The organism is Sphingomonas astragali (assembly GCF_051400615.1).
GTDB lineage: Bacteria > Pseudomonadota > Alphaproteobacteria > Sphingomonadales > Sphingomonadaceae > Sphingomonas.
On sequence record NZ_JBLFFH010000002.1, the window covers coordinates 507,435 to 565,105 of the forward strand.

Annotated in this window: 46 protein-coding genes (2 of these 46 cut by a window edge); 35 read left to right on the plus strand and 11 right to left on the minus strand. The window is 67.7% G+C overall.

What is annotated here, in order from left to right:
• From ACMGER_RS10740 to ACMGER_RS10755, 4 genes are all read right to left on the minus strand, one after another.
• A protein-coding gene (locus ACMGER_RS10740) for a spinster family MFS transporter (RefSeq protein ID WP_436812137.1) crosses the window boundary here: on the minus strand, positions 1-297 show its 5' end (the start). Its footprint begins 1,008 nt before the window's first position; the window shows 297 of its 1,305 coding nt (coding positions 1-297); the start codon lies at positions 295-297; the stop codon falls past the left edge of the window.
• 54 nt (positions 298-351) lie between these two features.
• Entirely contained in the window at positions 352-3,291 is a 2,940-nt protein-coding gene (locus ACMGER_RS10745; protein WP_436812138.1) for a TonB-dependent receptor domain-containing protein, read from the minus strand.
• A gap of 204 nt (positions 3,292-3,495) precedes the next feature.
• Entirely contained in the window at positions 3,496-4,566 is a 1,071-nt protein-coding gene (locus tag ACMGER_RS10750; protein WP_436812139.1) for an acyl-CoA dehydrogenase family protein, read from the minus strand.
• A gap of 143 nt (positions 4,567-4,709) precedes the next feature.
• Positions 4,710-5,921, minus strand: a complete 1,212-nt coding sequence (locus ACMGER_RS10755; protein ID WP_436812140.1) for an acyl-CoA dehydrogenase family protein — start codon at positions 5,919-5,921, stop codon at positions 4,710-4,712.
• Positions 5,922-6,315: 394 nt separating this feature from the next.
• Between ACMGER_RS10755 and ACMGER_RS10760 the strand changes: the two genes are divergently transcribed.
• Positions 6,316-7,542 carry an MFS transporter gene (locus tag ACMGER_RS10760; protein ID WP_436812141.1) on the plus strand — a complete coding sequence of 409 codons (1,227 nt, stop codon included), beginning with the start codon at positions 6,316-6,318 and terminating at the stop codon, positions 7,540-7,542.
• 28 nt (positions 7,543-7,570) lie between these two features.
• Here the strand turns inward: ACMGER_RS10760 and ACMGER_RS10765 are convergent, their stop codons facing one another.
• Complete coding sequence (locus ACMGER_RS10765) at positions 7,571-8,356, minus strand: SDR family NAD(P)-dependent oxidoreductase (protein ID WP_436812142.1); 786 nt, start codon at positions 8,354-8,356, stop codon at positions 7,571-7,573.
• 83 nt (positions 8,357-8,439) lie between these two features.
• Here ACMGER_RS10765 and ACMGER_RS10770 point away from each other — a divergent pair, with 83 nt between their 5' ends.
• From ACMGER_RS10770 to pyrF, 10 genes are all read left to right on the plus strand, one after another.
• Entirely contained in the window at positions 8,440-9,996 is a 1,557-nt protein-coding gene (locus tag ACMGER_RS10770; protein WP_436812143.1) for a class I adenylate-forming enzyme family protein, read from the plus strand.
• The gene (locus ACMGER_RS10775) at positions 9,993-10,766 is read left to right on the plus strand and encodes a thioesterase family protein (protein WP_436812144.1); all 774 of its coding nucleotides are present in this window, start codon (positions 9,993-9,995) and stop codon (positions 10,764-10,766) included. The genes ACMGER_RS10770 and ACMGER_RS10775 overlap by 4 nt, the downstream gene beginning before the upstream one ends.
• Before the next feature lie 121 nt (positions 10,767-10,887).
• Positions 10,888-11,577: an EF-hand domain-containing protein gene (locus ACMGER_RS10780; protein WP_436812145.1), complete on the plus strand. Its 690-nt coding sequence runs from the start codon at positions 10,888-10,890 to the stop codon at positions 11,575-11,577.
• Between the two features lie 67 nt (positions 11,578-11,644).
• On the plus strand, positions 11,645-12,385 hold the full coding sequence (locus ACMGER_RS10785; RefSeq protein ID WP_436812146.1) for a response regulator: 741 nt from the start codon (positions 11,645-11,647) through the stop codon (positions 12,383-12,385).
• Positions 12,382-13,728 (plus strand): sensor histidine kinase, encoded by a 1,347-nt coding sequence (locus tag ACMGER_RS10790; protein ID WP_436812147.1) that lies wholly within the window; start codon positions 12,382-12,384, stop codon positions 13,726-13,728. Before ACMGER_RS10785 ends, ACMGER_RS10790 begins: the two co-directional genes overlap by 4 nt.
• Positions 13,729-13,794: 66 nt before the next feature.
• Complete coding sequence (locus ACMGER_RS10795; protein WP_436812148.1) at positions 13,795-13,977, plus strand: hypothetical protein; 183 nt, start codon at positions 13,795-13,797, stop codon at positions 13,975-13,977.
• 25 nt (positions 13,978-14,002) lie between these two features.
• Positions 14,003-14,698 carry an endonuclease/exonuclease/phosphatase family protein gene (locus tag ACMGER_RS10800; RefSeq protein WP_436812149.1) on the plus strand — a complete coding sequence of 232 codons (696 nt, stop codon included), beginning with the start codon at positions 14,003-14,005 and terminating at the stop codon, positions 14,696-14,698.
• 43 nt (positions 14,699-14,741) lie between these two features.
• Positions 14,742-17,018, plus strand: a complete 2,277-nt coding sequence (locus tag ACMGER_RS10805) for a patatin-like protein (RefSeq protein WP_436812150.1) — start codon at positions 14,742-14,744, stop codon at positions 17,016-17,018.
• Positions 17,019-17,061: 43 nt separating this feature from the next.
• The gene (locus tag ACMGER_RS10810; protein WP_436812151.1) at positions 17,062-17,391 is read left to right on the plus strand and encodes a LapA family protein; all 330 of its coding nucleotides are present in this window, start codon (positions 17,062-17,064) and stop codon (positions 17,389-17,391) included.
• Entirely contained in the window at positions 17,388-18,059 is a 672-nt protein-coding gene (gene pyrF / locus ACMGER_RS10815; RefSeq protein ID WP_436812152.1) for an orotidine-5'-phosphate decarboxylase, read from the plus strand. The genes ACMGER_RS10810 and pyrF overlap by 4 nt, the downstream gene beginning before the upstream one ends.
• A 6-nt stretch (positions 18,060-18,065) precedes the next feature.
• Here the strand turns inward: pyrF and ACMGER_RS10820 are convergent, their stop codons facing one another.
• Positions 18,066-18,209 carry a hypothetical protein gene (locus ACMGER_RS10820; protein WP_436812153.1) on the minus strand — a complete coding sequence of 48 codons (144 nt, stop codon included), beginning with the start codon at positions 18,207-18,209 and terminating at the stop codon, positions 18,066-18,068.
• A gap of 76 nt (positions 18,210-18,285) precedes the next feature.
• On the opposite strand from ACMGER_RS10820, the gene ACMGER_RS10825 reads away from it, so the two are divergent.
• The 7 genes from ACMGER_RS10825 (at position 18,286) to ACMGER_RS10855 (ending at position 24,227) form a co-directional block, all read left to right on the plus strand.
• Positions 18,286-18,801, plus strand: a complete 516-nt coding sequence (locus tag ACMGER_RS10825) for a GNAT family N-acetyltransferase (RefSeq protein ID WP_436812154.1) — start codon at positions 18,286-18,288, stop codon at positions 18,799-18,801.
• Positions 18,801-19,433 (plus strand): phosphoribosylanthranilate isomerase, encoded by a 633-nt coding sequence (locus tag ACMGER_RS10830; protein WP_436812155.1) that lies wholly within the window; start codon positions 18,801-18,803, stop codon positions 19,431-19,433. The genes ACMGER_RS10825 and ACMGER_RS10830 overlap by 1 nt, the downstream gene beginning before the upstream one ends.
• Positions 19,430-20,662 (plus strand): tryptophan synthase subunit beta, encoded by a 1,233-nt coding sequence (gene trpB / locus ACMGER_RS10835; protein ID WP_436812156.1) that lies wholly within the window; start codon positions 19,430-19,432, stop codon positions 20,660-20,662. Before ACMGER_RS10830 ends, trpB begins: the two co-directional genes overlap by 4 nt.
• Entirely contained in the window at positions 20,659-21,459 is an 801-nt protein-coding gene (gene trpA, locus ACMGER_RS10840) for a tryptophan synthase subunit alpha (protein ID WP_436812157.1), read from the plus strand. The genes trpB and trpA overlap by 4 nt, the downstream gene beginning before the upstream one ends.
• Positions 21,456-22,316, plus strand: a complete 861-nt coding sequence (accD, locus tag ACMGER_RS10845; RefSeq protein ID WP_436812158.1) for an acetyl-CoA carboxylase, carboxyltransferase subunit beta — start codon at positions 21,456-21,458, stop codon at positions 22,314-22,316. The genes trpA and accD overlap by 4 nt, the downstream gene beginning before the upstream one ends.
• Positions 22,317-22,432: 116 nt before the next feature.
• Positions 22,433-23,725 (plus strand): bifunctional folylpolyglutamate synthase/dihydrofolate synthase, encoded by a 1,293-nt coding sequence (locus ACMGER_RS10850; RefSeq protein WP_436812159.1) that lies wholly within the window; start codon positions 22,433-22,435, stop codon positions 23,723-23,725.
• A gap of 73 nt (positions 23,726-23,798) precedes the next feature.
• Positions 23,799-24,227 carry a DUF6628 family protein gene (locus tag ACMGER_RS10855; protein ID WP_436812160.1) on the plus strand — a complete coding sequence of 143 codons (429 nt, stop codon included), beginning with the start codon at positions 23,799-23,801 and terminating at the stop codon, positions 24,225-24,227.
• Positions 24,228-25,004: 777 nt separating this feature from the next.
• Here ACMGER_RS10855 and ACMGER_RS10860 read toward each other — a convergent pair.
• Positions 25,005-26,390 carry an AmpG family muropeptide MFS transporter gene (locus ACMGER_RS10860; protein ID WP_436812161.1) on the minus strand — a complete coding sequence of 462 codons (1,386 nt, stop codon included), beginning with the start codon at positions 26,388-26,390 and terminating at the stop codon, positions 25,005-25,007.
• 58 nt (positions 26,391-26,448) lie between these two features.
• Between ACMGER_RS10860 and ACMGER_RS10865 the strand changes: the two genes are divergently transcribed.
• On the plus strand, positions 26,449-27,576 hold the full coding sequence (locus ACMGER_RS10865) for an aromatic ring-hydroxylating oxygenase subunit alpha (RefSeq protein WP_436812162.1): 1,128 nt from the start codon (positions 26,449-26,451) through the stop codon (positions 27,574-27,576).
• Positions 27,577-27,623: 47 nt separating this feature from the next.
• Here ACMGER_RS10865 and ACMGER_RS10870 read toward each other — a convergent pair whose 3' ends face one another.
• The 3 genes from ACMGER_RS10870 to ACMGER_RS10880 form a co-directional block, all read right to left on the minus strand.
• Entirely contained in the window at positions 27,624-30,173 is a 2,550-nt protein-coding gene (locus ACMGER_RS10870; RefSeq protein ID WP_436812163.1) for a porin family protein, read from the minus strand.
• A gap of 302 nt (positions 30,174-30,475) precedes the next feature.
• Positions 30,476-30,976, minus strand: a complete 501-nt coding sequence (locus ACMGER_RS10875) for a PraA/PraB family alkane oxidation protein activator (protein WP_436812164.1) — start codon at positions 30,974-30,976, stop codon at positions 30,476-30,478.
• Between the two features lie 199 nt (positions 30,977-31,175).
• Positions 31,176-34,184 carry a TonB-dependent receptor gene (locus tag ACMGER_RS10880; RefSeq protein WP_436812865.1) on the minus strand — a complete coding sequence of 1,003 codons (3,009 nt, stop codon included), beginning with the start codon at positions 34,182-34,184 and terminating at the stop codon, positions 31,176-31,178.
• A 464-nt stretch (positions 34,185-34,648) separates the two neighbouring features.
• Between ACMGER_RS10880 and ACMGER_RS10885 the strand changes: the two genes are divergently transcribed.
• The 3 genes from ACMGER_RS10885 (at position 34,649) to ACMGER_RS10895 (ending at position 40,043) form a co-directional block, all read left to right on the plus strand.
• Complete coding sequence (locus tag ACMGER_RS10885; protein WP_436812165.1) at positions 34,649-35,989, plus strand: oligogalacturonate lyase family protein; 1,341 nt, start codon at positions 34,649-34,651, stop codon at positions 35,987-35,989.
• Between the two features lie 220 nt (positions 35,990-36,209).
• Complete coding sequence (locus ACMGER_RS10890; protein ID WP_436812166.1) at positions 36,210-39,185, plus strand: TonB-dependent receptor; 2,976 nt, start codon at positions 36,210-36,212, stop codon at positions 39,183-39,185.
• Between the two features lie 72 nt (positions 39,186-39,257).
• Positions 39,258-40,043, plus strand: coding sequence for a rhamnogalacturonan acetylesterase (locus tag ACMGER_RS10895; RefSeq protein WP_436812167.1), 786 nt, complete (start codon positions 39,258-39,260; stop codon positions 40,041-40,043).
• Here ACMGER_RS10895 and ACMGER_RS10900 read toward each other — a convergent pair.
• Positions 40,040-40,732, minus strand: coding sequence for a DUF6250 domain-containing protein (locus ACMGER_RS10900; RefSeq protein ID WP_436812168.1), 693 nt, complete (start codon positions 40,730-40,732; stop codon positions 40,040-40,042). The genes ACMGER_RS10895 and ACMGER_RS10900 overlap by 4 nt on opposite strands.
• Before the next feature lie 132 nt (positions 40,733-40,864).
• Between ACMGER_RS10900 and ACMGER_RS10905 the strand changes: the two genes are divergently transcribed.
• The 13 genes from ACMGER_RS10905 to ACMGER_RS10965 form a co-directional block, all read left to right on the plus strand.
• Positions 40,865-42,427, plus strand: coding sequence for a rhamnogalacturonidase (locus ACMGER_RS10905; RefSeq protein ID WP_436812169.1), 1,563 nt, complete (start codon positions 40,865-40,867; stop codon positions 42,425-42,427).
• Positions 42,428-42,437: 10 nt separating this feature from the next.
• A complete protein-coding gene (gene rhaM / locus ACMGER_RS10910; RefSeq protein WP_436812170.1) occupies positions 42,438-42,752 on the plus strand; it encodes an L-rhamnose mutarotase in 315 nt (104 codons plus the stop codon).
• A gap of 49 nt (positions 42,753-42,801) precedes the next feature.
• Complete coding sequence (gene bglB / locus ACMGER_RS10915) at positions 42,802-43,914, plus strand: beta-galactosidase BglB (RefSeq protein ID WP_436812171.1); 1,113 nt, start codon at positions 42,802-42,804, stop codon at positions 43,912-43,914.
• A gap of 20 nt (positions 43,915-43,934) precedes the next feature.
• Complete coding sequence (locus ACMGER_RS10920) at positions 43,935-45,461, plus strand: MFS transporter (RefSeq protein WP_436812172.1); 1,527 nt, start codon at positions 43,935-43,937, stop codon at positions 45,459-45,461.
• Entirely contained in the window at positions 45,458-46,426 is a 969-nt protein-coding gene (locus tag ACMGER_RS10925; RefSeq protein ID WP_436812173.1) for an alpha/beta hydrolase, read from the plus strand. The genes ACMGER_RS10920 and ACMGER_RS10925 overlap by 4 nt, the downstream gene beginning before the upstream one ends.
• 115 nt (positions 46,427-46,541) lie before the next feature.
• Positions 46,542-47,318 (plus strand): IclR family transcriptional regulator, encoded by a 777-nt coding sequence (locus tag ACMGER_RS10930; RefSeq protein WP_436812174.1) that lies wholly within the window; start codon positions 46,542-46,544, stop codon positions 47,316-47,318.
• Positions 47,319-47,573: 255 nt separating this feature from the next.
• Positions 47,574-48,947: a polysaccharide lyase 6 family protein gene (locus ACMGER_RS10935; protein ID WP_436812175.1), complete on the plus strand. Its 1,374-nt coding sequence runs from the start codon at positions 47,574-47,576 to the stop codon at positions 48,945-48,947.
• Positions 48,947-51,157 carry an alginate lyase family protein gene (locus tag ACMGER_RS10940; RefSeq protein ID WP_436812176.1) on the plus strand — a complete coding sequence of 737 codons (2,211 nt, stop codon included), beginning with the start codon at positions 48,947-48,949 and terminating at the stop codon, positions 51,155-51,157. The genes ACMGER_RS10935 and ACMGER_RS10940 overlap by 1 nt, the downstream gene beginning before the upstream one ends.
• The gene (locus ACMGER_RS10945) at positions 51,154-52,446 is read left to right on the plus strand and encodes an MFS transporter (RefSeq protein WP_436812177.1); all 1,293 of its coding nucleotides are present in this window, start codon (positions 51,154-51,156) and stop codon (positions 52,444-52,446) included. Before ACMGER_RS10940 ends, ACMGER_RS10945 begins: the two co-directional genes overlap by 4 nt.
• Complete coding sequence (locus ACMGER_RS10950; RefSeq protein ID WP_436812178.1) at positions 52,443-53,195, plus strand: SDR family NAD(P)-dependent oxidoreductase; 753 nt, start codon at positions 52,443-52,445, stop codon at positions 53,193-53,195. Before ACMGER_RS10945 ends, ACMGER_RS10950 begins: the two co-directional genes overlap by 4 nt.
• 17 nt (positions 53,196-53,212) lie before the next feature.
• A complete protein-coding gene (locus ACMGER_RS10955) occupies positions 53,213-54,064 on the plus strand; it encodes a rhamnogalacturonan acetylesterase (protein ID WP_436812179.1) in 852 nt (283 codons plus the stop codon).
• 146 nt (positions 54,065-54,210) lie between these two features.
• Entirely contained in the window at positions 54,211-57,123 is a 2,913-nt protein-coding gene (locus ACMGER_RS10960; RefSeq protein WP_436812180.1) for a TonB-dependent receptor, read from the plus strand.
• 89 nt (positions 57,124-57,212) lie between these two features.
• Positions 57,213-57,671, plus strand: the 5' portion of a protein-coding gene (locus ACMGER_RS10965) for a FadR/GntR family transcriptional regulator (protein ID WP_436812181.1). It continues 291 nt past the right edge of the window; the window shows 459 of its 750 coding nt (coding positions 1-459); the start codon lies at positions 57,213-57,215; its stop codon lies off the right edge, out of view.

Sequence of the window (57,671 nt, forward strand, 5' to 3'; positions counted from 1 at the left end):
GCTCCACACCGCCAGCGCGATCGCGATGATGCGCACGCGGTTGGTGCGGTCGGCGAGCCACGCCACCGGCACGCCGAGCCCCGCGTAGAAGATCGCGAAGGCGAAGCCCGCGAGCAGCCCCATCTGGAGGTCGCTGAGCCTGAGGTCCCGGATGATGTCCTCCTGGAGGATCGCCAGGATCTGGCGGTCCATGTAGCTGAAGAAATAGGTGAGCGTCAGCAGCGCGAGCGTCAGTCCCCGTCGGCGGATCGCCAGGCTTCGTTCCAGCGGCGCGGTGATCGAGGGGGTCGCATCCATGGCTCACGCTTCTCCGGGGAGGGAAGAGCCCCGGCGGCGGGGCTCCGATAAGGCTCAGAACCTCGCGCTGACGCCGATCTTGAAGCTGCGCCCGAGCGGATTGCCGATGAACGGCTCGTAGCTGTAGTCCTCGCGGGCGAACGGCGGGTCCTGGTCGAAGATGTTGTAGACGCTGCCCAACAGGTCGACGCGGTCGGTCACCCCCACCCGCAGCGTGAAGTCGGCGGTGGTGAAGCTGTCGATGAAGGCGCCGCCGGTGACGCGCTCGCCGCCGAGCGCCGGGTTGGGCCCGAACACGCCGGTCGTCGTGATGTCGGCGCGCTGGTCGTAGAGCCCGTCGATGTAGGTGACCGTCAGCCGCGCATCGACCGGACCCGAGCCGAGCTCCAGCCAGCCCTGCCCCTTCCATTCGGGCACCGGGTAGAGCGTGGTCTGGTAGTTGAGCAGCCCGACGCCGTCATAGCCGCTCTGCACCAGCGTCCCCTCGACGAAGATGTCGCTGATCCGGTTGGAGATGGTGTAGGTCGCGCTGCCGCCGATCTCGAAGCGGACGTCCGATCCGAACATCGCGTTGCTGCGGTAGCTCGCCATGACGTCGATCCCCGAATTGGTGATCGACGCGCCGTTCTGATACTCGGTGCGCACGCGCGAGATCGCGGTGCGCGCGGTCGAGGCGGTGCACGGCCCGGTCGAGAAGGTGAAGCGGTCGGCCAGCCCCTGGTTGGCCGCGCAGGTGTTGCCGCCGGTGCTCGGGAACAGCGTGTTGACCATCGCGATCAGCGGATCGGCGACGATCACGTCCTCGATCTCGTAGCGATAATAGTCGACGCTGGCGTTGAACCCGCCGAAGCTCAGCAGCACGCCGCCGCCGTAGTTCTTCGAGGACTCGGGCTTGAGGTTCGGATTGCCGAACACGTCGACCGGGCGGAAGGCGGTGTCGATGATCTGCAGCGAGGTCACCGCCCCAGCGTCGAGGTTGGGCAAGGTCGGCGCGCGGAAGGTGGTGCCGAACCCGCCGCGCAGCGCCAGCCACGGCGTCACCTGCCAGCGCGCGCGGATCTGCGGATCGAAGGTCGAGCCGACGCCCGTGCCATAATCCTCGTAACGCGCGGCCAGCTGCAGGTTGAACGCGTCGAACACCGGCACCTGCAACTCGCCGTAGAGCGCCCAGACGTCGCCCGCGAGATCCGAATTGCGGTTGGTGCCGAGGAAGCCGAGCGCCCCGGTCGGCGCCGATCCTCCCGAGCACGCCGCCGGGTCGGTGTTCCCCGTGACCGGCGTGTCCCGGCACGGCATCGTCGCGAGGTTGTTGTTGACGCCGTAGCGGTTGTTGATCGTCGTCCTGCGATATTGCGCGCCGACGCCGAACTGCACTTCGCCGCCTGGCAGGCTGAGCCCGGTCCCGCCGCTCAGCGACGCCTCGCCGACCAGCAGCTCGGTGTCGACCCGCGTCGACGATCGCACGAAGAACCAGTCGGTCAGCTCGTCGCTGTTCGCCGGCCCGTTGGCGTTGGGATTGACCGCCCCGGTCGCCGGGTTGACCGACACCGCATTGCCGAACGGATTGAGCCACAGGCAGCCGTTCGCCCCTGGCGTGGTGCCGGTGCAGTTCGGCCCGCCGAAGCCGAGCAGCGCCCGCTGCACGCGATCGCCGAAGGCATCGTAGCCGTCGATGTAGCGGTAATAGTCGTGGTAGGTGAAATTGACGTTGTAGTTGAGCCCCTCGGCTACCTCGCCGCGCAGCTCCGCGGTGACGCGGAAGGATTCGCTCTTACGCATCCCGCGCGACGATCCCGGCGCATCCTCGTCGCCCAGCGTCGACGGATTGCCGCCGAGCAGATAGGGCCGGAACAGCAGCGTCGGGAACAGCACCCCGATCCCCGCCGGCGTCCCCGGATTGGCCGCGCGATAGGCGACCAGCCCCGGATTGTTGCCCGGCACGAAGAACCCGCTCTGCGTGATCGCCCCGCTCGCCGGCGACGGCGGCGCGGTGAGCAGGTAGCTCGGTGACGTGAGATAGTGCGGAACGGTTGTGCGCCCGTAGAGCGCGGTGATCTCGAACGTCGTCTTCGGCGCCAGGTCGACCTCGAAATCGACGAACCCCTGCCCGCGCTTCTCGAGCTCGACCAGCGCGTCATAGACCGAATATTGGTTGTAGCAGCGCGCATCCTGCCCGACGAAGCCGCCGAGCGAGGTGCAGGACCGATCCGCCGCGATACCCGACGCCGGCGCGCCGGTCGGCCCCAGGAACAGGAAGTTCGCCGGGTTGCCGCCGCTGGTCCAGCCGCCCTGCGGGTTCACGTCATAGGGCTGGATCGCGAAGTCGCGGTGCTTGGCGAGCAGCTGCCCGCGCTTCTGGAAACCCGCGGCGACGAGGAGCCGATAGCCGTCCCCCTTGTGCCCGTAGCTGATCGAGGCGTCGATATCGCCGTCCGAATCGTCGATGAAGCGATAGTTGCCCGCGACCTGGAACCCCTCCTGGTTGGTGCGGGTGATGAAGTTGACCACGCCCGCGATCGCCTCCGAGCCGTAGGTCGCGGCGGCGCCGTCCTTCATCACCTCGACCCGCCCGATCGCCGCCTGCGGCAGCAGGTTGATGTCGACCGACGGCACCCCGTTGCCCGCGGTGGCGAGCCGCTTGGAGTTGAGCAGCACCAGCGTGCGCTGCGGGCTGAGGCCGCGCAGGTTGACGGTGGCGATGCCCTCCGCTCCCTGCGAGCGGCTGTCGAACTGGTTGGCGTCGCCCAGCGACGCGCTCGACGTCGGCAGCGCCTTGACCAGGTCGAGCGCGGTCGGGTTGCCCTGCTTCAGCAGCTCGGCCTGGCCGATCACGTCGACCGGCAGCGCCGCATCCTCCGGCGTGCCCTGGATCAGCGATCCGGTGACGATGATGTCGGGGGCGTCGGCCTCCGCCTGGTCCTGCGCCGCGGCGGGCGCCGCCGCCAGACCGATAACCCAAAAAGCGCACGCACACAGCAGATGCGGTTTGGTCATATCTCTCTCCCTAAGGCCGGCGCACCTTGGGCGGCGCCATACCCTAATCTCGAATAGATTCTCCTCATACCGTTACGTCAAGCATTCTTCGCGTTGTAAAACGCTACGGATTTCATTGGTGGCGAAAAGGACACGAGTCGCCACCCGGTTCGCTGCCGCCGAACCGGGTTTTTGAAACAAAGTATTTCCGGGAATGCCTCGGCCTCAGTAGCCGCTCAGCCGCGCAAACCGGTCGCGGTGCCAGGCGGCCGTGCCCCACATCTGCTCGAGCACGCGCATCCGCTTCAGATAGAAGCCCGCGTCATATTCGTCGGTCATGCCGATGCCGCCGTGGAGCTGGATCAACTCGCGGCTCATCAGGTTGCCGACCTCATTGGCCTTGGCCTTGGCGAGCGAGGCGGCCTGGCGCGTGTCGCCGCCGCGGTCGAGTGCCTGGAGGCCCGCCTCGACCGCCGAGCGCATCAGTTCGATGTCGCTGTAGAGTCCGGCCATGCGGTGCTGCAGCGCCTGGAAGGTCGCCAGCACCTGTCCGAACTGCACCCGCTGCTTGAGATAGGCGAGCGTGGTCTCGAACGCCTGCCCCGCCATGCCGAGCATCTCCGCCGCCGCCAGGATCGCCGCACGGTCGAGCACCGCGTCGAGCAGCCCGTCGCCGCCCTCCGCCAGCTTGTCGGCGGCCGCATCGGCGAATCGCACCTCGGCATGGCTGCGGAAGTCGGCAAGATGCCGCCGCGACCGGACGACCCCCTCCCCGTCCTCGACCAGATGGAGCCCGTCGGCCGCCGCGACGACGAACAGCCCCGCGCTGTCGCCTTCGGCCACGAACGCCTTGGTGCCGCTCAGCCTGCCGTCCTCGACCCGCGCCGCGATCGCCGCCGGATCGTGCCGCGGCCCCTCGCCGACGGCGATCGTCGCCACCACCTCGCCGCTCGCGATCCGGGGCAGGAAGCGCGCCTTCTGCGCCTCGCTGCCGCCGAGGACGATCGCCGACGCCGCCGCGGCGGAGGCGGCGAGCGGGCTGGCGGTGAGCGTCCTGGCGGTCTCCTCGATCACCAGCCCCAGGCTCAGCCAGCCGAAATCGCTGCCGCCATAGGCTTCGGGAATGATGATCCCGGTCCAGCCCATCCCGGCCATCGCGCCATAGACCGACGGGTTGTATCCCGCTGCCCCGTCCGCATCGCGCACCTTGCGCCACGCGGCGACGGGGCTCTCGTTGCTGGTCCAATCGCGCGCCATGTCGCGCAGCATCGTCTGCTCTTCGCTGAGAACGGCCATGTCAGTCCCTCTCCAAACTCCTACCCGTCATGCCGGACTTGTTCCGGCATCCACCGCGCCGCACACGGGAAGCCCGAGCCTCTTGTCCAGCGCCGGCGGCCCGGTGGACCCCGGCACAAGGCCGGGGTGACGTCTGTTGCGCGCTATTGGTGATCCAGCATCCCCAGGATGCGCTTGGCGATCACGTTGTTCTGGATCTCGGTCGATCCGCCGTAGATCGTGGTTGCCTTGCCGAACAGCCATGCCCGGGTGGCGGTGAGCTCCTCGCCGGTGAAGCCCTCGCCTTCCCAGCCGAGCCCCTGCAGCCCCGCGATCTCGATGATCAGCTCGGCCCGCTCCTGCCCCAGCCTGGTGCCGATCGTCTTGAGGATCGACGACACCTCCGACACCCCGCCCGCCGCCTTCGATTCCGCCTGCACCCGCATCGCGGTGAGCAGGAAGGCGCGCCAGTCCATCTCGAACCGGGCGATCCGGGCGCGCAGCTCGCGATCGGCGATCAGCCCGTCCTCGTCCGTCCCGACGTACTTCTTGGCGAGCTCCGCCAGCAACGGTCCGCCCGGCATCAGCCGCGCGCCGGCGCCCGACAGGTTGGTGCGCTCGTGCTGGAGCAGCCGCTTGCCGATCGTCCAGCCCTGCCCCTCCTCGCCGACGCGGTCGCTCTTCGGCACCTTCACGTCGGTGAAGAAGGTCTCGCAGAACGGCGACATGCCGCTGATCATCCGGATCGGCTTCACTTCGACGCCGGGCGCCTTCATGTCGATCAGCAGGAAGCTGATGCCGCCCTGCTTCTGGCTCTTGTCGGTGCGCACCAGGCAGAAGCATTTGTCCGCCCATTGCCCGCCCGAGGTCCAGGTCTTCTGCCCGTTGACGAGATAATGATCCCCCTTGTCCTCGGCGAAGGTCTGCAGGTTGGCGAGGTCTGACCCGGCGTTGGGCTCCGAATAGCCCTGGCACCAGCGCACTTCGCCGCGGGCGATCGCCGGGATATGCTCGCGCTTCTGCTCCTCGCTGCCGTACTCGAGCAGCGTCGGGCCGAACATCATCACGCCCATGCCGCCGATCGGGTTCCACGCGCCGATCCGCGCCATCTCCTCGGCCAGCACCTTCGCCTCCGCCCGGCTGAGCCCGCCGCCGCCATAGTCGCTGGGCCAGGTCGGGACGCCCCAACCCTTCTCGCCCATCGCCTTCTTCCAGGCGGCCTCCTCGGGCGACAGCTCGGTCGGTCCCTCGACCGCCGACATCGCATTGTCCTTGCCCTTCAGCGACGGCGGGAAATTCTCCGCCAGCCATGCGCGGACATTCGCGCGGAATTCGTCCAACGCGCTTGCCGTCTCCGGTTCAGCCAGGGTCGCCATTGCCTCTCCTATCCCTGGAACCGCCGAACCGCGCATATGGCAACTTCGGCGACACCTTGTTCCACTTCCGCCCGCAGCCGGACCGCGGCGCGGAACCATGTTTCGAAACTGCGGTACGGAGAGCGCGCCGTCAAGAGCGATCCGCCATCCTCGCCTCCCCCGCGTCGTCCCGGCGAAAGCCGGGATCACAAGCGAAGGCGCGACGCGGCCGGAGATCCCCGGCTTGCCAGCACTCGTCCGAGTAGGAAGGTCGTGCTCCTGCGAAGGCAGGAGTCCAGGCCTCACGGACGCACAGGATCGATCATCCAGGGCTCCTGCTTTTGCAGGAGCACGGTGGTGGCTTCAATCTGATCGAAACCCGCTCTAAACAGCGCGCGCCAGGGAGAGCTTTCACATGCGTTTCGAACATCGCGCGGTGCCGATCGCGCTGGCGGCGGTGCTGATCGACACGATCGGCTTCGGCATCGTCATGCCGGTGCTGCCGACGCTGCTGATGCAGCTCGGCCATACCGACATCGAGCACGCCACGCGCGTCGCCGGCTACATGCTCGTCGCCTTCGCGGGGATGCAGTTCTTCGCCGGGCCGGTGCTCGGCAATCTCTCCGACCGGTTCGGACGGCGGCCGGTGCTGATCTATTCGATGCTGTCGTTCGGCGTCGACTATGCGCTGATGGCGTGGGCGCCGACGATCGCCTGGTTGTTCCTGGGCCGCGCGATCGCCGGCGCGGCGGGCGCGGTCTACGGCCCCGCCGGATCGGTGATCGCCGACGTGACCCCGCCGGAGAAGCGCGCCGGCACCTTCGCGCTGATCGGCGCCGCCTTCGGCCTCGGCTTCATCATCGGGCCGGCGCTCGGCGGGCTGGTGTCGGGCTGGGGCGTGCGCGCGCCGTTCGTCGTCGCGGGGCTGCTCGCGCTGCTGAATGCCGTCGTGATGATCTTTGCGATGCCGGAGACGCTGAAGCCGGAGAACCGTCGCCCGTTCACCCTAGCCGACGCGCACATCGTCGGCGCCTTCCGCCCGCTGTTCCATGCCGGCGTCGCCGGGCCGCTGCTGCTGGCGACCTTCCTCTTCCAGCTCGCGCACATGGTCTATCCCTCGACCTGGAGCTTCTGGGCGACCGCGCGCTTCGGCTGGGGCCCGCGCGAGATCGGCTGGAGCCTCGCCTTCGTCGGCATCATGAGCGTGATCGTCCAGGCCGGGCTCACCGGCCGCGCTGTCAAGGCGCTCGGCGAGCGGCGCACGTTGCTGATCGGCATGGCGAGCTCGGCGATCGCGTTCACCGGCTATGTCTTCATCACCGCGGGCTGGCAGGCCTATGCGCTGTTCGTGGTGAGCTCGCTGCAGGGCTTCGTCATGCCGTCGATCCAGGGGCTGCTCTCGCGCATGGTCGACGCGACGCGGCAGGGCCAGCTTCAGGGCGGCATGGGCAGCATGGGCAGCGTCTCGCTGATCCTGGGCCCGCTGATGCTGACGCAGGCGCTGGCGTTCGGGATCGACCATGGCCTCCCCGGCGCGGCCTTTCTGCTGGCGGCGGTGCTGACGCTCGCGGCGGCGGCGATCGTGGTGTGGAAGGTGCTGGGCCATGTGCCGCCGAAGGAGGCGCCGGCCGCGGTCGCCTGACGCTCGGCGGCGTGCCGGGAGCAGGAGGCTAAATCTCCTTCCCCGGCCGCCGTGACAGCCCGACGTCGAGATGCGCGCCGGCGTCGAGTTCGATCACCTCGCCGGTGATCACCCGGCTCGCCGGATCGAGCAGCATCGCGATCGGGCCGGCGATGTCCTCCGCGGTGGCGGCCATCGCCATCGGGACGCTGGCCGCGATCCGCTCGTTGAGCGCCTTGAGCCCCTCCTCGCCCAGCCGGTTGGCGAACCAGCCGGTGCCGACGTAGCTCGGCGCCACCGCGTTCACGCGGATCTTCGGCGCGAGGACGCGCGCCAGGCTCCTGGTCATGGTGATGAGCGCCCCCTTCGACGCCGCATAGGCGACCGACGAGCCGATCCCGTGCACGCCCGCGACCGAGGCGACGTTGACCACCGCGCCGTGCGGCCCCTCGCGCATCGCGGGCGCGCAGGCGCGGATCATCTGGAACGCGCCGATCAGGTTGAGCCGGTAGATGTCGATGAAGTCCTCGGCGTCGAGCGCCTCCAGGTCCTCGTGCGGCGCGAACTTGGTCTTGCCGGCGTTGTTGACGAGATAGTCGATCCGTCCGAACGCCTCGACCGCCGCCCGGGCCAGCGCCCGGCACTCGCCATCGTCGGCGACATCGGCCCGCACCGCGATCGCCCCGTTCCCCACCTCCGCCGCCAAGGTCTCGGCCGCATCGCGACTCGAGGCGTAATTGACGACGCAGCGGACACCCCGCGCCGCCAGCACCCGCACCACCGCGGCCCCGATCCCGGTGCCCCCGCCGGTGACGACCGCAACCTCTCCCGCCATGCTCACCTCCATTTTTTTCGAAAATCGCGTATGGCATTCCTCACCGCTTCCGCCTAGCTCTCCCCGAAACGAAGGGGAGAGCCATGCCCACCGCTGCCGACCTGCTCCAAAGCAGCTTCGCCACCCTGCCCGACCTGATCGCCGCCCATGCCCGCGAGCATGGCGGCAAGCCGGCGCTGATCCAGGACGACCGCAGCCTGAGCTACGCCGAGCTCGACGAGGTGATGGATCGGATCGCCGCGGCGCTGCAGCGGGACGGCGTCCGGCAGCGCCAGGCGGTCGCGATCGCCGCGGCGATGTCGATCGAATATGCCTGCGCATTCCTCGGCGCCTTGCGGGCGGGAGCGGTGCCGGCGCCGATCGCCCCGTCTTCGACCGGCGAGCAGATGGCGGCGATGGTCGCCGACAGCGGCGCCCCGATTCTCTACCTCGACGCCGATGCCGCGGCGACGCTCGGCGACAGGCCGATAGCCGCCAAGCGCGTCGCGCTCGACGACAGCGACGCCGGCATGGCGCACGAGGGGTTCATCGCACCGGAGGGCAGCAGGCCGCAGCCGGTCGAGACCCTGCCCGACGATCCGTTCAACATCATCTATTCCTCCGGCACCACCGGCACGCCCAAGGGCATCGTCCAGCCGCACCGGATGCGCTGGGCGCATATCGCGCACAATGCGGCGGCGGGGTTCGGCGAGGCGGTGACGATGATCGCGACGCCGCTCTATTCCAACACCACGCTGGTGAGCTTCCTGCCGACGCTCGGCTGGGGCGGCACCTGCGTGCTGCTCGGCAAGTTCGACGCGCTGAAGTTCGTCCAGGCAGCGGAAAGGCACCGCGCCACCCACGCCATGCTGGTGCCGGTCCAGTATGCGCGGATCATGGCGCTGCCGGAGTTCGACCGCTTCGACCTCTCCAGCTTCCGGCTCAAGACCTGCACTTCCGCTCCCTTCTCCGCCGCGCTCAAGGCCGACGTCCTCGCGCGCTGGCCGGGGCTGCTCGTCGAATATTACGGCATGACTGAGGGCGGCGGCACCTGCGTGCTGATCGCCAACATGTTCCCGGACAAGCTCCACACCGTCGGCCGCCCGATCGAGGGCCACGACATCCGCCTGATCGACGACGACGGCCGTGAGGTGCCGGTCGGCGAGATGGGCGAGGTGGTCGGCCGTTCGCCCGCGATGATGACCGGCTATCACGGGCGCAGCGAGGCGACCAGCGCCGCCGAGTGGTTCGATGCGGAGGGCAACCGCTTCATCCGCCACGGCGACGTCGGCCGCTTCGACGAGGACGGCTTCCTGACGTTGCTCGACCGCAAGAAGGACGTGATCATCTCGGGCGGCTTCAACATCTATCCCTCGGACATCGAGGCGGTGATGGCGGAACACCCCGAGGTCGCCGACTGCACCGTGGTCGGCGTACCGTCGGAGGAATGGGGCGAGACGCCGGTCGCCTTCTTCGTCGCCAGGCCCGACACCCGCCCCGATCGCCAAGCGGTGATGGACTGGGTCAACACGCGCGTCGGCAGGACGCAGCGGCTGCGCGGCATCGAGATGCTGGACGAGCTGCCGCGCAGCGCGATCGGCAAGGTGCTGAAGCGCGAGCTGCGCGACCGCTACCAGGCGGCCAAGGAGGAAGCGGCATGACCGCGCTCGCCGAACTGCTCGCCGGCGCCGAGCCGGCCCAGAGCGGCTTCCGTGTCGAGGTCCCGCCGAGCTGGCTCCAGGGCCGCACCACCTACGGCGGCCTCTCCTCGGCGCTGGCACTGCACGCGGCAAAGCTCAGCGACACCGATCTGCCGCCGCTGCGCTCGGCGCTGATCGCCTTCGTCGGGCCGCTGTCCGGCACCGTGACCGTCACCGCCGAGCGCCTGCGCCGCGGCCGCAATGCCGCCTTCGTCGAGGCGACGATCCGTTCGGAGGCGGGATTGGGCTATCGCGCCACCTTCGTGTTCATGGCCGACCTGCCCTCCAGCATCGCCCACGACGAGACCATTGTCGCGCCGCACGCGCCACCTCCCGCCGGCGCCGAGCTCTACACCGGGCCGCCCGGGTTCTTCACCGGCAACTTCAACTTCTACGACATGAAGGCGCATGTCTCGGGCGCCGAATGGCTGCGCTGGGGCCGGCTGCGCGAGCGCGAAGGGCTCGATCCCGAGACGCACCTGATCACCCTCGCCGATGCGCTGCCGCCCGCCGCCTTCGCGCTGATCCGCGACAACAAAGTGACGATGAGCTCGATGACGTGGATCGTGAACCTGCTCCGGCCGCGCCCTGTCACCACCGACGGCTGGTGGCTGCTCCATACCCGCTCCGAGCGGGCGGTCGGGGGCTATTCGAGCCAGCGCATGACGATGTGGAACGCCGATGGCGTGCCGGTGGTCGAGGCGATGCAGGGCGTGGCGGTGTTCGGATAGGATGAATGCTGCGACAAGTTGCGACAATCTCGGCGGGGCCTGACACACGCCAGCGACACCGGCCGTTCATATCTCCGACAGCGGGACCGATCGCGGCCCGTCAGCGAAAGGATTGCCCGCAATGAAGCCTCTGTTCCTCCTGGCTGCGCTCGGCGCCACGGCGCTCACCGGCGCCGCCTTCGCCGCGCAGACCGCGCCTGCCACCGCCGTCGTCAAGCCGCTCAAGGGCGATGCCGACAAGGACGGCAAGGTGACCCGCACCGAATATCTGGCCAGTGCCGAAGCACGCTTCGCCAGGCTCGACGCCAACAACGACGGAGCGCTCACGTCCGACGAGTTCCACGCCGGACACGGCAAGCTCGGCCGTCGCTTCGGCCGGACGCCCGGCCTGATGCCGCCAGGTTCGCCGCAGGCGATGGGTCGGGGAATGGGCGGACAGATGCTCGACCGCCTCGATGCCGACAAGGACGGCAAGATCAGCAAGGCCGAATTCGCCGCCCAGTCCGGCGAGCGCTTCGGGCGCATGGACACCAACGGCGACGGTCGAATCGACGCTGCCGAGCGTTCCGCCACGGCCAAAGGCGCCCGGCGCGGCGGCCGCGGTCTGAACCGGCTCGACCGGGACGGCGACGGCGTGATCACCCGCGCGGAGTATGATGGCCAGGCCGATCAGCGCTTCGCCCGGCTCGACACCAACGGCGACGGCTTCATCGATGCCGCCGAGCGCCAGGCGGCGATGTCGCGTATGGGCCGCGGCCGCTCCGGCGGCGACGCGCCTCCCCCTCCGCCGCCGGCCCCCGAGGGCAATTGAGCGCGGACGCCAGCGCCGGGCCGGTCACCCTCCTCGCCCGGCCCGGCGCTGGCCATGGCGCGACGATATGGTAACTGCCATGGAGATGTCCGCCGAACTTCCCCACCTGCTGCTCGTCGACGACGAGCGTTCGATCCGTGAGCCGCTTGCGCAATATCTGACCAAGCAGGGCTTCCGCGTGACCCAGTCGGGCGACGCGGAGAGCGCCCGCGCGCGGCTCAACGCCTATGCGATCGACCTGATCGTGCTCGATATCATGATGCCGGGCGAGGACGGCCTGTCGCTGTGCCGCCACATCCGCGCGACCAGCGACACGCCGGTGATCCTGCTCACCGCCCGCAGCGAGGAGACCGACCGGATCGTCGGGCTCGAGATGGGCGCCGACGATTATGTGGTGAAGCCCTTCTCGCCGCGCGAGCTCGCCGCGCGCATCCGCGTGGTGTTGCGGCGCGTGGCGGCGGGCGGGGTGCGTCAGCATGGGCCGGAGGCAGGCTCCTACGCCTTCTCCGGCTGGGTGCTGAAGACGGCGGAGCGCACGCTGATCGACCGGGAGGGCGTCGCCGTCCCGCTCTCGACCGGCGAATACAACCTGCTGCTCGCGCTGGTCACGCGCCCGCGCCAGGTGCTGACGCGCGACCAGCTCCTCGATCTCACCCAGGGACGCGAGGCCGCCGCGTTCGACCGCTCGATCGACAACCAGGTCAGCCGCCTCAGGAAGAAGATCGAGACCGATCCCAAGAACCCGACCCTGATCAAGACCGTGTGGGGCGGCGGCTACACCCTCGCCGCCGAAGTCACCAAGCTGTGAGGTTCGGCCCGCGCAGCCTGCCCGGCCAGCTTGCGCTGCTCGTCGCGGTCGCGCTGTTCGTCGCGCAGGCGATCAACTTCGGTATGCTGCTACGCGAGCGTCGGATGCTGCGCTTCACCGGGATCACCGGTCCGACGACCACCCGTTTCATCGATGCCTTCGAGCGGCTCGGCAATGGACGTCCGCTCACCGATATCCGCCCGCGCGGGAAAGTCCGCCTCGTCGCCGACAACCCGGTGGCACCCAGATTGCCCTCCGCACCGGACGTCGAAGCGGCAATCCGCTCGGGTCTCATCGAAGCGGGGGTTTCGCCGGGACGAATCGCTACGGGCATCCGGCCGATCGCCCCCGACGACCCGCGCTTCGAGCACATGCGCCCGGATCAGGCCCGTCGGTTCCTCCGCAGCGGCGCCGAGCTGGTGGTGGCGGTCGAGGCGCCGAAGCGAGGATGGCTGACGCTTTCGGTCCCATGGCCGCGGACCGAGCGCGGGCTGATCGCGCAGCTCATCGCGCAGACGCTGATCCTCTACGGCATCGTCCTGCTCGCGGTGCTGTGGATCGGGCACCGCATCGCCCGCCCGCTGCGGGCGCTCGCCAGCGCCGCGCGCGACTTCCATCCCGGCGACGGCGCCTTGCCGGTCGAGGAGCAGGGGCCGAGCGACGTCCGCGCGGTGATCGCCGCCTATAATGCGCTCAGCAAGCGCGTGGTGGCGATGCTCGACGAGAAGGACCGGATGCTCGGCGCGATCGGGCATGATCTGCGCACCCCGCTGGCGGCGCTGCGCGTCAGGATCGAGTCGGTCGAGGACGAGACCGACCGCGCGCGGATGGCCGACACCATCGACGAGATGAACCGCACGCTGGAGGACATCCTCTCGCTCGCGCGCCTCGGCCGCCCCAGCGAGCCGCCGGTCGAGGTCGACCTCGCCGCGCTGGTCGACGCGGTGGTCGAGGATTTCCGCGACCTCGGCCATGACGTCGTGGCCGAGGAGTCCCCGCGCCTGCCGATGCGCCTCAGGCCCGCGCTGATGCGGCGCGCGGTGCGCAACCTCATCGAAAACGCGGTCAAATATGCGGGCGGCGCGGAGGTGACGCTCCGCCCGACGGCGCAAGGCGCGCGGATCGAGGTGCTCGACCGCGGTCCCGGCATTCCACCCGACAAGCTCGCCGCGGTGTTCGATCCCTTCACTCGCCTCGAAAGCTCGCGCAACCGCGAGACCGGCGGCATCGGCCTGGGTCTCGCGCTCGCCCGGGCGATCGTGGAGGAAGCGGGCGGCGCGATCGCGCTCGCCAATCGCGAGGGCGGCGGACTCGCCGCCACGATCGAGCTCCGGCGCAAATGAGTGGACCGCCGGCGCAACCCTGGCCCCGCTCGACCGTTCCCGCGCGACCATGCGTGGAGATCGCAAATGCGCGACAGGAACAAATTGGAGCAGCAGCCGGGTCACGCCGCCGCAGAACAAGGAACGGTCGTGCTGGACGGGCCGAACGGCGTCGCGATCACGATGACGCCGGAGGCGGCGGAGCAGACCGCGCGCAACCTCGAACAGGCGGCCGACGAGGCACGGCGCCAGCGCGGAGTGCAGCGCTGATCCGGTTTCGCTACATCGGCCCGCGATGATCAGGGTCGCGAGCTACAACATGCGCAAGGCGATCGGCACCGATCGCCGCCGCCTCCCGGAGCGGACGCTCGAAGTGTTGCGCGAGATCGACGCGGACGTGATCGCGCTGCAGGAGGCCGACCGCCGCTTCGGCCGGCGCGAAGGGGTGATCTCGCTCCATCTGCTCGAGGAGCACAGCCCGTGGAAGGCCGTTCCCTTCGGGGTGCGCGCGCACAGCATGGGCTGGCACGGCAACGCGCTGCTGGTCCGCAAGGACGCGATCGTCGCCGATTGCGAAGCGATCCACCTGCCCGCTCTCGAACCGCGCGGCGCCGTGATGGCCGACGTCAGGGTGAACGGGATCATGCTCCGGGTGGTCGGTATGCATCTCGACCTTTCGGGCCTGTGGCGGCGACGGCAGGCCCATGCGATCCTCACCCACGTCGCGACGGCCGCCACGCAGCACCCGACGGTGCTGATGGGCGACCTCAACGAGTGGAGCCGCCGGTCCGGCTGCCTGCGCGACTTCAACCGTGATTTCAGCGCCGCGGAGACCGGGCCGAGCTTCCACGCCCGCCGGCCGGTCGCGCGGCTGGACCGGATCATGGTGTCGCGCGACCTGAGGGTGACCGGCTGCGGCGTGCATTCCAGCGCCGCGTCGCGCACCGCTTCCGACCATCTGCCCGTATGGGCCGAGCTCGCGCTCGCCTGACCCGATGCTGGCCTTGGCACGCCTGGGGAGCTAACCGGAGATCATGCGCGAAAAGGAATTGAGGCTGGCGCTGATCTGCTATGGCGGCATCAGCCTCGCCGTCTACATGCATGGCATCACCGGCGAAGTCTGGCGCCTCGTCCGCGCCAGCCACGCCTTCCACGAAGGTTCCGAACGCGCCGGCGGCAGCCAGGGGGTCTATCACGCGCTGCTGGACGAGATCGCCGACAGCGCCGAGTTCCGCGTGCGCGTGCTCGTCGACATCATCGCCGGCGCCAGCGCCGGGGGGATCAACGGCATCTTCCTGGCGCAGGCGATCGCCGCCGGACAATCGCTCGACCCGCTCACCCAGATGTGGTTCGACTATGCCGATGTCGAGGCGCTGCTCGATCCGGACGCCGCGCCCAATCCCTTTTCCAAGCTGTGGGCGGCGCCGATCGCCTGGATGGCGGCCGGCCGCGACGCGATCGCCGCGACGGTCGAGCCCGCGACCCGCGAGGAGGTCGGCCGCAAGCTCCAGCGCTTCGTCCGCGCGCGCTGGTTCGAGCCGCCGTTCGGGGGCAAGCGCTTCACCCACATGATGTTCGATGCGCTGGACGCGATGGCGGCGGGTCCGAAAGGACCGCGCCTGCTGCCGGAGGGACAGCCGCTCGACCTGTTCGTCACCGTCACCGACTTCCGCGGCCATCCCGAACGGCTGCGGCTCAATTCCCCGCCGGAAGTGGTCGAGACCGAGCACCGCTTGATCTTCCCTTTCTCCGACGAAGGCCAGGGCAGCTGCGGCGAGTCGATCGAGCTCGCCTTCGCCGCACGCGCGACCTCGAGCTTTCCGGGAGCCTTCCCGCCGCTCCGTCTCGCCGAGATAGACGAGGTGGTGGCCGAGCGCGGGCTCGAATGGCCGACCCGCCAGGCCTTCGTCGAGCGCGTGCTGCCGCGCCATGCCGCCGCCAATGCCGCCGAGAGCGCGGTGCTGATCGACGGATCGGTGCTCGCCAACGCCCCCTTCCGCCCCGCGATCGACGCGCTGCGCGACCGCCCGGCCAAGCGCCAGATCGATCGCCGCTTCGTCTATGTCGATCCGGTCCCCGGCTTCCATTTCTCGCTGGGCTCGACCGCCGCCGAGCAGCCCGGCTTCTTCCAGACCATCATCGGCGCGCTGTCGGAGCTGCCGCGCCAGCAGCCGATCCGCGACAATCTCGACGCGATCGCGGCCCGCACCGCACGGATCGAGCGGATGCACGCGATCCTCGAAGGGCTGCGTGCCGAGGTCGAGGGCGCGGTGATGAGCATCTTCGGCTACACGCTGTTCCTCGACTATCCGACCACGTCGCGCCTCGCGGCCTGGCGCCGCCGCGCCCAGATCGCCGCCGCGAAGAATGCCGGCCTGTCCTATTCGGCCTATGCGCGGCTCAAGCTGGTCGACGTGACGGCACTCACGGCGGATCTGCTCGAACGCGCCGGAGGAGAGACGAGTCCGGACCGCCGGCAACATCTGCGCGACCGCGTCGGCGCGGCGATCGCCGCACGAGGCGTAACCCCGGCCACTGCGGGCGAGCTTTCAGTGAACTCGGCGATCGTCCATTTCCTGCGCGCACACGACCTCGGCTTCCGCATCCGCCGGCTGCGGCTGCTGGCGCGGCGGCTGACCGAGATGGACATGGGCGGTGACGACCAGCGGCTCCAGCCGTTCCGCGACGCGCTCTACGAGAGCCTCGCCCGCTATCTCGATCTCCAGGACAGCGACCGGCACAAGGCACTGCGCGATCAGGTCCGCCATCTCGGCGAAGACGCCGGCCCACTGCTCGACGCGCTCGCCGCCGCGATGGACCTTCCCGGCATCGACGCCGAGACCGACCGCCGCCTGTCGGAAGGCTTTTCCGCTCTGCCCAAGGAGCTGCGCCGGCCGTTGCTGCTCGCCTATCTCGGCTTCCCCTTCTTCGACATCGCCACGCTGCCGCTGCTCCAGGGCGAGGGGCTCGACGAGTTCGATCCGGTCAAGGTCGACCGCATTTCCCCGGACGACGCCAAGGCGATCCGGGCGGGCGGCGCGGCGGCGACGCTGAAGGGCACCCAGTTCAACAATTTCGGCGCCTTCTTCAGCCGCGCCTATCGCGAGAACGACTATCTGTGGGGCCGCCTCCACGGCGCCGACCGGCTGATCGACATCGTCGTCTCCACCCTGCCGCCCAACGTCAGCCTGAAGCCGGGCCGGATCGCCGCGATCAAGCGCGCCGCCTTCCTCGCCATCCTCGACGCGGAGGAACCGCGCCTCGCCGCGATTCCGGGCCTTTTCGAGCAACTGCGCCGGGAGATCGGCTGATCGGGGTGGCCATTTGCCGCAGACGCACATAAGGTCCGCGCTCATGCAATTCCTCAAGACATTGCTGATCGTCCTGGTCGTCGGCCTCGCGGTCGCCTTCGCGATCAACAACTGGACGACGGTGCCGCTGTCGCTGTGGGGCGGGTTGGTCGCCGACGTGAACCTGCCGCTGCTGATGCTGATCTGCTTTCTCGCCGGGCTGGTGCCGATGTGGCTCGCTTGGCTCACCACCCGATGGCGGCTGCGCAATCGTCTCGCCACCACCGAACGCACCGTCGCCGATCTGCGCCAGGCGACAGCCGCAGCGGCGCCGCCGCCTTCGTCCCCTGCGATCGAGGAGGACGCTCCGCCGCCCCCGGGGGCCCTGCTATGAGCCCGCTGTTCGTCGCCCTCGACACGCCGGATCTGGGTCGCGCCAAAGCGCTGGCGACGCGGGTGCGCAACCACGTCGGCGGCATCAAGCTCGGGCTCGAATTCTTCCTGGCCAACGGCCGCACCGGCGTGCGCGAGATGGCCGACATCGGCCTGCCGGTGTTTCTCGACCTGAAGTTCCACGACATCCCGAATACCGTCGCGAAAGCTATCCAGGCGCTCCGTCCGCTGGAGCCGGCGATCCTCACCGTCCACGCCGCCGGCGGCCGCGCGATGATGGAGGATGCCAAGGCCGCCGCCCCGCTCGACACCAAGGTTGTGGCGGTGACGATGCTGACCAGCCTCGACGGCGACGACATGACCTCGATCGGCCTCAAGCCCGATCCGCACGAGCAGGTGCTGCGCCTGACCGAGCTCGCCCGCTCGGCAGGGATCGACGGCATCGTCTGCTCGGGCGAGGAAGTCGGTGCGGCGCGCAAGCTCTGGCACGACGGCTTCTTCGTCGTGCCGGGCGTGCGTCCGCTCAACAGCCATGCCGCCGATCAGAAGCGCGTGGTCTCCCCCCGCCAGGCGCTCGACTCCGGCGCCTCGATCCTGGTAGTCGGCCGCCCGATCACCCAGGCCGAGGATCCCGACCAGGCGGCGCGGGCGATCGAGGCGACGCTGTAGCGCGGCTCAGGCGGCGCCGGTCACGATCGCCAGGAACTCGCCGAACTCCATCCCCGCGACGAAGATGGCGACGGCCGACGCCAGCATCAGCAATGCGTGCGTCAGGCGCTTGCGCTGTTCGAAGAAGCGCACGATCTGATCGATATCCATGGCTCCGAACCTACCCTCCTTCGCGCTTCGAGAAAATCATCATTGCGACGGCGAGCGCACGGGCTATCCCGCCGCGATGTCATCCGACCTCACGATTCGTCTCGCGACACGCGAGGACCTGCCCGGCCTCCATCCGGTGATCGAGCGCGCCTATCGCGGCGACAGCGCACGAGAGGGGTGGACCCACGAGGCGGACCTGCTCGAGGATCCGCGCACGAGCCTCGATGTGCTGGAGGACATCATCGTCAACCCCGATCAGCGCCTGCTTGTCGCCGAGCGCGGCGACGGCACGCTGATCGGCTGCGTCTCGGTGACCGGGCTCGGCGACGGCCTCGCCTATCTCGGCCAGCTCTGCGTCGAACCGCGCTTCCAGACCGGCGGCGTCGGCAAGCTCCTGATCAGCGCCGCCGAGGACTATGCGCGCGGCGAATTCGGCGCCGACTGCATCGAGATGACGGTGATCGATACCCGCGCCGAGCTGATCGCCTATTACGAGCGCCGCGGCTACGCCCGCACCGGCGAGCGCTGCGACTTCCCGATCCGGCTCGACCCTCCGCTGTTCATGGTCGTGCTCGAAAAGCCGCTCGCCTGATGCCCGCCAGCGCCAAGATCTGCGGCCTCTCGACGCCCGAGGCCCTGGCGGCCGCCGTCACGGGCGGAGCGAGCCATGTCGGCTTCGTCATGTTCCCGCCCAGCCCACGCCATCTCTCCTCGGAGCGTTTGGCGGCCCTGGCGGCGCGCGTGCCGGCGCATGTGACGCGGGTCGGCGTGTTCGTCGGTCCGGACGACACGCTGCTCGACAGCGTCGCGCCATGGCTCGACGCTTTCCAGCTCCACAAGGTCACCCCCGAACGCGCCGCCGCGATCCGCACCCGCTACGGCCGCGACGTGTGGGCGGCGGTGCCGGTCAAGACCCGCGCCGACCTCGATGACGCGCGTGGTTTCCGCGGCGCTGCCGACATCATCCTCTATGACGCCAGGACCCCCGACACCGCCGCGCTGCCCGGCGGCATGGGGCTGCGCTTCGACTGGACGCTGCTCGACGGCTTCGCGCATCCGCTGCCGTGGGCGCTCTCGGGCGGGCTCGACGCCGGCAACGTCGGCGAGGCGATCGGCAGGACGGGCGCGCGGCTGGTCGACGTCTCCTCGGGCGTCGAGAGCGCGCCCGGCGTCAAGGATGTGGACAAGATCGCTGCTTTCCTTCAAGCGGTCGCCCGCTCATGACCGCGCCCAATTCCTATCGCGCTCAGCCCGACGAGACCGGGCATTTCGGCCAGTTCGGCGGCCGCTACGTCGCCGAGACGCTGATGCCGCTGATCCTCGATCTCGAGCGGGAATATCGCGCCGCCAAGGACGATCCCGCCTTCCAGGCCGAGTTCGACGGGCTGATGAAGCATTATGTCGGCCGCCCGAGCCCGCTCTACTTCGCCGAGCGGCTGACCGCGCATTACCGTGAGGGCGCCGCGGCGGGCATGGGGGCCAAGATCTATTTCAAGCGCGAGGAGCTCAACCACACCGGCGCGCACAAGATCAACAACTGCATCGGCCAGATCCTGCTCGCGCGCCGCATGGGCAAGACGCGGATCATCGCGGAGACCGGCGCCGGCCAGCACGGCGTCGCCACCGCTACCGTCGCGGCGCGCTTCGGCCTCCCCTGCACGATCTTCATGGGCGCCAAGGACGTCGAGCGGCAGAAGCCGAACGTGTTCCGCATGAGGCTGCTCGGCGCCGAGGTGGAGCCGGTCACCTCCGGCGCGCAGACGCTCAAGGACGCGATGAACGAGGCGCTGCGCCACTGGGTCGCCAACGTCCACGACACCTTCTACATCATCGGCACCGCCGCCGGCCCGCACCCCTATCCGGAGCTCGTCCGCGACTTCCAGGCGGTGATCGGCAAGGAGACGCGCGCGCAGATGCTGAAAGCGGAGGGGCGCCTCCCGGACTTGCTGATCGCGGCCGTCGGCGGCGGGTCGAACGCGATCGGGCTGTTCCACCCCTTCCTCGACGATCCCGAGGTCGCGATGCTCGGCGTCGAGGCGGCGGGGCACGGCATCGAGACCGGCCGGCACGCCGCCAGCCTCACCGGCGGCGCGCCGGGTATCCTCCACGGCAACAAGACCTATCTCCTCCAGGACGAGGACGGCCAGATCACCGAGGCGCACTCGATTTCGGCCGGGCTCGACTATCCCGGCATCGGCCCGGAGCACAGCTGGCTGCACGAGAGCGGCCGGGTCGAATATCTGCCGGTCACCGACCGCGAGGCGCTGGACGCGTTCCAGCTCTGCTGCAGGCTCGAAGGCATCATCCCCGCGCTCGAAAGCTCCCACGCGCTGGCGGCACTGGAGGCCAAGGCACGGGAAATGCCGGCGGACCAGATCATCGTCGTCAACGTCTCCGGCCGCGGCGACAAGGACATCTTCACCGTCGCAGAGGCGCTGGGGGCGGGGATATGACCCGCCTCTCCGCCGCCTTTGCTACGGGCCGCCCGGCCCTGGTGACCTTCGTCACTGCCGGCGATCCCTCCCCCGCCGCCACGCCGGCGGTCCTCGACGCGCTGGTCGAGGGCGGCGCCGACGTGATCGAGCTCGGGATGCCGTTCACAGACCCGATGGCCGACGGCCCGGCCATCCAGGCGGCGAGCCTGCGCAGCCTCGCCGCCGGCACCACCACCGCCGACGTCCTCGCGCTGGCCAGGGGCTTCCGCGATCGGCACCCGGACACGCCGCTGGTGCTGATGGGCTATGCCAACCCGATGCTCCGCCGTGGCGCCGAATGGTTCGCCGATGCCTGTGCGACGGCCGGAGTCGACGGCGTGATCTGCGTCGACATCCCACCCGAGGAGGACGACGCGCTCGGCCCCGCGCTCAGGGCAAAGGGAGTCGCGTTGATCCGCCTCGCCACGCCGACCACCGACGCCGCCCGCCTGCCCGCCGTGCTGAACGACGCCGAAGGCTTCCTCTACTACGTCTCAGTCGCCGGCATCACCGGCCTCCAGCAGGCCGCGCAGGAGTCGATCGCCGCCGCCGTCGCGCGGCTCAAGGCCGCCACCGCGCTCCCCGTCGCGGTCGGCTTCGGCATCCGTACGCCCGAGCAGGCGCAGGCGGTCGCCCGCGTCGCCGACGGTGTGGTCGTCGGCTCCGCGATCGTCGATCTCGTCGCCCGGCACGGCGCGGATGCATCCGGCCCTATCCGCGACTATATCGCCTCGCTCGCGGCCGCGATCCGCGCCGCAAGGAAGGAACCCGCATGAGCTGGCTCAGCCGCGTCCGCAACGCCATTTCCGCCGTCGTCACCCGCGGCGCCCAGACCACCGACAACCTCTGGCACAAGTGCAAGGGGTGCGGCCAGATGGTGTTCCTGAAGGAGCTGGAGGAGAATCTCCACGTCTGCCCGCATTGCGAGCATCACGAGCGCATCGGCCCGAAGCTGCGCTTCCAATATCATTTCGACGAGGGGAGCTGGCAGGTGCTGCCCAGCCCGAAGGTGGCGGAGGATCCGCTCCGCTTCCGCGACTCCAAGCGCTACGTCGATCGCCTCAAGGCCGCACGCGCCGCGACCGACGAGCAGGACGCCTTCGTCAACGCGCTCGGCACGATCGACGGGCACAAGGCGGTGATCGGCGTGCAGGATTTCGCCTTCATGGGCGGATCGATGGGCCAGGCGGTCGGCGAGGCGTTCGTCGCCGGCTGCGAAGCGGCGATCGCCAATGGCGCGCCGTTCATCGTCTTCACCGCCTCGGGCGGCGCGCGGATGCAGGAGGGCATCCTCAGCCTCATGCAGATGCCGCGCTCGACCGTCGCGATCGAGATGCTGCACGACGCGGGCCTCCCCTATATCGTCGTGCTGACCGACCCCACGTCGGGCGGCGTGATGGCCGCCTATGCGATGCTGGGCGACGTCCAGATCGCCGAGCCCAAGGCGACGCTCGCCTTCACCGGCCGCCGCGTGATCGAGAACACCATCCGCGAGAAACTGCCCGACGATTTCCAGACCTCGGAATATTATCTCGACCACGGCCTCATCGACATGGTCGTGGCGCGCAAGGAGCTGAAGGCGACGCTGGCGCGGCTGGTCGGCTATCTCGGCACGGAGCGGAAGGCGGCATGAGCGATCAAAAGCCCTCTCCCCTCGGGGGAGAGGGTTGGGAGAGGGGACGATGTCTCACCGGGACCGCCCGCCTGCCGCACTGCCCCTCTCCCCGAAGGTGAGATGGCGTTAGATAGATGGACTTCGCCGTCTCCACCGATCCCGCCGTCCAGGCCCATCTCGACCGCCTGTGGGCATTGTCCCCCGGCGCCGACATCCTCGGTCTCGCCCGCGTCTCCGAGCTGCTCGCCCGACTCGGCGACCCGCATCTCGCGCTGCCGCCGGTGTTCCACGTCGCCGGCACCAACGGCAAGGGCTCGACCTGCGCCTTCCTCCGGGCCGCGCTGGAGGCGGACGGCAAGCTCGTCCACGTCTACACCTCGCCCCACCTCGTCCGCTTCAACGAGCGTATCCGCCTCGCCGGCACGCTGATCGACGACGCCGCGCTCGCCACGCTGCTCGGGCGCGTGCTCGACCGCGCCGAAGGCATCGGCGCCAGCTTCTTCGAGGTCACCACCGCCGCCGCCTTCCTCGCCTTCGCCGAGACGCCGGCCGATGCCTGCGTGATCGAGGTCGGCCTCGGCGGCCGGCTCGACGCCACCAACGTCGTCGCCGACCCGGCGGCGTGCGGCATCGCCCAGCTCGGCATCGACCATCAGGCCTTCCTCGGCGACACGATCGAGAGCATCGCCTATGAGAAGGCCGGCATCGGCAAACCCGGCCGGCCGCTGGTGATCCAGCCGCAGAGCTTCAACGTCCACGCCGCGATCGCGCACGGTGCCGGTGAGGCAAGGATCATCGCCGGTGGCGAGGACTGGTCGTTCCGTATCGAGGACGACGCCGGCCTCTCGATCCGAGACCGCCTCGGCAGCATCCGTACCCCCGGTCCCGCGCTGATCGGTACGCACCAGCACGCCAATCTCGCGCTCGCGATCGAGATGATCCGCAGCCAGGATCGCGTGCCCGTCGCGGAAGAGTCGCTGCGTACCGCTCCCCTTGCCGCGCGCTGGCCGGCGCGGATGCAGCGGCTCGCCGACGGTCCGCTTACCCGCCGTACGAAAGGCCCGGTGTGGCTCGACGGCGGCCATAATCCCGCCGCCGCCGAAGCGGTCGCCGCCGCGCTCGCCGCCCAGCTCGGCGGCCGCCAAGTCCACCTGATTATCGGTATGCTAGCCAACAAGGATGCGGCCGGCCTGCTCGCTCCCTTCGCGCCGCTGGCCCGCTCGCTGACCGCGGTGCCGATCCCGGGCCACGAGCATCACGCGCCCGAGGTCCTCGCCGATCTCGCCCGGGACTACGGCATCCCTGCCGACACCGCGCCGGACGTGCCCGCTGCGCTCGATGCCGCACCCGCCGGCACTACGCTGATCCTCGGCTCGCTCTACCTTGCCGGCATCGTGCTGGCGCTCAACGACGAGCCGCCCACATGATCGGCTTAATTGCGATTGACTTGCAATAGCAGACGATGAACATTGGACCGGCGCCATCAGCGGAGCCGATTCCATGACGACCACCCGTTCCTTCCAAACGCTGTTCCAGCCGCTCCCGCCCGATGATCCCGGCGCGCGGCTGATCCTGTTCGGCTTCCGCCAGATGGGCGCGCGCGGGCTCGACGACGCCTGCGTCGCGCACAGCTTCATGACCGCGTTCGGCAAGGATTTCCGCCGCCCGCTCGTCCTGCTGCGCACGCTGATGATGGAGCTGTCGACCGCCACCACCGGACCGATCCAGATCGCGCCCTGGTGCTGCGCCCGGCTGACTCCGGCCGAGGCGGGCATCCTCGACGTGCTGCGGACCTGCCTCACCAATGAACGCACCGCCGGCCTGCTGCTCGCCGACGTGCTCGGCACGCGCGACGCGGCCGGCCCGCTCGCGACCGCGACCGCGCTGGCGATCGCATTCGCCGACCTGGGGCTTCCGCTCGGAGGCTAGAATCTATCCTGATGAAGCGGAATTGTGCTCCTGCGGAAGCAAGAGCCCTGGATCATGGGTACTGCGCTTACGGCCCGGGCTCCGGCCAGGAGCACTGACACTGTTTCTTTCCCTCCGTCATCCCCTTCTTTCCCTCCGTCACCCCGGCCTTGTGCCGGGGGCCACCGGGAGGCAAGCGCTGGACAAGAGGTTCGAGCTTCACCGTGAGGCTGAGTGGCCCCCGGCACAAGGCCGCGGTGACGGAGGAAGAGCAGGACAACTCGCAGATATTCGGCGCTCTGCGCCGGCGAGGCGCCGTAGAGCCGAACCGGATAGCCGTCGGCCTGTCGCCTCCCTTGCAATGTAGGATTTCGCCTGCTTGGCTCGCCCGGTCCGAGCCGCGCAAGCGCCGGTCCGCTCTTTGATCCTGTCGATCTCATCCATGTCGCGCCACTGCCGCGTCGCTGCCGCGTCCGTGTCGCGTTGCTGTCGCGTCCCTGGCGCGTCGCCGCCGCGTCAGCGGCGCAATCCCGTCGCGTCTGCGCAGCGTTCAAGGCGTATCGGCTCGCAAACACAATGACCTCAGTCAATTTAGTCAACATTTTCGGGGATCCTGACACCGGAAGTCCTCATCCGGAGGGGGGCGATCTACCCGTGACTTTCGTGACCTTCGACGGATTTCCGCGGGTTTCCGGCGCCTGTCCTGAAGCCCCTCGAGCACGCGGCGACGTGCGCTTCAATGCACAGCACGGCGCATGGCACCCGCGCTGTACCGCGATCACGCCGAGACAGAGAGGATCATGCCGGCGCACCCTCTCGCGCCTTGCCGGCGTCTTCGCGGGGTATGGATGGCGGCTCGGCTCCGACCTGCCGGATGCTGTCGACCACGAAGCCGCGCTTCCACAGCAGCCACAGCAGCACCATGCCCGGCACCGCCACGAGCGTGGTCATGATCCAGAAGCCGACCCAGCCGAACGCGTCGGCGGCATAGCCGGCCGGTGTCGACAGCCACGTCCGCCCGACCGACGCGAAGGACGAGAGCAGCGCGAATTGCGTGGCCGTATAGGCCAGGTTCGACAGCCCCGAGAGATAGGTGACGAACACGGCGAGACCCATGCCGCTCGTCACCTGCTCCGTCGCAACGGCGATGGTGAGCCAGGTTGTCGAATGCCCCTGTGCGGCCAGGACCGCGAAGGTCAGGTTGCTCACCATCATGAGCACGCCCGACGCGAACAGCGCGCGACCCATGCCGAGCCGCGCCATGAACGGCGGCGCCAGCGCCACGCCCACGATCAGCCCCCAGAAGCCGACGAGCTTGTTGATCGCGACGAACTCGGTGTCGGTGAAGCCGAGCTCGACGATCATCGGGTTCAGCATCGCCTGCCCCATCGCGTCGCCGAGCTTGTAGATCAGCACGAACAGCAGGATCAGCACCGCGCCGCGGCGGGCGAAGAACTCGCGGAACGGTCCGACGATCGTCTCCTCCAGCCACCGGCCGAAGGACCGGCGCGGCTCGGTCCCGATCGCGCGCTCGTGCAGCCCCGGCCCTGCCCACAGGGCAGCGAGCAACCCCGGGATCACGCACAGGCCGGTCAATCCATAGGCCATCGCCCACCCGAGCCCGAGCGCCTCGGGCGAAGCCATCGCGATCGTGCCCACGCCCGCGAAGAAGGCGCCGAGACGGTATCCGAACTGGTTGTTGGCGGTGCCGTAGGGCAATTCCTCGTCCGAAAGGATCTCGATACGATAGGCGTCGATGACGATGTCCTGCGTCGCGCTCAGGAAGGCGGTGACGATCGCCCAGAAGGCGAAGACGCCGAGATGCTTCTCGGGCGCGCTCGCTCCCAGCATCCAGATCGCGCCGAACAGCAGCGCCATGATCAGGAACAGCCACGCCCGCCGCTGCCCGACCAGCGCCGAAAGAACCGGCAGGCGCACGCGATCGATCAGCGGGGCCCACAGGAACTTGAGCGTATAGGGCGTCGTCAGGCCGACCGCGAAGCCGATCGTCTTCTTGTCGATTCCGACCTTGGCAAGCCAGAAGGTCATCGTGCCGAGCAGCAGCGCGAGCGGGAATCCGCTCGATATGCCCAGCAGCAGGGCCGCGATCGGTCGGGGACGGACGTAAGGCGCGATCGTCCTCAGCAATCCCCGTTCCATGCGCGCCCCAACCCATGTCGCCATCCACTTGCTCCCCGCCCGCAACCGCGCGACACTAGCGCAAAAGATCGGGAGAGGAAGGATGAACGCGCCCACCCGCGGCCAGCTCGCGCTCGCCGCCCGACTCGCCGGAGGCGGCAGCCGTGCCGCCGATGCGGTCAGCTACGTCGATGCGACGGTCTACACGTCCCCGGACGTGCTCGCCGCCGAACGAGCGCGCATTTTCGCCCGCGCGCCGCTGGTGATCGCGCCTTCGGCACTGCTCCCGGAGCGCAACATGGCGGTGCCGCACGACGGCTTCGGCAAGCCGCTGCTCGTCACCCGCGACGGCAATGGCGAAGCGCATGTCCTGCTCAACGTCTGCCGCCACCGCGGCACGCGGCTGGTGGAAGGGCAGGAATGCGTGAAGGCGCCGCGCCTCGTCTGTCCCTATCACGCCTGGAGCTATGCCCCCGACGGCCGCCTGATCGGCGTGCCGCGTCCGGAAACCTTTCCCGGTCTCGACAAGGCCGAATACGGCCTGAGGCGCCTGCCGACCTACGAGGGCGGCGGCCTGATCTGGTTCTCCTTCGCCGAGGACGCGGACTTCGCCGAGCCGCGCGCGCTCGCGCGGGATTTCGAGGCGTTCGATCTCGCCGGCCAGCATCTGTTCCGCCGCCGCACCCATGACGTCGCCGCCAACTGGAAGCTGATCATGGATGCGTTCCTCGAGAGCTATCACGTCGCCCGCCTCCATTCGGAGACGATCGGCAAGTTCTTCAAGGACGGCGTCTCCACAGCCGATACGATCGGCCCGCACCAGCGCTCGGCGGTCGGCCGCGACGCCGACGAGGCGGCGCTCTCCTCCAGCGACTGGGGGGAGCTCCGCCGCGCGATCACCTTCACCTATCAGATGTTCCCCGGCGCGGTGCTCGTCGCCAGTCCGGACTACATCAACCTGATGGTCCTGATGCCGCAGTCGGAAGGCCGCGTGCTGGTCGAGGATTTCATGTTGATCCCCGAAGCCCCCGCCACCGACAAGGCACGCGATCATTGGGAACGCAGCTGGGCGCTGCTCGACGGCCGCGTGTTCGGCGCGGAGGATTTCCGCGCCGCCGAGCTGGGCCAGCAGGGCCTCGCATCCGGCGCGGTCGATCGCATCACCCTGGGCGGCCTCGAACGCGGCATCCGCATCTTCCACGACGCGGTCGAGGAGCAGCTTCGGGGATAACGGAGAATGTTCCCGAAGATGCAAGACCGCTGACAGGATCGTTCGCCTTAGAATCTTTTCCGAATACCCAGTCGGATGGTACGGCCGAGGGGATCGATCTCATCGCGGCTGAAGCCGGCTGGAGTGCTGCCGTCGCTCAGCGTAACCCGCCGGTAGCTGTCGAACAGGTTCTGCACATCCAGCGTGATGCGCAGGTTCGAAAGCAACGAATCCTTTTCCGCCTGCGCCATGAGTCGCTCGGGTTCGATGAACATGCCCAAGTTGAATTGCGTCGTCGACGGATAACGGAAATCGTTCCGCCCGCCCGGTGACGCGGTGTTGCGAACATAGGCGGCGCTTTGCCAGTTCCCGTTCAAGGTCGCGCCGATGCCGCGCTTGCCGGCGACCAGCTGAATCGAGACGTTATGCCGCGGCTGGGCACCATCGCCGCCCAGCCTGTCGAACACCGGGATCCCCGGACGGATCAACAGCTCGCTTCTGAGCTGCCAGCGATGGTTGATCGACAAGCTCAGCTGAACAGGGTCCGCTATTCTGGCCAGCGGCGCGCCAGTTCCGGCGGGGCGCGCTCCCTTCGGCCGCCGTCCCGTCGACAGGCGCAGGACCAGCGACGTGGTGAGCTGCTCGCTCAGGTCCCGCGTTATGTTGATCGGACGCGCATCGACCGAGACGAGGCGGCCAGACGCATCGCGCGTGATCCGCTCCGGAAAGGCGGCCTCGACCGCCGGCGTGAATGTCGGGAACGAGCCGACGCCGCCGTCGGCGACCTGCCGCTGGTATCCCAGGTTGATCGTCGCGACCTGGCTGCCGAACGGGCGCAGCATTCCGTTGAGTGAAAGGTTGCGCCGGCTTCCGCGCCGAAGGTCCGGATTTCCTCCGGTGATCCAGACCGGCTCGGCCATTTCCTGACGGATGAAGTCATAGACCTGGGTAATGGTCTCGATCCGCGGGCCGTCGAGCAGATCGACGCTCGGCGCCATCTCCTCGTAGCTGAACGAACCGCGGAGCTGGAGAATGGGGACCGGCGACCAGATCAGCTTTCCGGTGAACCGCGGCTGCGGTCTGACGCTCGTGCCCAGCTCCACACCGCCCGACAGATCGGCCGACAGGTCCCCCAGCGGGGCGAGGACGTCCGCGCTGCGGCTGGCGATCGGAATGCTGATCGTTTCCTGGATGGTGAGCCGGTCCCGCTGCGCCGCGCTTCGCAAGCTCGTGCCGGCGGCATCGTCGATACGGCTGTTCACCGAATTGCTGCGGTTCGCGGCGATCGAAAGATTGGAGCTCACCTGCCCGGCCGGAAGCGAGAGGATGGTCTTGGAGACGTTGAGCTGGACATTCAGGCTCTCGTTCGTCGATCGGTTCCGGTCGACCAGCAGCAATGTCCGCTGCCAGGGACCATAGGGATTGAACGACGGATCATTCCGGTCGATCAGGTCCTGAACCGCGCCGGCATCGATCCCGCGCTCGAAAGTGCCGTTGGACCAGCCGCGCAGATAGTTCGCGATGACCGTGGTCTGCCACTCGCCGATCGCCCCGGACAGCGACAGCGACAGGCCCAGCGTCTCGGTCCGCTGGGTGTTGCGCAGCGCCCGAGCGCCGTCGAGACCGCGTATGAGCGCGACATCGTCGGCGAAGGGAGACCAGGGATTGTCCGCCGGCAGCGTGACCGCGGCCGTCGCGAGCCCGTGGAGTTGCGTGCTGCTGCCGGTGGTCGCGTTGATATTGAGCGAGCCCGAAAACGTCCCCAACGGGCGGGTGACGCCTGCGTTGAACGACAGCGAGCGGCTCGACGGCAGCAGGCTCTCATAGGCGTTCGGATCGCCCCATCGGACCGTATCCGCGGTTGCGGCGAAATCGTCCAGCGCGGGCGGGTGGAACACCGCGCCTGGCGGAATGCCTGCGATCATGATCGGTCTGCCCGCCAGCAGGCTGAGCTCGGGATCGATCTCGCCTCCGTTCGCGCCTTCGATGTGACCGGCGAGGTCGACGGGGGCGCCGCGCGGGATCCGCCGCTCGCTTTTGAGCAGGCTGCTGTCGCGCGAGATCTGCGCCTGCGCATTCCACTGCGTCGGCCCGTCGATCACGACCCGCCCGACCGACAATCGCTCGCTGTCGCGCCCGCCGGCCGTCGGCAGGGTCAGACCGGCTTCCGTATGCCAGCTGGAGAACTTCTTCTTCAGCACCAGGTTCACGACCCGCTGATCGGACGGATAGCCGTATCGGGCTGCAGCCTCGGGAGGCAGGATGGCGAGACGGGCGAGCGCCTCCGGAGGAAAGCCGGTGATGCCGGCCGCCGTGCCGATCCGCTTCCCGTTCACGAGAAGGACCGGCTGCTGGTCGTTGATCAGCGGTTTGATGTTCTGGATCAGCTCGCCGATGCTGTCGGCGCCATAGATGCCGATCTCGCTTTCGTTGAGCTCGGCTTCCGGAGCCACGACCGCGTCGCCATAGCGGGCGGTCACGACGATGTCGTCCGCCGCGCCGGCGATAGTGGCGGATGATCGTCCACTCCCCTTCTCCTGATCGGCAGGGCTCGGGGATACGTCGGCTTGCGGCGGCGTCTGCGCGCAAGTGGGGCCGGCAACGACGGACAGGACCACCAGCCCCGCCAAATGAGCCCAATCCAGGCCGCGCGCCGGCCGGACGTCACCGAGATCGCGAGTTCTGCGTCCCTCGACGAGCCCACGGCTGATGTCGGCCAGTCGATGGGTAAGACGAATCATACGCGGTCACTTCGAGCATAAGGCCCGCATTTCCCTAGCCAACCGCGCCGATGGCAACTGTCGCGAGGGCTTCCGACCTCGACTCCCGGCGAGCGCCGGTTCAAAAATTTGGGCGCCCTAGGGGGCGCCCAAGTCATGGGGAGTACCGTTGCGAAAGAACCGGTCCGTCACGAAGACGATCAGGGATCGACAACGCTTCCGTTCGACGGCGAGATCAAGTGGACATCGCCGATCACCGTGCAAGGTGCCGACCCGCCGCCGCCCGGCAGCGACGCATTGACCGACAGGATCTTGGTCACGTTGTTCCACGTGCCGCCGATGGTGCCGGAGCATCCGCCGGGCGTGATGGTGGAGACATCGACGTTGCTGATCGACAAGGTGCTGGTCGCGCCGTCGAACGTGACCGGATAAGGCGTGTTGTTGAAGGTTATGGTGCTGCACAGACCGAACGCTCCGCCGGAAAGGCTGGGCGTGGCGGTAGCGCTGTGTCCATCCGGTGCGACAGACACTTCCAGCGTGAGGTCGCAGGTCAGCGCGATGCCCTTGTTTACGTCCACCGTTCCCTGCAGGATCCAAGGGCTGGGATAGGTCGTTCCATCCGGGCTGTAGGTGTCGGCATAAGCGGTCTGCGCGCTTAAGAGCGCCACTGAGCCCATGCACAATGCCACGATCTTCTTCATGGTTTCCTCTCCTAAACACCACGGGTTATTATTTGGATAGCGCCCTATTCGTTAAGAGGGCATTTCTAAGATCGACAAAATTTACAATGATGTCAAGAAAGTTTTTTGTCATTATAGTATAATTTAAAGGCTCCTCTCTTCAGAAAACATGCATTTTCTGAATCTATCCTATATTGTAATTGGTATACTGTATTATATACTAGAATTTCTTCGCCATACTGAATCCAAATATGCGAGGATCAAGCGTGAATACATTGGTAGTCAAGCCAGTGTCATCGCTGTTCGTGAAGAAATCCGTAATAGGCGTCTTGTTGAAGACGTTCTTCACATAGAACTGCAAGGAAAGGTCCCATTTCGGCTGATCCAGCGTCACCGCCAGATTGGCGTTGTCCCACGCCTTGAGACGATCATATTCGGTGTTGTAGATGCGCGCGTAGCTCTTCGACTGACGATAATAGTCGCCGCGGAAGGTCAGCTCCCAATCGTCGATGAAGAACGTGTATTGGGCGCCGACATTGAAGGTCAGACGCGGCGAATTGGGCAGTTCGTTGCCGCCCAGATCAGCATAAAATCCGCGTCCGCTATTGGGGGCGCCGCTGCCGCCTTGGGCAATGTTCAGTCCGATGGTGTCAGGATTGTAGGGAGCGAAAGGATCATAGGTGAAGCCAAAGAACCGATCGTAAGGAACGACACCGGGCGCGGCCGGATTGAAGGACCCGACCCGTGACGATCCGGGGCACAGCGCGGCGAGTGCGGTCTGCTGAAGCCCGACCAGCGGCGAAGCCAGAATCCTTTCGACCAGGACGCGCGGCGCGATGCAATTGGACGGTACCTGGATCCACGGGCGGAGCACCATCCAGTCGGGATCGCCCTGGGTGCGATCCATGACATCGATCGATTGCGAACCTTCCTTCAGCCGCGTCCGGAGATAGCCGAGCGTGGCATCCATCCGGAACGCGCGCGACGGGCGCCAGGCCGCCTCGAATTCCAGGCCCCAGCTCGTCGCATTGAAATTCTCGTTATAGGCGATGCGGTCGACGATCTGGGAAACCTGATAATCCTTGTAGTCGTAGAAGAAGCCGGTGGCGTTCAGCGTGATTTTCCCGCCGGCGAAGCTGTTCTTGGTCCCGATTTCGAAGGCGTTGACATATTCGGGCCGGAACGTCTGCGGCAGGGGCAGATATTGCACGACGGAAGGGTTGAAATCGACCCGCGGCGGATTGGTGCCGCCGCCCTTGTACCCCCGCGCGGCGGAGAAATAGACCAGCGTGTCGTCGGTGAAGCCAAGCTCCGGTTTCCAGTCGAGCACCAGCCGGCCGGTGAACTTGTCCCACCTCTGCTCGATATCGGGCAACGCCGGATAGCCGCTGTTCACGCGGCCGCCGGTGGTCCCGCCCGGAAAGGCAGTTTCGGTGCCGCCGCCGAGCAGCAGCTGGCTCGGTATCTGCGAGGAAATCTTCTTGTCTCGCGTATAGCGCAACCCTGCGGTGAGCTTCACGTTCCGCGCGACGTTCCAGTAGAGTTCGCCGAAACCCGCCCATGACTTGGTCCTGATCAGGTTCCGGCTCAGGAAATAATTATGCCCCTGGTCGTTGAGCGCGTTCAACGGATTGGGATCGACGTAAACGCACTCCCTCCCCTCAAATCCGAGTTCGCAGGGACGCAGTGAGTTGGTATTTCCATTCCTATTATAGAACCACTGCGACAACATTGTGAAAATGTTGTTGAATACGTAATAATCGTCCTGAGATTTGAAGTCGAGGTAATTGGCGCCGACGTTGAAGTTGACCGGACCGTCATAGGACGATTGCAGCCGCAATTCCTGCGTCCACTGGCGGTTGCGCGACCGGCTGATGTCGATGGACACCATCCGATCCGAGCACCCAAGCTGCGGATCACAGAACTGACCGCCCGGCGTCGGTCCCGGAAAGGCGGTGGTATCGATCGGCCGATTCAGCGCGTCCACGAGCGGCTGCGTGGAGCTGTTGAACAGCGGCGCCGAAACGAAGCGGTTGTAGTCCTGCGAGGAATAATAGCGATCGCGCGTATAGGCAGTCTGCGACACCAGCTTCAACCCGTTGGCCGGCTCGAACTCCACATTGAACTGGAAGATGTCGTTCTTCGCGCGGAACACCGGATCGTAGCTGGTGGATATCTCGCGCAGGTCGCGCGATTGCACCACGTCCGCGAACGGATCGCCCGCGCTGACCGCATATACGGCCCGGCGAGGAGCGGGCCCGGGCGCAAAGCCCAGGCTGATGCCGCCGGCGACCCCGAGGAACACCAGGCTGTTGCCGTTGGGCGCGCCATAGGCGGCATCGTCGTAGAGCGATCCCGGCAGGCACCCCTGGCTCATGCGCCCGCGCGTCACCAAATTTGTGACGTTGACGTTCCCCACCCGCTCCGGTCCCGGATCACGCGTGCAGAGCTGCTTGCCGGTGCGCGAGCGGTCGTCGTCCTCCTCGAAATGCTGCCAGATCGCATTGACGCGGAAATTGTGGCTCGGCTCCCATTGCACCGAAGCACGCGTCGACCAGAGATCGCGGCCATTCACGCGATTTCCGGTGAAGCTGTTGTAGTCGAAGCCGTCGCGCTTGGTCATCTGGCCGGCGACACGAACGCCCAGCGTATCGGTGACCGGCACGTTGATCATGCCCCACAGGCGCCGGCTGTCGTAATTCCCCACCTCGGCTTTCACCTCGGCCTCGAACTCGGCGCTCGGCAGCGCAGGGATCAGGTTGACCACGCCGCCGGTCGCGTTGCGGCCGTAAAGCGTCCCCTGCGGGCCGCGCAGCACCTCCACGCGCTGCATGTCGAAGAATTCGGATTCGAACAGCCGGTTGCGGATCATCGGCGTGTTGTTGAAGCTTACGGCCACGGCCGGGTCGGTCGACGCCGAGATCGCCTTGGTCCCGATCCCGCGGATCGAGAAATTGTACATGCTGAAATTGCTTTTGGAGAAGCTGACGTTGGGAACGGCGCGCAGCAGCTCCGAACCGCCCTCGATCTTGTGATCGGCGAGCGACTGCGCCGAAAAGGCGGATATCGCGATCGGGACGTCCTGGAGCCGCTGCTCCGTCTTTTGCGCGGTGACGACGATGTCGTTGGCGGAATCATATTCGTCCGCCGGCTGCTGCGGAGCCTGCTGCGTCCCGGCCGCGACACCATCCGTCTGCGCCTGCGCATGTGCCGTCGCCGAACAGGACATGGCCACCAATGAAGCGCCCACGATCAGATGTGCACGAAATCCCGTAGATTTCATTCCCTCCGTCCCCTCCCTGTTACGGCTTTGCCCTGGCGGGCGGCCGTTTTTTCACCATCCGTCGAGTCGCGGCTGGTGGATGGAGCCTTCCCCTTATGTACATTGATGTCAACACGAAATAACACTGATGTTAATGTTCAATCCACTTCGCCCGCCTGCGACAAAATGGCTGGTTATCAGGGTATTAGGTATCAGGCTCGGGCCGTAGGTTCGTTATGGATCGACCGGCGCTGCCGTCCGCGTGACTAGCCGGCTAACGGATGAAATCGTGTTCCGTCCCCATAACGCCGATCTCTGCCGACGCGACGGCACCGTCACGGCTTATCGTAGAGTGATTGACGGAATAATCTCATCCTCTAGTGGATACATCCAAAATATGGGACATATGGCCCAGAATCCCGGAGGTGCGAATGATCAGTCGCCACGCTGGCTCCCGTATCGTCAAGATTCTCGCGGCGCTGACCTTCGCTGTCGGCGGCGGGGCGGCGCCGGCGCAGGACCCGCCGCGCGAGTGGACCGATCCCGACACCGGTCACCGCGTGATCCGCATCTCCGACCAGCCGGGCAGTTCGAGCCTCTATTTCAACTACAACGGCTACACGCCGGAGGGCGACAAGCTGCTGATCTCGACCCCGGCCGGGATCGCCGCCTACGACCTCAAGGCGCGCAAGCTCTCGACGGTGGTGACGATCAAGGGGCCGTTCCGGCTGCTCTTCACCGGCCGCAAGACGCGCTCGGTCTATTATCAGGTCGCACCCGACGGGAGCCGGCCCGGCCCCAAGACGATCTATGCTGCCGACATCGACACCGGCAAGGTCCGCAAGGTCGCCGAGGTGCCGAACGGCGAGATCCAGACGATCAACGCCGACGAGACGCTGCTCGGCGGAGTCGAGACCGATCCCAGCTCCGGCGCCGAGGCGCTCAAATATTTCCGCCAGCGCGACGCGCGCTTCGATCAGGCGGACTATCGCGCCTCATGGCCCGACGGGCGGCCGATGACCTACGCCGAATCGAAGGAGGTGCGCCTCAACGAACGGCTGGAAGCGAAGATTCCGATGACGATGTTCGTCATCGACACGCGCACCGGCCGGCAGCGCACGGTCTACAGCTCGACCGACTGGCTCAACCACCTCCAGTTCTCGCCGACCGACCCGGGCCTGCTCATGTATTGTCACGAGGGGCCGTGGCACAAGGTCGACCGGTTGTGGCTGATCCGGGTCGACCGGCCCGATGCCAGGCCGCTCAAGCTGCACCGGCGCACGATGAACATGGAGATCGCCGGCCACGAATGGTTCAGCCGCGACGGTAAGACCGTGTGGTACGACCTGCAGACACCGCGCGGCGAGGATTTCTGGGTCGCGGGCTACGAGATCGCGACGGGCAGGCGCAGCTGGTACCATCTCCAGCGCAACGAATGGTCGGTGCACTTCAACAGCTCGCCCGACGGCACGATGTTCGCGGGCGACGGTGGTGACAGCGAGATGGTCGCGCACGCGCCCGACGGGAAGTGGCTCTACCTGTTCAAGCCGAACGGCATCCCCGACGTGGCCGGGATCAAGGCACCTAATTCGGGCGCGCTGATCCACCCCGGCTATTTCACCTCCGAGCGGCTCGTGAACATGAAGAACCATGATTACCGGCTCGAACCCAACGTGAACTTCACGCCGGACGGCAAATGGCTGGTGTTCCGGTCGAATATGTTCGGACCGACCGAGGTCTATGCGGTCGAAATCGCTAAGACGCGGCAATAGGCCTTAATCAGCAAGCGCCTGACCCTTATCCTCACACGTCTCCTGTGCTCCCCTCGACGCGTGGCTTCGTTGCCACGGTTCGGCGCTTCGGCGAGCAATGTTTCCTAACACGCTTGACACCGCCTGCCCTGCGGGAGCATCGCTCAATTAATGATATTATAGACTACAATGTGAGACATTGCTGACAGCCCTGCCGAGACGGGGCGAGTGGGAGGTTGCGATGAGAGAGCGTGGATTCACCTGCGGTGCGGCTCTGCGGCTCACGGTTTCGATGGGGGCGATGGCACTCGGGCTGGCGAGCGTGCCCGCTTTCGCGCAAGAGACGCCCCCAGCCCCGGCCGATCAAGACGCCGCGCAGACAGCAGCCGCCACCACGCCCGACGACCAACAGGACCAGAGCCCGGACATCGTCGTCACCGGCTTCCGCGGCTCGCTGGAGAATGCGCTGCGCATCAAGCAGAGCTCGGCGGGCGTGGTCGATGCGATCAGCGCGCAGGACATCGCCGACTTCCCCGACGCCAATCTCGCCGACTCGCTCCAGCGTGTGCCCGGTATCTCGATCGAGCGCGACGGCGGCGAAGGGCGCGCGATCACCGTGCGCGGTCTCGGCGGCGACTTCAGCCGCACCCGCTTCAACGGGCTCGAGGCGATCTCGGCGACCACCGGCTCGACGCTGGGCGCCGGCATCAACCGCGGCCGCACCTTCGACTACAGCGTGTTCGCGTCCGAGCTGTTCAGCCAGGTAGTGGTCAACAAGACCCAGTCCGCCGAGGTCGACGAGGGCTCGCTCGGTGCGACCGTCGATCTCACCACCGGCCGGCCGTTCGACAAGCCCGGATTCCAGGCGGCACTGTCCGCGCAGGCGGCTTATTACACGATCAACGACAAATGGGCGCCGCGCATCGCGGGCCTGATCAGCGACACCTTCGCCGACGACCGCATCGGCGTGCTGTTCTCCTTCGCCTGGAACAAGCGCAGCGTGCAGGAGGACGCCTATTCCAACACCAGCCTGTCCGACTTCACCGACATCAACAACGGCTTCTGCCCGATCGTGCCGGGCACGCCGACGACGCCGGTCAACCCGCTGGTCGGCACTGCGCCGCGTGCGTCGCAATGCATTCCCGCGTCGGGGCCCAATCCGGGTTCCTCGCCGGACGCCTACAACGCGATCAACCAGCCGAACGTCTTCATGGCCCGCCTGCCGGGCTACGGCCGCTTCCTCAACGACCAGGAGCGGCTCGGCCTGACCGGCGCGATCCAGCTCAAGCCGACCGACCACATGCAGATCACGATCGACCTCGCCTATTCGCGGTTCGACCAAAAGAAGACCGATCTCGCCACCAATCCGATCAGCCTCAATCGCGGCAACGGCTCGCCGCCCGCGGGGACGTCCTGGACGGCCGCGCAGCTCGCGGGCCGTCCGAACATGAAAATCCGCGACGTCGAGATCAACGACGCAGGCGAGGTCGTTTACGGCGTATTCGACGACACCGACTTCGGCGTCACCAACAGCTACGACGTCTCCTCGACCTATTTCTGGCAGGCCAACGGCCGGATCGACCAGGATATCGGCGAAAAGGGCAAGCTCAGCATCCTCTACGGCCAGTCGCGTTCCTATTTCGACAACCCCTATTCCCGCCTCGTCACCTTCAGCCGCTTCGACGGCGACGGCTTCGTCTATGACGCGCGGGACAACCGGAAGACGCCGACCCTCGACTATGGCTTCGACGCGACCGATCCCAACAACTGGCAATATGCCAACGGCTACGACAACATCCGCCAGTTCCGCGCGACCGTCGACAACCAGTTCAAGACGCTGAAGGTCGACTTCCGGTACGAGCTCAACGACGCGCTGACCTTCAAGACCGGCATCGCCGGCAAGCGCTTCAAGTTCGCCTCGACCCGCGAGCAGCGCATCGCCTCGCAGAACCTGATCCCGCCGCTGCCTGCCGGCATGACCATGGCCGACATCAGCAAGGTGGTGACGGTCGACGGCATCGGCATCCCCGACGGGTCGACCAACTCCTTCGTGGTGCCCGACCTGTTCCAGATCATGCAGACCTTCAACGTCGACTGCGAATGCGTGAATCAGTTCGGCGACTTCCGCATGGGCAGCGTCGGCACCGGATCGCAGGGCGACAACCGCTCGGTGATCGAGCAGGACGTCAGCCCCTATGCGCAGCTCGACTACAAGTTCGATCTCGCCAACGGCATGATCGTGCGCGGCAACGCTGGCGTGCGCTACGCCCATACCGACCAGACCTCGGTCGGCTATGTCGGGGCCGGCGTCCTCGCCCGCGTGAACCGCAGCTACGACAACTGGCTGCCGGCGGTGAACCTGGCGGTCGACGTCACGCCCAAGCTGACCGCGCGTCTCGCCTATGCCAAGGCGATGTCGCGCCCGTCGCTCAGCTTCCTGACGCCGGGCGGCGCGATCGGCACCGCGCAGATCCCGTTCACCGCGACGGTCGGCAATCCCGATCTAGAACCATATCTCGCCGACAATTACGACGTCAGCGTCGAATGGTATTTCCAGCAGGGCGCAGTGCTGTCGGCCGCCTATTTCCACAAGGATATCAGCAACTTCGTCCAGCAGATCACCACGACCATGCCCTATGCGGAGGCCGGCCTGCCGCTCGAGCTGCTGTCGCCGACGCAGGACCCCAACACGCCGACCAACGTCACCACCTACCGCAACACCGCCGGCGGTAAGATCGACGGCTTCGAGATCTCGTACCAGCAGCCGTTCACCTTCCTGCCGGGCTTCCTCAGGCACTTCGGCGCGATCCTGAACTACACGCACATCAAGTCGAACATCTCCTATGTGCTGACGACCAGCGCTGCCGGCCCGACGATGCAGGCGCCGCTGATCAACGTGTCGCCCAACTCGGCGAACGCGACGCTCTATTACGAGGACGACAGGTTCTCGATCCGCGGCTCGCTCGCCTATCGCGACGAGTATCTGCGCATCATCCCGGTCCGCGCCGGCCTTGCCGACACCGCCGGCGCCTACAGCAGCACCAACATCGACGCCTCGGCGAGCTACAAGCTCACCGACCGGCTCACGCTGACCGTCGACGCGATCAACCTCACCAACCAGCCCACCAGCTATTGGGACGGCGAGGATCGACGCGATCAGCAGGTCTACAGCTCGACCGGCCGGCAGTTCTTCTTTGGCGCGCGGTACAGATTCTAAGGCGGCTCCTCACCGCGGGAGGCGGGGCTTCGGCGCCGCCTCCCGTTATTGAGGCTTCTGGGAGGAAGGGTCATGCGAAAGGCTGCGCTCGCGATACTGCTGATGCTGGGAACGGCGGCGGCCGCCGATCCCGTGCCTCCTCGGGTCCTGATCGCCAGCGATTCGACCGCGGCGAACTATGCATCGAGCCAGTTCCCGCAGATGGGCTGGGGCATGTTCCTGGGCTGCTCGCTCGATCCGGACATCGCGGTGGTCAACAAGGGGCGGGGCGGCCGCAGCACCCGCACCTTCCTGTCCGAAGGCCTGTGGTCCGCCCTGCTCGCCGAGGTGCGCCCCGGCGACACCGTGCTGATCCAGTTCGGCCACAATGACGAGGACCTGACGAAGCTCTATCGTCACACCGACGCGAATGGCGAGTATCGGGCCAATCTGGAGCGCTTCGTGCGCGACGTACGGGCGCGGCAGGGCGATCCGGTACTGGTGACCCCCGTCGCCAGGCACGCGTTCCGCGACGGCCATATCCGCGCGACGCACGGCGATTATGCCAAGGCGGTGATCGCCGCCGCCCGCGCCACCGGTACGCCGCTGGTCGATCTCGACGCCGATAGCCGCGCCTTCTTCGACCGGCAGGGCGAAGCGACATCGGCGCGCTATTTCATGATCTACACTCCCGCCGACCACATCGCGCGGTTCCCCGAGGGCCATACCGACACCACCCATCTCAACGAGCTCGGCGCGCGGGCGACGGCGCGCATCGTCGCCAATGCGCTCGCCAGGCTGAAGCTGCCGGTATCGCGCCGTGCCCGTCCTGCCGATCCCGGGGCGGCCGTCGCACGCGGCAACGCCTCGTGCAGCTAGGCGGTGCTTATGGTGAGATCGCGGACCCGGAGATGACTCTTGGTGGTGCGCAACCCGAAATGCCCGTGCGTGTAGGGCCGGGTGTCATCGAGCGCGAACAGCGTCCTGCCGTCGCACTCGACGGCGATGTGGGTGCCGTCGGCGATCAGGCGCAGGCGAATCCAGCGATTGGGCTCGAGCAGCGCGCCCCGGTCGGAACGATCGTGCCGCGGCAGGATCGGCCGGTCGCCGACGCGGCCGACATAGCGGCGCAGGCGCGTGGTGGTGTTCCGATTGCCGCCGATGCCGACGTAATAGGTGCGCAGCGTGTCATATTCGGCAAAGGTGCCGCTGCGCGGCCGGGCAAGCACCGATCCGTCGGGCGCGGCGGGGTCGCACGCCATCCAGAAGGCGTTGACGTCGCTCACCGCATCGTTGGGACCGCCCTCGGCGACCGCCAGCACCTGATAGTCGATCGTCACCGGCGTGCGCAGCTCCGGCCGGAACCACAGGGTGATGCCCGCCGGCGTATCGATGTCGAGGATGCCGCTGGCGGCATGCACCCGTGCCGGCCGCTCGGCCTCGATCGCCCATCGGCCGAGGCCGCTGCGAAAATCGTCCCGCAGGAACCGCTGTCGCGCCCTCGCGCCGCCGATCGTCGGCACGGCGACGAGGGCACCGATCACCATGCGCCGGGAGAAGGCTGTCATACTCGCATCTTACTTGCACAATATGGAATATAAAAGCATATTGTGGGATGATGGCGCGTCAACCCGCCGTCCAGACATCCTTAGAGGGAAGGCGATGCGTGTCAGGGGGCGACGGCACAATCGAGCGGCGCGATGCTGACGCCCGTGCTGTCGCGGCGGGAGGTGAGCGGCACGCTCGCGGCGGGGCTGGCCGCCCTGCCCTTCGCCGCGCGCGCGGCGCAGCGGTTTGACGTCCGCGACTTCGGCGCGCGGGGGGACGGCGCCACGCTCGACACCGACGCCGTCAACCGCGCGATCGACGCCGCTGCGCGCGCCGGCGGCGGTACGGTGACGTTCGGCGCGGGGCGCTATCTCTGCTTCTCGATCCGCCTGCGGAGCCGCGTCACGCTGCTGCTCGATCCCGGCACGGTGATCGAAGGCGCCGACCCGGCGGTCCACCCCGGCCGCTACGACGATCCCGAGCGGGGCTCGGACGGCCTCTACCAGGATTTCGGCCACAGCCATTGGCGCAACAGCCTGATCTGGGGCGACGGCGTCGAGGACGTCGCGATCGTCGGACCGGGGATGATCCACGGCAAGGGGCTCACCCGCAACGGCCCCGGCGCCCGCTGGACCCGCGGCGCGGGCGAGCGGCCGAACTCGATGGCGGGCATGTCCGCCGCCGAGATCGCCCGGCTGGAACCGGCGTTCGAGGCGATGCGCGGGCTCGGCAACAAGGCGATCGCGCTCAGGAACGCCCGCAACGTCCGGCTTTCCGGCTTCACGGTGCTGCTCGGCGGGCATTTCGCCGTTCTCGCCACCGGCGTCGAGAAGCTGACGATCGATCGCCTGACGATCGACACCCAGCGCGACGGGATCGACCTCGACTGCGTGCGGGACGCTACCGTCTCCAGCTGCCGCATCAACACGCCCAACGACGACGCGATCGTGCTGAAGAGCAGCTTCGCGCTCGGCCGGATCGTGCCGACCGAGCATGTCGTCGTGCGCGACTGCACCGTGTCGGGCTATGACGTCGGCACCATGATCGACGGCACGCACGGACGCGCCACGTTGCTCGCGCCCGACCGCGACGGCCCGACCGGGCGCATCAAGCTCGGCACGGAGAGCAACGGCGGCTATCGCCACATCCTGATCGAGCGCTGCCGGTTCGAGCGGTCGCGCGGGCTGGCGCTGGAGACGGTCGACGGCGGGGCGATGGAGGATGTGACGGCACGAAACCTCGTCATGAGCGAAGTCACGACCGCGCCGATCTTCCTACGGCTCGGCGACCGCCGGCGCGGCCCCCTTGGCACGGGAGTCGGATCGACCCGCGGCATCGTCATCGCGGACGTCGATGCGGTCATGGCCGAGCACCGCTATCCGGCGATCATCGCCGGGCTGCCGGGACATCCGGTGCGCGACGTCGCACTCCGGAACATCCGCCTCGCCTTCCCCGGCGGCGGCACCGCCGCGGACGCCGTGCTCCGGCCGGCCGAGCAGGCGGAAGCCTATCCCGAGCCGAGCATGTTCGGCCCGCTGCCCGCCTGGGGGCTGTGGATGCGCCATGCCGAGGGCATCGCGATCGACCGGCTGACGATGGAGACGACCGGCCCGGACGCGCGGCCCGCGATCGTGACCCAGGACGTAGCGCGCATCGCCGTCACCGATACGCCGCTCTGGTCCAGCGCCGTCCACCTCCCGTCCGGGCCAGCCTGAGGAACACGCCATGACGATCCACGCCTTCCGTATGCAGCTCAAGCCCGGCACGGTCGACGAATACCGCCGCCGCCACGACGAGATCTGGCCCGAACTCGCCGAGCTGCTGCGCGAATCCGGCATCTACGACTATTCGATCTTCCTCGACGAACGGACGCTCGCGCTGTTCGCGGTGCTGAGGCTCACCGACGACAACCGCCGCGACGCCCTGCCCGACCATCCGGTGATGCGCCGGTGGTGGGACTATATGGCGCCGCTGATGGAAGTCGAACCCGACAACCGCCCGGTCGAATGGCCGCTGGTGCCGATGTTCCACTTGGATTGACCGCGGCCTCGCCCGCGACCCGCATAGCTTCAGGAGTGAAAGAGAGTTTATGGCAGCCTTGACCCATTCGATCCCGCGATCCCAGGTGATCGATGCGATCGACCGGCTGATCGGCAATCTCGTCAACCTGCACGACGAGACCGGCGAGTTCCTGCTCCGCCTCGACGACGGCCGCGTCATCGACACCAAGGGCTGGAACGACTGGGAATGGACCCATGGCGTCGGGCTGTTCGGCCTCTACCGCTATTGGGAGCAGACCGGGAGCGACCGCGCGCTGGACGTGATGCTCGACTGGTTCCGCGACCGCTTCGCCGCGGGCACGCCGACCAAGAACATCAACACCATGGCCCCGTTCCTGACGCTCGCCAACCTCTACGAGCATACCGGCGACCAGACCTACCTCCCCTATCTCGACGCCTGGGCCGAATGGCTGATGGCCCCCGACGGCCTGCCCAAGACCGAGGAGGGCGGCTTCCAGCACATCGTCTTCAACGACGAGAACCCGGGGGAGTTGTGGGACGACACGCTGATGATGTCGGTGCTGCCGCTCGCCCGCATCGGTCTGCTGCTGGGGCGGCCGCATTATGTCGAGGAGGCGAAGCGGCAGTTCCTCGTCCACGTCAAATATCTCGCCGACCGCAGGACCGGCCTGTGGTACCACGGCTGGACCTTCGACGGCCGCCACAATTTCGCCGAGGCGCTGTGGGCGCGCGGCAATTGCTGGGTGACGATCGCCATCCCCGAGATCATCGAGATGCTCGATCTGCCGGAGGGCGACGCCTTCCGCACCTTCCTGGTCGACGCGCTGACGGCGCAGGTGAGGACGCTGGCCGAGCACCAGCACGAAAGCGGGCTGTGGCACACGCTGATCACCGATCCGACCAGCTATCTCGAAGCATCCGCGACCGCCGGCTTCGCTTATGGCATCCTGAAGGCGGTGAGGAGGCGCTACATCTCCGCCGACTATGAGGCGGTGGGGATCAGGGCGATTGAGGGCGTGCTCGCCAACATCGACGACACGGGCGAGCTCAGGCAGGTGAGCTTCGGCACCGCGATGGGCGACACGCTCCAGTTCTACAAGGACATCCCGCTCACCTCGATGCCTTACGGCCAGAGCCTGGCGATCTGCGCGCTCGCGGAATTCCTCCGCACCTACATCTGACGACGGGACGGGAGAGGATCATGGCGCAGCCGCAGGCACAACCGTCCCCCGACGCGGCGCGCCCCGTCCGGTTCATCACCTATCTGGCCTATGGCTCGAACGACTTCCTCGGCGCAGGTTCGATGGCGGTCATCTCGGGGTGGGTGCTGATCTTCTACACCACTGTCTGCGGCCTCAGCGCGGGCGAGGCGGCGACGATCTTCGCGGTGGCGCGCATCCTCGACGCGATCACCTCGCCGCTCATCGGCCATATCTCGGATCATTTCGGCGGCACCTGGCTCGGCAGGAGGTTCGGGCGACGGCGCTTCTTCATCCTCGCGGCGATCCCGCTGATGCCGGCGTTCGCGCTGATGTGGCTGCCGGGGCAGAGCTTCCTCTACTATCTCGTCACCTACGTCCTGTTCGAGATGGTCTACGCGATGGAGATCATCCCGTACGAGACGCTCGCCGCCGAGATGTCGAACGATTACAAGGTGAAGGCGAAGTTCGCCGGCGCGCGCATCCTGCTCGGGCAATGCTCGGCGATCCTGGCGGGGTTCCTGCCGCTGTGGATCATCAACTACCTCGGCCGCGAGAGCCCGAACACCTTCTTCTACATGGGGCTGATCTTCACCGCGCTGTTCATGGCTACGGCGACGATGCTCTATCTGTTCAGCTGGGAACGGCAGCGGCCGGCGGCAATGGACGCGGCGAAGCCCTCGGCCGGCGGCGTAGGGCAGTCGCTGCAGGGGCTCTATCGCAACCTCCTGTCGACGATGCGCATCCGCGCCTTCCGCCTGCATCTCGGCATGTATCTCGGCGGGTACATCAGCCAGGACATCTTCAACGCGGCCTTCACCTTCTTCGTGATCTTCGCACTGGCCGGCTCGACCGCGCTCACCTCCGGCCTGCTGGGGCCGCTCTACATCGTCCAGCTCGTCGCGGTGATGCTGGCGATCAACGTCGCGCTGAGGGCCGCGCCCGGCCTCGCCTACCGCCTCGCCGCGCTGAGCTTCGGCGTCGGGGTGCTGCTGCTGATCGGCTGCTGGTGGGCCGGGATCACTGCGCAGAGCTGGCTGCTGTGGGTGCCGATCGTGTTCGCCGGGCTCGGCCGCGGCGCGCTCAACTACATCCCCTGGGCGACCTACAACTACATGGCCGACGTCGACGAGATCGTCACCGGCCAGCGCCGCGAGGGCAGCTTCGCCGGGGTGATGACCTTCGTGCGCAAGGCGACGCAGGCGGCGGCGGTCGCCGGCGTCGGCATCATCATGGAACTGGGCGGCTTCCAGTCCAAGGCGGCGGTGCAGACGCCGGAAGCGGTCCGGACCATCGCCTGGGTGCTGGGAGTCGGCACGCTTGCGGTGCTCGCGCTCGGCATCCTCGTCTCGCTGCGCTTCCGCCTCGATCCGAAGACCCATGCGGTGTTGATGCGCGAGATCGAGCGTCTGCGCGCCGGCGCCACCGCGCCCGAGAGCGCGGAAAGCCGGGCGGTGGTCGAGGACCTGTCGGGCTGGCGCTACGAGCAGCTCTGGGGCCGCAACCCTGTCGCGAGGACGGGGCGATGAGCTCCACCGGCATCGACCGACGGACTCTGCTCGCAGGAGGCACCGCGCTCGGCGTTGCCTCGGTTGCGGGAGACCGATCGAGGCTCCCGTCCGGCTTCGCGCGTTTCGCGATCTGGCCCGGGCCGGCGCCCGGCGGCGAGAAGGTGACGGTGGTGGAGGAGGAACGCCTCCGAACGCCGGACAGTCCGCAGGACGACACCGCCTTCACCCATCTCACCCGCCCGAGCCTCACCCTGTTGAGGCCCGCGCGGCCCAATGGCGCGGCGCTGCTGCTGGTGCCTGGCGGCGGCTACCGGCGCGTCGCGATCGGCCATGAAGGCTATGCCATCGCCCGGCGCTTCGCCGCGGCGGGCTACAGCTGCTTCGTGCTGCTCTACCGCCTGCCCGGCGACGGCTGGGCGGCCGGTCCCGACGCGCCGCTGCAGGACGCGCAGCGCGCGATGCGGCTGATCCGCTCGCGCGCGGCGCGGGACGGATTCGACGGCGGGCGGATCGGCGTGCTCGGCTTCTCGGCTGGCGGCCACCTCGCCGCGCGTCTCGCCACGCAGCCGGATCTCGCCACCTATGCCGCGGTCGACACCGCCGATGCGCTGCCGGCACGGCCGAAGGTCGCCGGCCTGCTCTATCCGGTCGTATCGATGGCGGACGGGCTCGCGCACATGGGTTCGCGCACCGAGCTGCTCGGTCCCCACCCAAGCGAGCAGCGGATCGCCGCCTATTCGGCCGATCGGCTGGTGACCGGCGCGATGGCGCCGACTTTCCTCGCCCATGCCGTCGACGACGTGACGGTGCCGGTCGGGAACAGCCTCGCGCTGTTCTCCGCGCTGCAGGCGCAAAAGGTGCCGCGGGAGCTGCACCTGTTCGAGACCGGCGGGCACGGCTTCGGCCTGCATTTGCCGGACGGCACCCCTACGCCCTGGCCCGAGCTGTTCGTCGCCTGGGCCCGGCGGCACGGCATGAGCTGAGCGGAATCGGACGCAGCCGGCTGGCATATCTCCAGAATAATTCACATACTGAGGTGCATTGCGATACGCTAAGACCCAAATCACAAGGCCGCAGCGACCCCAGGAGATGAAGTCCATGCAAGACGAGACGCTCGAAAAGAGCGCCCCCGCCGCGAAGGGCGCGCAGACCCTGATGCGCGCGCTCGATATCCTCGACGAGATCATCGAGGGTCCGGCCAAGGTCACCGATCTCGCGCAGAAGCTGAGCCTCAGCCGCGCCACCACCTATCGCCTGGCGCAGGCGCTGCGCTCGCGCGATTATCTGGCGCCGACGCGGGACGGCTACTCGCTCGGGCCGAAGCTCCTCCAGCTCGGCTCGCTGGCGCTAGAGCAGACCGATTTCCTGCGGATCGCGCGGACCCACATGGAGCGGCTTTCGGAGCAGACCGGCTTCTGCGTGTTCATCGGCAAGCGCGAGGGCGACTGGTCGCGCCATCTCGACCGTGTCACCGGCCGCCAGCGGCTCAGGGTCTCCACCGCGCCCGGCGACCGGCGCTTCATCACCGAAACGGGTCTCGGCAAGGCGCTGCTGCTCGACGAGGACACTGCGTCGCTGACACGGCTCTTCCATGAGGGCAAGCCGAATGCCGGCGAGGCTCAGCTGAACGCCTTCCTGTCCGCGATGGAGGTCCACGCCAAGCGTCAGCTCGTGATGCACGAGAGCGAGCTGGACGATGGCGTCCGCTCGGTGGCGTCGCCCGTGCGCAATACGAAGGGACAGATCATCCTGGCGATCAGCATCGCCAGCGCCGCGCACTATCTGACCGACGAGGTCACCGCCGCAATCGCGGGGCCGGTGCGGTCGACCGCGATCGATCTCAGCGCCGCCTTCGGATATCCGCGTCCGGAATAATCCGGATCGGCATTCCGCCGCGCAGCCCACCGGCAACTCACGCCGCCAACTTCTTGCGATCGAGCAATCGATCGATCGGCTGGCGCCGCCACCCGGCGGTGCTGGCCGTGGAAATGGGCTGTCCGTCGACCTCCGGACCAGTCTAGTTGCAGACCAATTGTCATGACCACACCTAGAAATTGGCATATACTAATCCTTGCCTGCGCCGCGGCACGCTGTTAGGCCAACAGCAATTATCGATCGTGGGTGGAGGATATGAGGGCGGCCTGGTTGGGCATAGCGGCATGTCTCGCGGCGCTCCCGGCGGCCGCTCGCGACCGGCTGGTGCGTGATCGTCAGGGCTATGCCGAGGCTGTCGCGGCGCTGCGCCCCGGCGATCGCCTCCTGCTCGCCGACGGCGAGTGGCGTGATTTCGCCATCCGCTTCTCGGCCGCCGGCACGCCCGATCAGCCGATCACCCTTGCCGCGCAGCATCCCGGCAAGGTCGTGCTCGCCGGCCGTTCCAGCCTCAGCGTCGCGGGGCGGCACCTCGTCGTCTCCGGGCTGGTGTTCCGCGACGGCCACGCGCCCGGTAAAGCGGTGATCGAGCTTCGCGACGGCAAGCGCTGGGCGGAGCATGTGCGGCTTACCGGAATCGTGATCGACCGCTTCAATCCGCCCGGCCGCGACCGCGCCGACCATTGGGTGTCGCTGTTCGGCAGCGACAACCGCGTCGACCACAGCCACTTCGTCGGCAAGACCAATGCCGGTGCGATGATGGTGGTGGTGCGCGAGGCGGGATGGCCGCTCGCCAATCGTCACCGCATCGACCACAATTATTTCGGTCTGCGCCCGCCGCTCGGCCGCAACGGCGGCGAAACGATCCGCATCGGCACCAGCGCCGAATCGCAGAGCGACTCCGGGACGATCGTCGAGAACAATTATTTCGAGCGCTGCGACGGCGAGGCCGAGATCGTCTCGGTCAAGTCGGGCGGCAATATCGTCCGCCGCAACATGTTCGTCGCATCGCAGGGCGCGGTCGTCCTCCGCCACGGCCACGGCAACCTTGTCGAGCGCAACATCTTCCTCGGCCGCGGGGTCAAAAGGACCGGCGGCGTGCGCATCATCAATGCCCGCCAGACCGTGCGCGGCAATTATATGGAGAGGCTCGCCGGCACCGACTTCACCAGCGCGATCGCGGTGATGAACGGCGTGCCCACCTCGCCGCTCAACCGCTATGCGCCGGTGACCGACGCGCTGATCGCCAACAACAGCGTGATCGAGGCGGCGCGGATCACGCTGGCGATGGGCGCGGACCGCGAGCGCACCGTGGCGCCGCGATCGACGCGTTTCGTCGCCAACCTGATCGTCAACCGGGGCGACGATCCCTTCCGCACGGAAGGCGCGATCGACGGCATCCGCTTCGAGGATAGCGTCCAGCAGGCGGGCCGGCGGGGACCGCTCGAGCTCGACATCGCCCAACGACCCGTCCGTCTCGAGCGCGCGGCCAACGGGCTGCTGTACCCCGCCGACCCGGCATTGACCGCGATCGGCGCACCGCGCGACCTCGCGCCGTTCGATCGCGAGGCGGTGGGGGTGGACTGGTATCCGAAACCGGCGACGACCGAGACGACAAGGGAGGAGAGTTGATGCGCATGATGAGGCCGGCGATCGCGTTGGCGCTGCTGGCGACGGCGGCGCCGGGGACGGCGATATCCGCAACGGTAGGTCAGGCCGATACGGCAGCCGCTCCGGTGCTGCTCGATCCGCGGGGCATGGCCGCGATGGCCGGAGAAGGCGCACGCTATCCGCTGTTCGCCGCCGAGCTGCGCCGCGTCCGCGCCGAGGTCGATGCCGCGATGCGCCGGCCGATCGACGTGCCCGTTCCGAAGGACCCCGGCGGCGGCTTCACCCATGAGCAGCACAAGCGCAACTACATGCTGATCTACGGCGCCGGGCTGCTCTACCGCGTCACCGGCGAGCGCGCCTATGCCGACTACGCCCGCACCATGCTGCTCGCCTATGCCAAGCTCTATCCCACGCTCGGCAAGCATCCCGCCGCCTCCAACGAGGAATATGGCAAGCTGTTCTGGCAGAGCCTCAACGACAGCGTCTGGGTGGTCTATGCCGTGCAGGGCTACGACGCCATCCGCGACACGCTGACGCCGGCCGACCGCGGGGCGATCGACGACCGGGTCTTCCGCCCGATGGCGAGATTCCTGTCGGAGGAGCAGGTCCGCGTCTTCGACCTGATCCACAACCACGCGACCTGGTCGTGCGCGGCGGTCGGCATGGTCGGCTATGTGCTGCGCGACCACGCCCTGGTCGACAAGGCGCTGAAGGGCAGCGACCTCAGCGGCAAGACCGGTTTCCTGCGCCAGGTCGACCTGCTGTTCTCGCCCGACGGCTATTACACCGAGGGTCCCTATTACCAGCGCTACGCCCTCCTGCCTTTCGTGCTGTTCGCGCGGGTGATCTCGGAGAACGACCCGAGCCTCAAAATCTTCCAGTACCGCGACGGCGTGCTGGTGAAGGCGATCACCACCGCGATCCAGCTCACCCAGGACGGCTATTTCTTCCCGATCAACGACGCGATGCCCGACAAGAGCCTCAAAACCGACGAGCTCTATCAGGCGGTCGCGATCGGCTATGGCGTCACGCAGGACCCGGCCTTGCTGTCGATTGCCGAGTGGCAGGGACGGACGGTGCTGAGCCCCGACGGCCTCACGGTGGCGCGCGACGTCGCCGCGGGCAAGGCCAAGCCCTTCCCCTTCGCGTCGGCGCTGTTCCGCGACGGACCGGACGGCAGCCAGGGCGGGCTGGCGGTGATGCGCGCGGGCGCCTCCGACAAGGGCCAGACGCTGCTCGCCAAGAACAGCGCGATGGGCATGGGCCACGGCCATTTCGACAAGCTCAATTGGCTCCTCTACGACAACGGCCATCCGATCGTCGTCGACTATGGCGCGGCGCGCTTCCTCAACGTCGAGAGCAAGAGCGGCGGCCGCTACCTCAAGGAGAACGAGAGCTGGGCGAAGCAGAGCGTCGCCCACAACACGCTGGTGGTGAACGAGACCAGCCAGTTCGGCGGCAAGTGGAAGGTCGGCCAGACATTGGCACCCAGGCAGGTCTTCTTCTCGGGCGACGGCCCGACCAAGGTCAGCACCGCCGAGATGGCAGGCGCCTGGCCGGGCGTCACCTTCCGCCGCACGCTGGTGCAGCTTCCCGTCGCCGGCATGGCGAGCCCGCTCGTCGTCGACCTGATGAGCGTGAAGGGCGACGGCCAGGCCACCTACGACCTGCCGCTCCACTACAACGGGCACATCACCGACGTCGGCTTCCCGATCCGCTCCAACGTCGCGGAGCGGCCGGTGCTCGGCAGGCAGGCCGGCTATCAGCACATCTGGGTCGACGCGACCGGAACGCTGCCCGCGGGCGGCGGAGCGCTCACCTGGATGACGGACGACCGCTTCTACACCTATCGGATGCTGCCGCCCGCCGGCGCGCAGGTGATCCTGGTCGAGAGCGGCGCCAACGATCCCAACTTCAACCTGCGCCGCGAACCGCTGCTGATCGAGCGCGTGACCGGCAAGGACGTGCAATTCGTCAACCTGCTCGAGCCGCACGGCATCTACGATCCCTCGGCCGAGACCACGGTCGGCAGCAGCAGCCGGATCGCGGCGCTCCGCCATGCCGGGGGCGATGACGGCGACCTGATCGCGATCGACCTGGTCGGCGGCGGCACGATCACGCTCGCCATCGCCGACTCCGCCGATCCCGCCGCGACGCACCGCGCGACGATCGACGGCCGGACGGTCGAGTGGAAGGGGCATTTCGCCCGCTTCGACGGCGCCGCCAAGTGACCCGCCCGATCCGGGGCCTGCGCTGGTTCGTGATCGGCCTGATCGCGCTGGCGACCGTCATCAACTACATCGACCGCAACGCGCTGGCGGTGATGTGGCCGGCGGTGTCGAAGGACATCGGCGCCGACAAGGCCGATTACGCGCTGCTCGTGACCGCGTTCATGATCGCCTATGCGGTCGGCCAGTCGCTGTTCGGGCGGCTGCTCGACGTGATCGGCACGCGACTGGGATTCGTCGTCTCGATCTTCGTCTGGTCCGCCTCGATCGCTGCGCACGCGCTGGTCCGCTCGATCGGCGCGCTGGCGATGCTGCGCGTGACGCTCGGCGTCAGCGAAGCGGGGACCTGGCCCGGCGCGGCCAAGGCCAACGCGCTCTGGTTCCCCCAGCGCGAGCGGGCGCTGGCGCAAGGCATCTTCAACTCCGGCGCGGCGATCGGCGCGATCGTCGCGGCGCCGCTGGTCGCCTGGCTCTACTCGCTGTTCGGATGGCAGGCGACCTTCCTCGTCGTCGGCCTGCTCGGCTTCGCCTGGCTGCTGCCGTGGCTATGGCTCTATCGCGGCGACCCCGATGCGCATCCCTGGCTGAGCGACGCCGAGCGCGCGCACATCGCCGGTGACGCACCCCGCGAGGCAAGCGAGGATGCGGGCGCGCCGGGCATCCTCGGCCTTCTCCGTTTCAAGCAGAGCTGGGCGATCATCCTGTCGCGCTTCTTCCTCGATCCGGTGTGGTGGCTGTTCGTCTCCTGGCTGCCGATCTACCTGTCCGAGACCTTCCATTTCAACGTGCAGCAGATCGGCCTGTTCGGCTGGGTGCCGTTCGTCGGCGCGATGCTGGGGAGCCTCGGCGGCGGCTGGCTGTCGGGAGCGCTGATCCGGCGTGGCTGGCCGGTGCTGCGCGCGCGGCTGGTCGCGATCACGCTCGGCGGCGCGATCATGCTGCCGGCGCTGCTGCTGACGATGACGGCGGCGAGCCCGCTCTACGCGGTGCTGCTGATCGCGGTGATCCTGTTCGGCTTCCAGATCGCGATCAACAACATCCAGACGCTGCCGAGCGATTACTTCGCCGGCGGCGCGGTCGGCACGCTCGCCGGGATCGGCGGCACCGCCGCGGTCGCGGGGACGCTCATCACCACCTGGCTGGTGCCGGTCATGACCAAGCAGGGCTATGCGCCGATCTTCGCGCTGGGCGCGGCGATCGTGCCGCTCGGCGTGCTCGCGGTGTGGCTGCTCGGGCGCAGCCGCCCTGCTCCCTCTTCCATCTCACCATCATCGAAAGGGTTCGACGCATGAAGCTCAAGGACAAGGTCGCGATCGTCACCGGCGGCGGGCGGGATATCGGCCGCTCGGTGTCGTTGCGGCTGGCGGCGGAGGGCGCGCGCGTCGTCGTCAACTATCGCAGCGATGAAGCGGCCGCAGCTGCGACGGTGAAGGAGATCGAAGCCGCAGGCGGCGCCGCGCTGCTGGCGCAGGGCGACGTGACAGACGCGGACGCGGTGGCGGCGCTGGTCGATGCGACGACCAAGGCATTCGGCGAGCGCATCGACGTGCTGGTCAACGTCGCCGGCGGCATGGTCGCGCGCAAGACGCTGGCCGAGATGGACGCCGCCTTCTTCGACACGGTGATGGACCTCAACCTGCGCTCGGCCTTCCTGGTGACGAAGGCGGTGCTGCCCCACATGGGCCAGGGCGGCGCGATCGTGAACCTGTCGTCCCTCGCCGGGCGCGACGGCGGCGGGCCGGGTGCGACCATCTACGCCACGGCCAAGGGTGCGCTGATGAGCTTCACCCGCGGCCTCGCCAAGGAGCTCGGGCCGCAAGGCATCCGCGTCAACGCGCTCTGCCCGGGACTGATCGGCACCAGCTTCCACGACATCTTCTCCAAGCCCGAGGGCCGCGCCGCCGTCGCCGGCAACACGCCGCTGCGACGCGAGGGGAACCCCGACGAGGTCGCGGCGGCGGTTGCCTTCCTGGCGTCCGAGGAGGCGTCGTTCCTGACCGGCGTCAACATGGACATCAACGGCGGCCTGTTCTTCTCGTGAGGAGGTTCGGCACGAGGGTGATATTCGGAACAGCGGCGGTGCTGTCGCTGGTCGCAAGCGCCGCCGCGGCACGGACCGGCCCGCGCGAGCGCACCGATGCGCCGCCGATCGGCGCCTACAAGATCATCCTGGTCGGCGACTCCACCATGGCACCGGGCAGCGGCTGGGCGTCGATGTTCTGCGCCGAGCACGTCAAGTCGTCGATCGCCTGCCTCAACCTCGGCCGCGGCGGCCGCTCGACGCGCAGTTATCGCGCCGAAGGATCATGGGATCTCGCCATGAACGAGGTGAAGGTACCCGGCTATCGCAAGACCTGGGTGCTGATCCAGTTCGGCCACAACGACCAGTCGACCAAGCCCGAACGCTGGACCGACATGGCCACCGAATTCCCCGCCAATTTGAGGCGCATGGTCGAGGAGGTGCGCGCGGCCGGCGCCGAGCCGGTGCTGCTGACGCCGCTGTCACGCCGGACATTCCGTGGCGGCAAGCTCGACAACACGCTCGAGCCCTGGGCGGCGGAGGTCCGCAAGGTCGCGGCCGCGCTGCAGGTGCCGCTGGTCGACCTCAACGCCCATAGCGCCGTGCTGGTGCAGAAGCTCGGGCCGGTCGAGGCGGCCAGGCTGGCGATGGCCGAGCCGCAGCCCGAGGAGCTGGCGGCGGCGCAGGCAGGCACCACGCTCGAGCCGCGAGCGGCCGAGCAGGCGCGCCAGCCCGATCCGCCGCACACCGCCACCGGTCCGCGCGGCAGCTACGGGCGCAAGTTCGACTACACCCATGTCGGCGATACCGGTGCGCGCGTCTTCTCCGCGATGGTCGCCGATGATCTCGCGGCCGTGGTTCCGGAGCTGCGCAGCCAGCTCGTGCCCTGACTCGGCGCGCCGCAAGCGCGCCCCTCATTCGACTGAACGGTCCGCAAACTGGTATGGACATTGCCGTCCCATCGGTATTGATAATCGCCTTGACAATTGGTCGGGCAAAAGCGCATCGACAGGAATAAACATAATCGGGAGGATGGATGATGGGTATCGTGCGGCTCGGTAGCGTTTCGTCGAACGCATTTGCGCGGCGGACCCGAATCGCGTTGCTGACCGGCGTCGCCGGTATCACCTTCGGCGTGGCACAGCCGGCGCTCGCGCAGGAGGCGAATCCCGCTCCTTCGACGCAGACGACATCCGGTCAGCCATCCACCGCCCCGACCGAAGAGCAGCAGGAGGACATCGTCGTCCGCGGCATCCGCGAGACCATCCAGACCTCGATCAACGTCAAGCGCACCGAGACCGCGATCGTCGACGCGCTGAGCGCCGAGGACATCGGCGACCTGCCGGCGCTGTCGATCGGCGAGGCGATCCAGACGATCACCGGCGCCACCACCCACCGCGAGAAGGGCGGCGCGACCGAGATCGCGCTGCGCGGCCTCGGCTCGTTCCTCAGCAACACCACCTTCAACGGCCGCGAGGCGACCAACGGCAGCGGCGACCGCTCGGTCAACTTCAACCAGTTCCCGTCCGAGCTGATCAACGGCATCAAGATCTACAAGTCGCAGCAGGCGAACCTGATCGAAGGCGGCGTCGCCGGCACGATCGAGCTCGGTACCTTGCGCCCGCTCGACTATGGCAAGCGGCTGATCCAGGCCGAGGTCAAGGCCAACTACAACCCCTATCAGGACCGCATTACCGGCGCGAGCGCGTGGGGCTGGCGCGGCACCTTGAGCTACGTCGACCAGTTCCACGCAGGCGCGCTCGGCGACATCGGCATCGCGATCGGCGTCCAGCGCAACGACGTCAACAATCCCGAGGAGACGGTGGCGGCGAGCTCGACTTGGCTCGCCTGCGATCCGACGCGTCCCAGCACCGCCAGCTGCAACCAGGTGAGCCGCGAGCAAGCCGCGGCGGGCGCCCCCTTCTACCTCGCGCCCAACTCGCTGACCTTCCGCCAGATCACCGAGGAGGACAAGCGCGATGCCATCATGGGCTCGGTCCAGTGGCAGCCGTCGAGCCGGCTCGATATCAACCTCGACTTCCAATATTCGAAGCGCGACTACACCGAGGACCGCCACGACCTCAACATCTCGGAGGCGACGCGCAACCTCCACAACGTCCAATATGACGACCAGCACCGGCTGCTCTACGCGGAGGGCAATTCATCGGTCGAGGCGAACGGCAACTATCTCACGCGCGACGAGAAATATGTCGGCATCGGCGGCAGCGCGACCTGGCGCGCGACCGACCGGCTGACGCTGAGCAGCGACGTCTCCTGGTCGCGGACCGAGCGCAGCACGATCGAGCGCCAGACGCGCCTGCGCACCGATCCGCTCGACATCGACGGGCAGCGCACGCCGGTCAACAACCAGCGCATCCCCTGGGTCTATGACGCGCGTGGCGGCTTCGCGACCGCGGTCAGCTTCGATCCGCGCTTCGATCCCAACGACTGGTCGCTGTTCAGCGACGATGCGCGCTTCCGCCGCGACGACGAGGAGAAGACCGACGACATCATCGCCGCGCGCTTCGACGCCGGCTACGACCTCGACGGCTTCCTCAGCAAGATCGAGGCGGGGCTGCGTTTCTCGCACCGCCGCTACACCGCCTACGACGACCGTGTCGAGCTGACCCAGGACGACCGCGCCCTCGACCGCGCGGTCAGCCTCGCCTGCCGCCGGCCCTTCCCGCAGCGCGACTATCTGTCGGGCGCGCCGGTCCAGTCGATCACCAGCTGGGCGACCTACGACACGCTCTGCCAGTTCCGGAACTATCTCGGCACCGAGGATCCGGGCCCCAACGACGACCTCCGCTCGGTCACCAACGCCGACGTGCGCGAGAACGTCTGGGCCGGCTATGTCATGGCCTCGTACAAGGGTGCGCTCGGCAGCCTGCCGGTGCGCGGCAACTTCGGCGTGCGCTTCGTCGACACCCGCGTCACCTCGATCGGCCTGCGCGCTGGCCTCGACGTGATCCAGAACCCGGACGGCTCGATCAGTCTCGATGAGAACGGCGACTTCGACACCGTCCGCCTCACCAATCATTATTTCCGTGCGCTGCCGAGCATCAACGCCAACTTCGACCTCGCCCGCGACGTGATCCTGCGCGCGGCGGTCTATCGCGCGATGTCGCGCCCGGCGCCGAGCGATCTCGCCGCCGGCCGCTCGATCACGCTCGAGGACGGCACCGATTTCGACAGTATCGCCGACGCGATCGACAACATCCTTGCGGAGGGCAGCCCCGGCCTCAAGCCGATCATGTCGTGGAACGGCGACCTCGCGCTCGAATGGTATCCGAACAAGGACACGATGCTGGCCGGCACGATCTACTACAAGCGCTTCGCCGGCGGCTTCCTGCCGGTCGCGATCGACGAGGACTTCGAGATCGGCGGCGAGACGGTGACGGTGCCGGTCACCCAGCGGATCAACAGCGACGCGAAGAGCACCGTCTACGGGCTGGAGATCACGCTCGCCAACCGCTTCTCCTGGCTGCCGGCGCCGTTCGACGGGCTTGGCACCAAGATCAGCTACGATCACGCGCTGTCGAACTTCAAGAACTACGACATCCGGCTCGGCGACGTGCTCGATTCGGTGACCGGCACGGTCACGCCCGGCATGATTCCGCCGGCTAACCTCAACGGCTATTCGAGGGACGTGCTGTCGGCGCAGCTCTATTACCAGGTCGGCGGGCTGTCGCTGCAGGCGATCGGCAACTACCGCTCGGGCTATTACCAGGACTTCATCGGCGGCAATTCGCAGCTCCGCTTCGTCCGCGCGGCCGAGACGCTGGACCTCCGGGCCTCGTACAACATCAACCGCAACGTCTCGCTGCGCTTCGAGGCGCTCAACCTGTTCGACGAGCCCAAGGTCACCGACATGCCGGTGCTCGGCAGCAGCCGGCAATATCACTATTACGGTTCGAAATATTTCATCGGCCTGCGCGTTCGCCTGTGAGCGAGGCGCACAATTGGCCTGTCACGCGCTTGATGTTTGATCCGGCACCGGTATGACAATCGCCCACGCATAGGAGGACGACGACAGGCATGGCGGAGCGCCGGCTCTTTCAGGAAATCGCGCAGCGTATCGCGGATTTGGTCGACCGCGGCGAGTTCCCGCCCGGCTCGCGCCTGCCGGGCGAGCGCGAGCTTGCCGAGCGCTTCGGCGTCAGCCGCGTCACCATCCGCGAGGCCGAGATCGCGCTGCAGGCGACCGGCCTCGTCCGCATCAAGACCGGCTCGGGCGTCTACGTCACCGACGCCGCCATGACGCGCACGAGCGAGTTCCCGCCGATCACCGCCTTCGAGCTGACCGAGGCGCGGTCGCTGTTCGAGGCCGAGGCGGCGGCGCTCGCGGCGCCGATCATCACCGACGAGCAGATCGCGCGGCTGGAGCGGCTGCTCGCGGAAATGTCCGAAGACGACGACGAGGACAGCGATCGCGCGACCGACGCCGATCGCGATTTCCACCTGACGATCGCCTCGGCCTCGGACAATCAGGCGATC

What these genes read in the sequence shown, in the direction of transcription:
- ACMGER_RS10770 (WP_436812143.1), top strand. Translation starts at nt 8,440, where the DNA reads ATGCCCACCGCTGCCGACCTGCTCCAAAGCAGCTTCGCCACCCTGCCC.
- rhaM (WP_436812170.1), top strand. Translation starts at nt 42,438, where the DNA reads ATGACGATCCACGCCTTCCGTATGCAGCTCAAGCCCGGCACGGTCGAC.
- ACMGER_RS10925 (WP_436812173.1), top strand. Translation starts at nt 45,458, where the DNA reads ATGAGCTCCACCGGCATCGACCGACGGACTCTGCTCGCAGGAGGCACC.
- ACMGER_RS10935 (WP_436812175.1), top strand. Translation starts at nt 47,574, where the DNA reads ATGAGGGCGGCCTGGTTGGGCATAGCGGCATGTCTCGCGGCGCTCCCG.
- ACMGER_RS10800 (WP_436812149.1), top strand. Translation starts at nt 14,003, where the DNA reads ATGATCAGGGTCGCGAGCTACAACATGCGCAAGGCGATCGGCACCGAT.
- ACMGER_RS10795 (WP_436812148.1), top strand. Translation starts at nt 13,795, where the DNA reads ATGCGCGACAGGAACAAATTGGAGCAGCAGCCGGGTCACGCCGCCGCA.
- ACMGER_RS10830 (WP_436812155.1), top strand. Translation starts at nt 18,801, where the DNA reads ATGCCCGCCAGCGCCAAGATCTGCGGCCTCTCGACGCCCGAGGCCCTG.
- ACMGER_RS10880 (WP_436812865.1), bottom strand. Translation starts at nt 34,184, where the DNA reads ATGTCCTGTTCGGCGACGGCACATGCGCAGGCGCAGACGGATGGTGTC.
- pyrF (WP_436812152.1), top strand. Translation starts at nt 17,388, where the DNA reads ATGAGCCCGCTGTTCGTCGCCCTCGACACGCCGGATCTGGGTCGCGCC.
- ACMGER_RS10860 (WP_436812161.1), bottom strand. Translation starts at nt 26,390, where the DNA reads ATGGCGACATGGGTTGGGGCGCGCATGGAACGGGGATTGCTGAGGACG.
- ACMGER_RS10960 (WP_436812180.1), top strand. Translation starts at nt 54,211, where the DNA reads ATGATGGGTATCGTGCGGCTCGGTAGCGTTTCGTCGAACGCATTTGCG.
- ACMGER_RS10805 (WP_436812150.1), top strand. Translation starts at nt 14,742, where the DNA reads ATGCGCGAAAAGGAATTGAGGCTGGCGCTGATCTGCTATGGCGGCATC.
- ACMGER_RS10920 (WP_436812172.1), top strand. Translation starts at nt 43,935, where the DNA reads ATGGCGCAGCCGCAGGCACAACCGTCCCCCGACGCGGCGCGCCCCGTC.
- ACMGER_RS10875 (WP_436812164.1), bottom strand. Translation starts at nt 30,976, where the DNA reads ATGAAGAAGATCGTGGCATTGTGCATGGGCTCAGTGGCGCTCTTAAGC.
- ACMGER_RS10895 (WP_436812167.1), top strand. Translation starts at nt 39,258, where the DNA reads ATGCGAAAGGCTGCGCTCGCGATACTGCTGATGCTGGGAACGGCGGCG.
- ACMGER_RS10755 (WP_436812140.1), bottom strand. Translation starts at nt 5,921, where the DNA reads ATGGCGACCCTGGCTGAACCGGAGACGGCAAGCGCGTTGGACGAATTC.
- ACMGER_RS10890 (WP_436812166.1), top strand. Translation starts at nt 36,210, where the DNA reads ATGAGAGAGCGTGGATTCACCTGCGGTGCGGCTCTGCGGCTCACGGTT.
- ACMGER_RS10785 (WP_436812146.1), top strand. Translation starts at nt 11,645, where the DNA reads ATGGTAACTGCCATGGAGATGTCCGCCGAACTTCCCCACCTGCTGCTC.
- ACMGER_RS10865 (WP_436812162.1), top strand. Translation starts at nt 26,449, where the DNA reads ATGAACGCGCCCACCCGCGGCCAGCTCGCGCTCGCCGCCCGACTCGCC.
- ACMGER_RS10885 (WP_436812165.1), top strand. Translation starts at nt 34,649, where the DNA reads ATGATCAGTCGCCACGCTGGCTCCCGTATCGTCAAGATTCTCGCGGCG.
- trpA (WP_436812157.1), top strand. Translation starts at nt 20,659, where the DNA reads ATGACCCGCCTCTCCGCCGCCTTTGCTACGGGCCGCCCGGCCCTGGTG.
- ACMGER_RS10810 (WP_436812151.1), top strand. Translation starts at nt 17,062, where the DNA reads ATGCAATTCCTCAAGACATTGCTGATCGTCCTGGTCGTCGGCCTCGCG.
- ACMGER_RS10765 (WP_436812142.1), bottom strand. Translation starts at nt 8,356, where the DNA reads ATGGCGGGAGAGGTTGCGGTCGTCACCGGCGGGGGCACCGGGATCGGG.
- ACMGER_RS10780 (WP_436812145.1), top strand. Translation starts at nt 10,888, where the DNA reads ATGAAGCCTCTGTTCCTCCTGGCTGCGCTCGGCGCCACGGCGCTCACC.
- ACMGER_RS10820 (WP_436812153.1), bottom strand. Translation starts at nt 18,209, where the DNA reads ATGGATATCGATCAGATCGTGCGCTTCTTCGAACAGCGCAAGCGCCTG.
- ACMGER_RS10760 (WP_436812141.1), top strand. Translation starts at nt 6,316, where the DNA reads ATGCGTTTCGAACATCGCGCGGTGCCGATCGCGCTGGCGGCGGTGCTG.
- ACMGER_RS10825 (WP_436812154.1), top strand. Translation starts at nt 18,286, where the DNA reads ATGTCATCCGACCTCACGATTCGTCTCGCGACACGCGAGGACCTGCCC.
- ACMGER_RS10745 (WP_436812138.1), bottom strand. Translation starts at nt 3,291, where the DNA reads ATGACCAAACCGCATCTGCTGTGTGCGTGCGCTTTTTGGGTTATCGGT.
- ACMGER_RS10930 (WP_436812174.1), top strand. Translation starts at nt 46,542, where the DNA reads ATGCAAGACGAGACGCTCGAAAAGAGCGCCCCCGCCGCGAAGGGCGCG.
- ACMGER_RS10905 (WP_436812169.1), top strand. Translation starts at nt 40,865, where the DNA reads ATGCTGACGCCCGTGCTGTCGCGGCGGGAGGTGAGCGGCACGCTCGCG.
- trpB (WP_436812156.1), top strand. Translation starts at nt 19,430, where the DNA reads ATGACCGCGCCCAATTCCTATCGCGCTCAGCCCGACGAGACCGGGCAT.
- bglB (WP_436812171.1), top strand. Translation starts at nt 42,802, where the DNA reads ATGGCAGCCTTGACCCATTCGATCCCGCGATCCCAGGTGATCGATGCG.
- ACMGER_RS10750 (WP_436812139.1), bottom strand. Translation starts at nt 4,566, where the DNA reads ATGGCCGTTCTCAGCGAAGAGCAGACGATGCTGCGCGACATGGCGCGC.
- ACMGER_RS10940 (WP_436812176.1), top strand. Translation starts at nt 48,947, where the DNA reads ATGCGCATGATGAGGCCGGCGATCGCGTTGGCGCTGCTGGCGACGGCG.
- ACMGER_RS10775 (WP_436812144.1), top strand. Translation starts at nt 9,993, where the DNA reads ATGACCGCGCTCGCCGAACTGCTCGCCGGCGCCGAGCCGGCCCAGAGC.
- ACMGER_RS10855 (WP_436812160.1), top strand. Translation starts at nt 23,799, where the DNA reads ATGACGACCACCCGTTCCTTCCAAACGCTGTTCCAGCCGCTCCCGCCC.
- ACMGER_RS10850 (WP_436812159.1), top strand. Translation starts at nt 22,433, where the DNA reads ATGGACTTCGCCGTCTCCACCGATCCCGCCGTCCAGGCCCATCTCGAC.
- ACMGER_RS10950 (WP_436812178.1), top strand. Translation starts at nt 52,443, where the DNA reads ATGAAGCTCAAGGACAAGGTCGCGATCGTCACCGGCGGCGGGCGGGAT.
- accD (WP_436812158.1), top strand. Translation starts at nt 21,456, where the DNA reads ATGAGCTGGCTCAGCCGCGTCCGCAACGCCATTTCCGCCGTCGTCACC.
- ACMGER_RS10900 (WP_436812168.1), bottom strand. Translation starts at nt 40,732, where the DNA reads ATGACAGCCTTCTCCCGGCGCATGGTGATCGGTGCCCTCGTCGCCGTG.